Annotated in this window: 48 protein-coding genes and 1 pseudogene (1 of these 49 cut by a window edge); 30 read left to right on the top strand and 19 right to left on the bottom strand. The window is 71.8% G+C overall.

The genetic code is table 11. The annotated features are described in order from the left end of the window. From NQU55_RS17520 to NQU55_RS17485, 8 genes are all read right to left on the bottom strand, one after another. Positions 1-365 carry the 5' portion of an ABC transporter ATP-binding protein gene (locus tag NQU55_RS17520; protein WP_168093253.1) on the bottom strand. The gene continues 352 nt to the left of window position 1, outside the view, so 365 of the gene's 717 nt are visible here — the first part of the coding sequence; it begins with the start codon at positions 363-365; its stop codon lies off the left edge, out of view. After that, the gene (locus NQU55_RS17515; RefSeq protein WP_168093254.1) at positions 362-1,240 is read right to left on the bottom strand and encodes an ABC transporter ATP-binding protein; all 879 of its coding nucleotides are present in this window, start codon (positions 1,238-1,240) and stop codon (positions 362-364) included. The genes NQU55_RS17520 and NQU55_RS17515 overlap by 4 nt, the downstream gene beginning before the upstream one ends. After that, the gene (locus NQU55_RS17510) at positions 1,237-3,138 is read right to left on the bottom strand and encodes a branched-chain amino acid ABC transporter permease (RefSeq protein WP_168093255.1); all 1,902 of its coding nucleotides are present in this window, start codon (positions 3,136-3,138) and stop codon (positions 1,237-1,239) included. Before NQU55_RS17510 ends, NQU55_RS17515 begins: the two co-directional genes overlap by 4 nt. A 5-nt stretch (positions 3,139-3,143) precedes the next feature. Next, positions 3,144-4,076, bottom strand: coding sequence for a branched-chain amino acid ABC transporter permease (locus tag NQU55_RS17505; protein ID WP_168093256.1), 933 nt, complete (start codon positions 4,074-4,076; stop codon positions 3,144-3,146). 161 nt (positions 4,077-4,237) lie between these two features. Then, positions 4,238-5,476, bottom strand: coding sequence for a branched-chain amino acid ABC transporter substrate-binding protein (locus NQU55_RS17500; protein ID WP_168093257.1), 1,239 nt, complete (start codon positions 5,474-5,476; stop codon positions 4,238-4,240). Positions 5,477-5,778: 302 nt separating this feature from the next. After that, positions 5,779-6,165: a hypothetical protein gene (locus NQU55_RS17495; protein ID WP_168093258.1), complete on the bottom strand. Its 387-nt coding sequence runs from the start codon at positions 6,163-6,165 to the stop codon at positions 5,779-5,781. Between the two features lie 175 nt (positions 6,166-6,340). Further along, complete coding sequence (locus NQU55_RS17490; RefSeq protein WP_168093259.1) at positions 6,341-6,802, bottom strand: PaaI family thioesterase; 462 nt, start codon at positions 6,800-6,802, stop codon at positions 6,341-6,343. A 66-nt stretch (positions 6,803-6,868) separates the two neighbouring features. Continuing rightward, positions 6,869-9,184 carry an FdhF/YdeP family oxidoreductase gene (locus tag NQU55_RS17485; RefSeq protein WP_168093260.1) on the bottom strand — a complete coding sequence of 772 codons (2,316 nt, stop codon included), beginning with the start codon at positions 9,182-9,184 and terminating at the stop codon, positions 6,869-6,871. A gap of 304 nt (positions 9,185-9,488) precedes the next feature. On the opposite strand from NQU55_RS17485, the gene polA reads away from it, so the two are divergent. From polA to NQU55_RS17465, 4 genes are all read left to right on the top strand, one after another. Then, a complete protein-coding gene (polA, locus tag NQU55_RS17480; protein ID WP_256790820.1) occupies positions 9,489-12,146 on the top strand; it encodes a DNA polymerase I in 2,658 nt (885 codons plus the stop codon). A gap of 163 nt (positions 12,147-12,309) precedes the next feature. After that, a complete protein-coding gene (locus NQU55_RS17475) occupies positions 12,310-12,444 on the top strand; it encodes an SPW_0924 family protein (protein WP_256790816.1) in 135 nt (44 codons plus the stop codon). Positions 12,445-12,459: 15 nt separating this feature from the next. After that, positions 12,460-13,491 carry a cell envelope lipid trafficking protein PgfA gene (gene pgfA / locus NQU55_RS17470; RefSeq protein WP_168097019.1) on the top strand — a complete coding sequence of 344 codons (1,032 nt, stop codon included), beginning with the start codon at positions 12,460-12,462 and terminating at the stop codon, positions 13,489-13,491. Continuing rightward, positions 13,488-13,694: a hypothetical protein gene (locus NQU55_RS17465; RefSeq protein ID WP_168097018.1), complete on the top strand. Its 207-nt coding sequence runs from the start codon at positions 13,488-13,490 to the stop codon at positions 13,692-13,694. Before pgfA ends, NQU55_RS17465 begins: the two co-directional genes overlap by 4 nt. Positions 13,695-13,867: 173 nt before the next feature. On the opposite strand, the gene hrpB is transcribed toward NQU55_RS17465, so the two are convergent. Together hrpB and NQU55_RS17455 are read right to left on the bottom strand one after the other, a co-directional pair. Beyond that, positions 13,868-16,399: an ATP-dependent helicase HrpB gene (hrpB, locus tag NQU55_RS17460; protein WP_168095646.1), complete on the bottom strand. Its 2,532-nt coding sequence runs from the start codon at positions 16,397-16,399 to the stop codon at positions 13,868-13,870. A 70-nt stretch (positions 16,400-16,469) separates the two neighbouring features. Then, on the bottom strand, positions 16,470-17,273 hold the full coding sequence (locus NQU55_RS17455) for a class I SAM-dependent methyltransferase (RefSeq protein ID WP_168095647.1): 804 nt from the start codon (positions 17,271-17,273) through the stop codon (positions 16,470-16,472). A gap of 341 nt (positions 17,274-17,614) precedes the next feature. Between NQU55_RS17455 and rpsA the strand changes: the two genes are divergently transcribed. The 7 genes from rpsA (at position 17,615) to NQU55_RS17420 (ending at position 23,076) form a co-directional block, all read left to right on the top strand. Next, positions 17,615-19,117: a 30S ribosomal protein S1 gene (gene rpsA / locus NQU55_RS17450; RefSeq protein WP_058044905.1), complete on the top strand. Its 1,503-nt coding sequence runs from the start codon at positions 17,615-17,617 to the stop codon at positions 19,115-19,117. A 206-nt stretch (positions 19,118-19,323) separates the two neighbouring features. Then, positions 19,324-20,268, top strand: a complete 945-nt coding sequence (locus NQU55_RS17445; RefSeq protein WP_256790815.1) for a PAC2 family protein — start codon at positions 19,324-19,326, stop codon at positions 20,266-20,268. 25 nt (positions 20,269-20,293) lie between these two features. Then, on the top strand, positions 20,294-20,896 hold the full coding sequence (gene coaE / locus NQU55_RS17440) for a dephospho-CoA kinase (RefSeq protein WP_256790814.1): 603 nt from the start codon (positions 20,294-20,296) through the stop codon (positions 20,894-20,896). A 177-nt stretch (positions 20,897-21,073) separates the two neighbouring features. Further along, on the top strand, positions 21,074-21,661 hold the full coding sequence (locus NQU55_RS17435; protein WP_256790813.1) for a hypothetical protein: 588 nt from the start codon (positions 21,074-21,076) through the stop codon (positions 21,659-21,661). Positions 21,662-21,673: 12 nt separating this feature from the next. Then, positions 21,674-21,994, top strand: coding sequence for a WXG100 family type VII secretion target (locus NQU55_RS17430; protein ID WP_256790812.1), 321 nt, complete (start codon positions 21,674-21,676; stop codon positions 21,992-21,994). After that, the gene (locus NQU55_RS17425) at positions 21,991-22,722 is read left to right on the top strand and encodes a hypothetical protein (protein ID WP_256790811.1); all 732 of its coding nucleotides are present in this window, start codon (positions 21,991-21,993) and stop codon (positions 22,720-22,722) included. The genes NQU55_RS17430 and NQU55_RS17425 overlap by 4 nt, the downstream gene beginning before the upstream one ends. Positions 22,723-22,740: 18 nt before the next feature. Then, positions 22,741-23,076 carry an HMG-box domain-containing protein gene (locus NQU55_RS17420; protein WP_256790810.1) on the top strand — a complete coding sequence of 112 codons (336 nt, stop codon included), beginning with the start codon at positions 22,741-22,743 and terminating at the stop codon, positions 23,074-23,076. A gap of 38 nt (positions 23,077-23,114) precedes the next feature. Here the strand turns inward: NQU55_RS17420 and NQU55_RS17415 are convergent, their stop codons facing one another. The 4 genes from NQU55_RS17415 to NQU55_RS17400 all read right to left on the bottom strand — a co-directional run bounded on the left by NQU55_RS17415 (position 23,115) and on the right by NQU55_RS17400 (position 26,795). Beyond that, a complete protein-coding gene (locus NQU55_RS17415) occupies positions 23,115-23,405 on the bottom strand; it encodes a DUF6343 family protein (protein ID WP_256790809.1) in 291 nt (96 codons plus the stop codon). A gap of 155 nt (positions 23,406-23,560) precedes the next feature. Next, the gene (locus NQU55_RS17410; RefSeq protein WP_256790808.1) at positions 23,561-24,991 is read right to left on the bottom strand and encodes a WGR domain-containing protein; all 1,431 of its coding nucleotides are present in this window, start codon (positions 24,989-24,991) and stop codon (positions 23,561-23,563) included. Between the two features lie 131 nt (positions 24,992-25,122). Continuing rightward, positions 25,123-25,716 carry a methylated-DNA--[protein]-cysteine S-methyltransferase gene (locus NQU55_RS17405; protein WP_168093529.1) on the bottom strand — a complete coding sequence of 198 codons (594 nt, stop codon included), beginning with the start codon at positions 25,714-25,716 and terminating at the stop codon, positions 25,123-25,125. Positions 25,717-25,829: 113 nt separating this feature from the next. Then, entirely contained in the window at positions 25,830-26,795 is a 966-nt protein-coding gene (locus NQU55_RS17400) for a glycerophosphodiester phosphodiesterase (protein WP_168093528.1), read from the bottom strand. 230 nt (positions 26,796-27,025) lie between these two features. On the opposite strand from NQU55_RS17400, the gene uvrB reads away from it, so the two are divergent. The 4 genes from uvrB (at position 27,026) to NQU55_RS17380 (ending at position 32,986) form a co-directional block, all read left to right on the top strand. Further along, positions 27,026-29,167, top strand: coding sequence for an excinuclease ABC subunit UvrB (gene uvrB, locus NQU55_RS17395; RefSeq protein WP_168093527.1), 2,142 nt, complete (start codon positions 27,026-27,028; stop codon positions 29,165-29,167). Between the two features lie 136 nt (positions 29,168-29,303). Continuing rightward, positions 29,304-29,882, top strand: coding sequence for a TerD family protein (locus NQU55_RS17390; RefSeq protein ID WP_168093526.1), 579 nt, complete (start codon positions 29,304-29,306; stop codon positions 29,880-29,882). 105 nt (positions 29,883-29,987) lie between these two features. Continuing rightward, complete coding sequence (locus NQU55_RS17385) at positions 29,988-31,853, top strand: TerD family protein (protein ID WP_168093525.1); 1,866 nt, start codon at positions 29,988-29,990, stop codon at positions 31,851-31,853. A 110-nt stretch (positions 31,854-31,963) separates the two neighbouring features. Next, on the top strand, positions 31,964-32,986 hold the full coding sequence (locus NQU55_RS17380; RefSeq protein ID WP_168093524.1) for a TerC family protein: 1,023 nt from the start codon (positions 31,964-31,966) through the stop codon (positions 32,984-32,986). 48 nt (positions 32,987-33,034) lie between these two features. Here NQU55_RS17380 and NQU55_RS17375 read toward each other — a convergent pair whose 3' ends face one another. From NQU55_RS17375 to NQU55_RS17365, 3 genes are all read right to left on the bottom strand, one after another. Further along, positions 33,035-34,318, bottom strand: a complete 1,284-nt coding sequence (locus NQU55_RS17375; protein ID WP_168093523.1) for an MFS transporter — start codon at positions 34,316-34,318, stop codon at positions 33,035-33,037. 261 nt (positions 34,319-34,579) lie between these two features. Beyond that, positions 34,580-35,236: an MBL fold metallo-hydrolase gene (locus tag NQU55_RS17370; protein ID WP_168093522.1), complete on the bottom strand. Its 657-nt coding sequence runs from the start codon at positions 35,234-35,236 to the stop codon at positions 34,580-34,582. A gap of 26 nt (positions 35,237-35,262) precedes the next feature. Next, positions 35,263-35,955, bottom strand: a complete 693-nt coding sequence (locus NQU55_RS17365; RefSeq protein ID WP_168093521.1) for a maleylpyruvate isomerase family mycothiol-dependent enzyme — start codon at positions 35,953-35,955, stop codon at positions 35,263-35,265. A gap of 225 nt (positions 35,956-36,180) precedes the next feature. Here NQU55_RS17365 and uvrA point away from each other — a divergent pair, with 225 nt between their 5' ends. Beyond that, positions 36,181-39,147, top strand: coding sequence for an excinuclease ABC subunit UvrA (gene uvrA / locus NQU55_RS17360; protein ID WP_168093520.1), 2,967 nt, complete (start codon positions 36,181-36,183; stop codon positions 39,145-39,147). Positions 39,148-39,168: 21 nt separating this feature from the next. On the opposite strand, the gene NQU55_RS17355 is transcribed toward uvrA, so the two are convergent. Then, positions 39,169-40,095 carry a carbohydrate kinase family protein gene (locus NQU55_RS17355; RefSeq protein ID WP_256790807.1) on the bottom strand — a complete coding sequence of 309 codons (927 nt, stop codon included), beginning with the start codon at positions 40,093-40,095 and terminating at the stop codon, positions 39,169-39,171. Positions 40,096-40,216: 121 nt separating this feature from the next. On the opposite strand from NQU55_RS17355, the gene NQU55_RS17350 reads away from it, so the two are divergent. After that, positions 40,217-40,669 (top strand): Rieske (2Fe-2S) protein, encoded by a 453-nt coding sequence (locus NQU55_RS17350; RefSeq protein WP_256790806.1) that lies wholly within the window; start codon positions 40,217-40,219, stop codon positions 40,667-40,669. Positions 40,670-40,691: 22 nt separating this feature from the next. On the opposite strand, the gene NQU55_RS17345 is transcribed toward NQU55_RS17350, so the two are convergent. Next, the gene (locus NQU55_RS17345) at positions 40,692-41,639 is read right to left on the bottom strand and encodes a hypothetical protein (protein WP_256790805.1); all 948 of its coding nucleotides are present in this window, start codon (positions 41,637-41,639) and stop codon (positions 40,692-40,694) included. Positions 41,640-41,874: 235 nt separating this feature from the next. Between NQU55_RS17345 and NQU55_RS17340 the strand changes: the two genes are divergently transcribed. The 13 genes and pseudogenes from NQU55_RS17340 to pgi all read left to right on the top strand — a co-directional run bounded on the left by NQU55_RS17340 (position 41,875) and on the right by pgi (position 57,086). Next, on the top strand, positions 41,875-42,504 hold the full coding sequence (locus tag NQU55_RS17340; protein WP_256790804.1) for a papain-like cysteine protease family protein: 630 nt from the start codon (positions 41,875-41,877) through the stop codon (positions 42,502-42,504). 4 nt (positions 42,505-42,508) lie between these two features. Continuing rightward, the gene (locus tag NQU55_RS17335; RefSeq protein WP_256790803.1) at positions 42,509-43,354 is read left to right on the top strand and encodes a hypothetical protein; all 846 of its coding nucleotides are present in this window, start codon (positions 42,509-42,511) and stop codon (positions 43,352-43,354) included. A 131-nt stretch (positions 43,355-43,485) separates the two neighbouring features. After that, positions 43,486-45,522: an excinuclease ABC subunit UvrC gene (gene uvrC, locus NQU55_RS17330; protein ID WP_256790802.1), complete on the top strand. Its 2,037-nt coding sequence runs from the start codon at positions 43,486-43,488 to the stop codon at positions 45,520-45,522. 66 nt (positions 45,523-45,588) lie between these two features. Continuing rightward, a complete protein-coding gene (gene rapZ / locus NQU55_RS17325; protein ID WP_179080431.1) occupies positions 45,589-46,521 on the top strand; it encodes an RNase adapter RapZ in 933 nt (310 codons plus the stop codon). Continuing rightward, positions 46,518-47,570, top strand: coding sequence for a gluconeogenesis factor YvcK family protein (locus NQU55_RS17320; protein ID WP_168094521.1), 1,053 nt, complete (start codon positions 46,518-46,520; stop codon positions 47,568-47,570). The genes rapZ and NQU55_RS17320 overlap by 4 nt, the downstream gene beginning before the upstream one ends. Further along, entirely contained in the window at positions 47,561-48,568 is a 1,008-nt protein-coding gene (gene whiA / locus NQU55_RS17315; protein ID WP_030366605.1) for a DNA-binding protein WhiA, read from the top strand. The genes NQU55_RS17320 and whiA overlap by 10 nt, the downstream gene beginning before the upstream one ends. Positions 48,569-48,709: 141 nt before the next feature. Next, positions 48,710-50,929 (top strand): annotated as a pseudogene (locus NQU55_RS17310) (M14 family metallopeptidase); the annotation flags it as partial. Positions 50,930-51,285: 356 nt separating this feature from the next. Beyond that, positions 51,286-52,290, top strand: coding sequence for a type I glyceraldehyde-3-phosphate dehydrogenase (gene gap, locus NQU55_RS17305; RefSeq protein WP_168094519.1), 1,005 nt, complete (start codon positions 51,286-51,288; stop codon positions 52,288-52,290). A 177-nt stretch (positions 52,291-52,467) separates the two neighbouring features. Then, on the top strand, positions 52,468-53,679 hold the full coding sequence (locus tag NQU55_RS17300; protein WP_256790801.1) for a phosphoglycerate kinase: 1,212 nt from the start codon (positions 52,468-52,470) through the stop codon (positions 53,677-53,679). Positions 53,680-53,685: 6 nt separating this feature from the next. Next, positions 53,686-54,462 carry a triose-phosphate isomerase gene (gene tpiA, locus NQU55_RS17295; RefSeq protein ID WP_168095179.1) on the top strand — a complete coding sequence of 259 codons (777 nt, stop codon included), beginning with the start codon at positions 53,686-53,688 and terminating at the stop codon, positions 54,460-54,462. A 114-nt stretch (positions 54,463-54,576) separates the two neighbouring features. Continuing rightward, the gene (gene secG / locus NQU55_RS17290; protein ID WP_168095178.1) at positions 54,577-54,807 is read left to right on the top strand and encodes a preprotein translocase subunit SecG; all 231 of its coding nucleotides are present in this window, start codon (positions 54,577-54,579) and stop codon (positions 54,805-54,807) included. Positions 54,808-54,967: 160 nt separating this feature from the next. Next, complete coding sequence (locus tag NQU55_RS17285; RefSeq protein WP_003957010.1) at positions 54,968-55,303, top strand: RNA polymerase-binding protein RbpA; 336 nt, start codon at positions 54,968-54,970, stop codon at positions 55,301-55,303. Between the two features lie 130 nt (positions 55,304-55,433). Further along, positions 55,434-57,086 (top strand): glucose-6-phosphate isomerase, encoded by a 1,653-nt coding sequence (gene pgi / locus NQU55_RS17280; protein WP_168095181.1) that lies wholly within the window; start codon positions 55,434-55,436, stop codon positions 57,084-57,086. The last annotated feature ends 80 nt before the right edge of the window (positions 57,087-57,166 follow it).

Genomic DNA, 57,166 nt, shown 5'->3' with positions numbered 1-57,166 from the left:
TCGTAGACGCGCTGGACGTCCTGTGCGATGCCGCGCGTGTCGTTGCGGAGGAACGCTCCGAGCTGGAGGTTCTCGGCGATGGTGAGGCGCGGGAAGATGTGCCGGCCTTCGGGGGAGTGGGCGAGGCCGAGGGCGACGACGCGGTGGGCGGGGACTCCGGTCAGGGGCCGGCCTTCGAAGCGGATGGTGCCGTCGAGGGGCTTGAGGAGGCCGGAGAGGGTGCGCAGGGTGGTGGTCTTGCCGGCGCCGTTGGTGCCGATGAGGGTGACGACCTGGCCGGCCTCGACGGTGAAGGAGATGCCTTTGACGGCTTCGATCTTGCCGTAGGCGACGCGGAGGTTTTCGACTTCGAGGAGGGCGGTCACCGGTTGTCCTCCGCTTCTTCTGCCGTGCGGGCTTCGGCGGCGGCCACCTCCGCGGCTTCTTCTTCTCCCGGGGCGCCTTCGAAGGGGGTGCCGAGGTAGGCGGCGATGACGCGTTCGTCGGCCTGGACGGTCTCGGAGGTGCCTTCGGTGAGTTTTTCGCCCTGGACGAGGACGGCGACGCGGTCGCAGAGGTTGAAGATGAATCGCATGTCGTGCTCGATGACGAGGACGGCGGTTCCCTGGGAGCGGATCGCGCGGACGAGTGTTTCGGTGGCGCGGGTCTCCTGGGGGTTCATTCCGGCGGTGGGTTCGTCGAGGAGCAGGAGGCCGGGGTCGCTGGCGAGGGCGCGGGCGATTTCGAGCTTGCGTTGTTCGCCGTAGGGGAGGTTGCGGGCGAGGTGGTCGCGTTTGGCGGCGAGTCCGGTGAAGGCGAGGAGTTCCATGGCGCGTTGTTCGGAGGCTTGTTCGGCGCGGCGGAATCCGGGGCCGCGGAGGAGGGCGGAGAAGAGGCCTTCTTTGGTGCGGGTGTGGCGGCCGACGAGGACGTTTTCCAGGACGGTCATGTTGGCGAAGAGGCGGATGTTCTGGAAGGTGCGGGCGATGCCGGCTTTGGTGACGAGGTGGGGTTTGGGGGGCAGGGTGGTGCCTTGGAAGGCGACGGTGCCTTCGGTGGGGACGTAGAGGCCGGTGAGGCAGTTGAAGAAGGTGGTTTTTCCTGCGCCGTTGGGTCCGATGAGGCCGACGATTTCGTTGTGGTGGACGGTGAGGTCGACGTTGCGGACGGCGGTGAGGCCGCCGAAGCGCATGGTGACGCCGGTGGCGGTGAGGGTGGGTGTGTCGGTGGGGGTTGGGGCGGGGGCGGCGGTGGTGGTCATGGGGTGGTCGCCTCCGCGTGCGTGAGGGTGCTGCTGCCGGTGGTTCCTTCGTGGAATTCGAGTTGCCGGCGGCGGTCGGGGATGAGTCCTTCTGGGCGGAAGCGCATGAGGAGGATGAGGGCGGCGCCGAAGGCGAGCAGTTGGTAGTCGTGGAGGAACTGGAGTTTGGCGGGGATGAGGTAGAGGAGGGCGGCGCCGAGGAGGGGGCCGCTGATGGTGCCCATGCCGCCGAGGATGACGGCGGCGAGGAGGAAGGCCGAGTTGGGTGGTACGGGGCCGGCGAATACGTATTGCTCGGGGACGACGGTGTAGGCGACGTGGGCCTGGACGGTGCCGGCGAGTCCGGCGAGGGTCGCGCCGAGGGCGAAGGCGAGGAGTTTGAGGCGGAAGCCGTTGATGCCCATGGCGGTGGCGGCGGTTTCGTCCTCGCGGATGGCGATCCAGGCGCGTCCGATGCGGGAGTCGCCGGCGCGGCTGAAGATGAGGACGACGATGACGGTGAAGAGGAGCATCAGGAGGTAGTAGTTGGCGAAGGGGTTGAGGGTGATGCCGCCGAGGGTGTGGGTCTCGCCGAAGTCGTAGCCGAAGAGGGCGAGGTCGGGGATGTTGGGGATGCCGTTGGGGCCGTTGGTGAGGGAGGGGCCGGATTCGCCGTTGAGGTTGCCGACGGTGATGCGGAAGATCTCTCCGAAGCCGAGGGTGACGATGGCGAGGTAGTCGCCGCGCAGGCGGAGGGTGGGGGCGCCGATGACGACGCCGAAGATGAGTGAGGCGGCGGCTCCGGTGAGGACGGCGGCCCAGAAGGGGAAGCGGATGTCCAGGGTGGAGGCGGTGGTGCCGGAGACGAGGGCGGCGGTGTAGGCGCCGACGCCGAGGAAGGCCACGTAGCCGAGGTCGAGGAGGCCGGCGAGGCCGACGACGACGTTGAGGCCGAGGGCGACGGTCGAGAAGATCAGGATGTTGACGGCGATGAGGGTGTACTGGTCGGTGTCCTGGGTGAGGGGGAAGAGGGCTGCGGCGGCGAAGGCGGCGGTGATGGTGGGGGTGCGGTGTTTGGTGGTGAGGGCGGTGAGGCGTGCGATGAGTCCGGCCCGGGCGAGGGCTGCGGCGCCGAAGCCGGCCAGGAGCAGGAAGCCGGTGAAGAGTTCTCCGTATGCGGTGCCGATGCCGTAGGTGACCAGGCCCAGGGCGAGGCCGAAGGATGCGGCGATGATGAGGATTTCGGTCCAGGCGGGCAGGGGTCGGGCGGGTGGTGGTCGTCGGTCGGTGGGGCCGGGTCGGATGGTGCGGAGTACGGAGCGGAGGGCTGTTCCGGTGCGGGTGGTGCTCAGGCGGCTGGTGGGTGGGAAGGAGGTGGTGGTGCGTCGGTCGAGGGGGAGGGCGAGGGTGCCGAGGAGGGTGGTGAGGGTGGTGAGGGCGGCGGCGTATCCGCCGGGTTCGAGGTTGACGAGTCCGCCGAGTTGTAGGGCGATGGCGATGAGGGTGTACCAGGTGGTGGCGAGGGTGGCTGTGGCGAGGAGTGCGGTGGCGTTGTGGCTGCGGGTGGGGTTGAGCCAGCGGGTGCCTGGGAGGTTCCAGGTGGTGAGGGCGTAGAGGAGGGTGAGGAGTGCGCCGGTGAGGGTGAGGAGTTGGAGGCCGCCGGGGTAGCCGGTGACGGTGAGGTTGCCGGGGAAGTCGGTGGTCCAGGTCCAGGGGAGGAAGGTGGAGGCGGCGCTGAGGAGGGCTCCGCCGGCGGTGAGGGTGCGGGCTGTGCCGAGGGGGAGGGGGATGACGGGGGTGGTTTCGGTGGTGGCTGCCGTCCCGTTCCCGGCTCCGTTCCCGGCTCCGGTCCCGGCCCTTTGCCCGGTCCCTTTCTCGTTGCTGTTGGCGTCGTCGCCTGCGGTCTTGTGTGGATTCATCGTGCTCACGCCCGATCCGCGACGCGTTCGCCGAGCAGGCCTTGGGGCCTGATGAGGAGGACGAGGATGAGGAGGGCGAAGGCCCATACGTCCTTCCAGCCGCCTCCGCCGAGTTGTTGCATTCCGGGGATGTGCTGGATGTAGGTGGAGGCGGCGGCTTCGGCGATGCCGAGGACGACTCCGCCGAGCATGGCTCCGTAGATGTTGCCGATGCCGCCGAGGACGGCGGCGGTGAAGGCTTTGAGGCCGAGGATGAAGCCCATTTCGAAGTTGATCTGGCCGGCGCGGAGTCCTGCGGCGACGGCGGCGACGGCGGCGAAGGCGCCGCCGATGGCGAAGGCCAGGACGATGATGCGGTCGGTGTTGATGCCCATGAGTTTGGCGGTGTCGGGGTCCTGGGCGGTGGCTTGCATGGCGCGGCCGGTGCGGCTGCGGGCGACGAAGAAGCCGAGGGCGAGCATGCACAGGGGTGCGGCGAGGAGGACGAAGACGTCGTCGCGCTGGATGTGGATGTTGCCGGCGAGTTCGAAGGCGTCGCCTTGGAATTGGGGGAAGCCGCGGGATTTCTTGGCGTCGGGGTAGAAGGCCCAGACGAGTTGCTGGAGGGCGATGGACAGGCCGATGGCGGTGATGAGGGGGGCGAGTCTGGGGGCGTCGCGCAGGGGGCGGTAGGCGAAGCGTTCCGCCGCGGTGGCGACGGCGACGGAGGCGAGGGCGCCGCCGATGAGCATGAGGGGGAGGGCGGCGGAGAGGGGGGTGTCGCCGGGAAGCCACAGGTGGACGCTGAGGGCGCCGAAGCCCCCGATCATGACGATCTCGCCGTGGGCGAAGTTGATGAGCTGGACGATGCCGTAGACCATGGTGTACCCGATGGCGATGAGGCCGTAGAGGGCACCGAGGGCGAGACCGTTGACCAGCGTTTGCGGCAGTTGGTGCACCGCTGGGCCTCCGATGCGGGTGTCGGATGTGGGTCCGCGCGAGGGCGTGGGACGCGTCCTCGCGCGGTGGGTGCGGTTTCCGCTGGGCCTGGTGGGGCCGTTGTCCGGTCCGTTGCGGTCCTGTTCGGGCCGCTGTTTCGGACGGTTGTCCGGGTGGTTGTTCAGTCCTTGAAGGTGGCGCTCTTGAGGGACTGCCAGGCGTCGCCCTTGACCTGGTAGACGGTCAGCTGTTTGTTGGTGGTGTCTCCGTATTCGTCGAAGGAGACCTTTCCGGTGACGCCTTCGAAGGAGACTTTGCCCATGGCTTCGGTGACTTTGGCGCGGGCGTCGGCGGGGAGCTTGCCGTTGTTGTCGGCGACGACTTTCTTGACGGCTTGGACGATGGCCCAGGCCGCGTCGTAGGAGTAGCCGCCGTAGGCCGCGTAGGGGTCTTTGTAGCCGGCGTCCTTGTAGTTCTGGACGAATGTCTTGGCGGAGTCGAGGCCTTCGACGGGGTAGCCGACGGAGGTGCCGAGGTCGCCGTCGTTGTTCTCGCTGGAGGCTTTGATGAAGGCGGGGTCGTAGACGCCGTCGCCGCCCATGAGGGGGATGCGGGCCCCGGTCTTCTTCACCTGGTCGGAGAGGAGGCCGCCTTCGGGGTACTGGCCGCCGTAGTAGACGATGTCGGCGCCGCTGTTCTTGACCTTGTTGGCGACGCTGGAGAAGTCGGTCTCTTTGACGGTGATGTGGTCGGTGCCGACGACTTCGCCGCCGAGGCGTTTGAATTCCTGGGCGAAGATGGAGGCGAGTCCGACGCCGTAGGTCTGTTTGTCGTCGACGACGAAGACCTTTTTCTTCTTGGCGTCCTTGTAGGCGTATTGCGCGGCGAAGCGGCCTTGGATGATGTCGGTGGTGGCGGTGCGGAAGTAGGTTTTGAAGGGGCGTTTCTTCTCGCCCTTGAGCCAGTTGTCGCCCTGGCTGAGTTCGGGGCTGGTGTTGGCGGGGGAGACCTGGGTGAGGTCGGCCCGGGCGAAGACGCCCTGCATGGACTGGGACACGCCGGAGTTGAGGGGGCCGACGACGCCGAGGACGGTCTTGTCGGCGACGAGTTTGGTGGCGTTCTGCTGGCCGGAGGCGGGGACTGCTTGGTCGTCCAGGGCTTCGGTCTTGAAGGTGACGCCCTGGACTTCCTTGTTCTTGTTGGCGGTGCGGGCGGCGAGGTCGACGGAGTTCTTGATGCCCTGGCCGAGGGCGGACAGGGAGCCGGTCAGCGGGGCGTCGATGCCGATCACGACGGTGGTCTGCTTGCCGCTGCCCTGGTTGTCGTCGCTCTTGCCGCCGTCGCGTGAGCCGCAGGCGCTCAGGGCGAGCGTGCCGGCGGCGAGGGTGCTGGTGAGGATGAGCAGGGGACGGTGGCGCACGGTGTGTCCTTTCCCCGGCGGGGCGGTGACTGGCCGTGACTCTAGGGGGGTGCGGCTGCGGGGGGCAGAGGTGCTGGCCATGATGTGACTGTCTTGTTATGACGCAGATCACTTCTGGGGATTTTTGTGTAGCAGCCGTGAGCGAATGATCTTCGCGGATGGTGATTTGTCCCCCGAGTGCGGAGCCAGAAAGTGCAGTTCCGCTAAGCAGTCGAGAGTGTGAGGAAGGGTGATCGGGCCGCGCGGGCCGTGGTCCTGCCGACGATGCTACGTTTCCCGCACCGCGTGACGATTACACACGGTCACGTGGGGGGCCGCCAGTTCTCCGAGCTGCGGGTGGCCCCGCCGGCGGCCTCGCAGCGCTGCCGCGCCTGGCGGCGGGCGAGTTCGAGGGCCGCGGCCGTCCCGTTCCTGCGCTGTTCGCCGCGGGCCGCCTGCACGATGTCGTCGTAGAGGGCGAACTGCTCGTTGGACAGGCCCTTCTGCTCCCAGTCGAGCCCGGCCCACTTGCTGCCGATGAGGTCCTGCTCGGCCCAGTACGAGATGAGCTTGGTGCACAGCTGCACGGGGGAGTCGGGCGTGGGGGAGCGCGGGGCCGGGCCGGCCGCGGAGTCCCCGCAGCCGGTCAGGAGCGCGGCCGTCAGAAGCAGCGATGCGCCGGCCGGCCAGCGGCGCGAAGGTGCCCGCATGCGGGCACGGTAGAGCGCCCGGGCGGGCACGGGAAGGTGCTGCGGGACGCGGAGGCGGGTGTCAGGCCGCCGGCGCCGCGGCGCCCGGGGCTCCGGTCGGGCCGCTCCGGTCCGGTCATGCCGCCTCGGCGCCGGTCGGGATGCTCCGGCGTCGGCCGGGACGCTTCGAATCCGGTCAGGACGCTTCGGCGTCGCGGAGGACGCAGGTCAGGCGCGCGGAGCACACGCGCTTGTCGTTCTCGTCGGTCACGACGATCTCGTAGGTGGCGGTGGTGCGCCCGCGGTGGACGGGGGTGGCGACGCCGGTCACCAGGCCGGAGCGGACGCCCCGGTGGTGGGTGCAGTTGAGGTCGACGCCGACGGCGATCCGGGAGGGACCGCCGTGCAGCATGGCGCCGACGGAGCCGAGGGTCTCGGCGAGCACGGCGGAGGCGCCGCCGTGCAGCAGGCCGTACGGCTGGGTGTTGCCCTCGACGGGCATGGTGCCGACCACGCGCTCCGGGGAGGCCTCGACGACCCGCACGCTCATGCGTTCGCCGAGGTGCCCGGCGGAGAAGAGGGCGGGCAGGTCGAGCCCGCTGCCGGACCACTGGTCCAGGACCTCCTGCGGAAACGTGGTCTTGCCGTGCTCGCCCATGCGTCGTGCTCCGATCACCCTCGGCCGTTGTGGTGTGAACGTTTTTTCAGTTCAACGGCCCCGCCGTCAACCGTTGCGGTCCTCCGTCCGCCCGGTGCCTGCCGCCTGCTCCGCCTTTTCGATCCTGATGACCAGGGACTTGCTGGCGGGGGTGTTGCTGGTGTCGGCGGTGTGGTCGAGCGGGACCAGGACGTTGGTCTCCGGGTAGTAGGCGGCGGCGCAGCCGCGGGCGGTCGGGTAGTGGACGACGCGGAAGCCGGCGGCGCGGCGTTCGGTGCCGTCGGTCCATTCGCTGACGAGGTCGGCGTAGGAGCCGTCGGCGAGGTCGAGGTCGCGGGCGTCCTCGGGGCTGACGAGGACGACGCGGCGGCCGTTCTTGATGCCGCGGTAGCGGTCGTCGAGGCCGTAGATGGTGGTGTTGTACTGGTCGTGCGAGCGGAGCGTCTGCAGGAGCAGGCGGCCTTCGGGGAGGCGGGGGTATTCGACCGGTGCGGCGGTGAAGTTGGCCTTGCCGGTGGCGGTCGGGAAGCGGCGCTCGTCGCGGGGGGCGTGGGGGAGGGTGAAGCCGCCGGGGCGGGCGACGCGGGCGTTGAAGTCCTCGAAGCCGGGGATGACGCGTGCGATGCGGTCGCGGATGGTGGCGTAGTCCCGTTCGAAGGCCTCCCAGGGGGTGGTGGAGGCGGTGCCGAGGACGCGGCGGGCCAGGCGGCAGACGATGGCGGGCTCGGAGAGGAGGTCGGGGCTCGCGGGCTTCAGGCCGCCGCGGGAGGCGTGGACCATGCCCATGGAGTCCTCGACGGTGACGAACTGCTCGCCGCCGGCCTGCCGGTCGCGCTCGGTGCGGCCGAGGGTGGGCAGGATGAGGGCGCGGGCGCCCGTGACGACGTGGGAGCGGTTGAGTTTGGTCGACACGTGCACGGTGAGGCGGGCGCGGCGTACGGCGGCTTCGGTGACGTCGGTGTCGGGGGTGGCGGAGACGAAGTTGCCGCCCATGGCGAAGAAGACCTTGGCCTGTCCGTCGCGGAGCGCGCGGATGGCGCGGACGACGTCAAGGCCGTGTTCGCGCGGCGGGGTGAAGCCGAATTCCTTTTCCAGGGCGTCGAGGAAGGCCGGTGCGGGGCGTTCGAAGATGCCCATGGTGCGGTCGCCCTGGACGTTGCTGTGGCCGCGGACGGGGCAGACGCCGGCGCCGGGGCGGCCGATGTCCCCGCGCAGCAGCAGGAGGTTGACGACCTCCTTGATGGTGGGCACAGCGTGCTTGTGCTGGGTCAGGCCCATGGCCCAGCAGACGATGGTGCGCTTCGAGGCCAGGATCATGGCGAGGGCCTGCTCGATCTCCGCCCGGTTCAGGCCGGTGGCGCGCAGGGTCTCGTCCCAGTCGGCGGTGAGTGCGGCGTCGCGGAAGGCCTCGAATCCGTGGGTGTGTTCGCGGACGAAGTCCGTGTCGACGGCGCCTTCGGTCTGCAGGACGAGCTTGTTGAGGATGCGGAAGAGGGCCTGGTCGCCGCCGAGGCGGATCTGCAGGAACAGGTCGGTCAGGGCGGTGCCGCCGCCTGCGAGGCCGCGGGCGTTCTGGGGGTTCTTGAAGCGTTCCAGGCCCGCTTCGGGGAGCGGGTTGACCGTGATGATCTTCGTCCCGCCGTGCTTGGCCTTCTCCAGGGCGCTGAGCATGCGCGGGTGGTTGGTGCCGGGGTTCTGTCCGGCGACGATGATCAGGTCGGCCTTGTAGAGGTCCTCCAGGAGGACGCTGCCCTTGCCGATGCCGATGGTCTCCGACAGGGCCGAGCCGGAGGATTCGTGGCACATGTTGGAGCAGTCGGGCAGGTTGTTGGTGCCGAACTCGCGGGCGAAGAGCTGGTAGAGGAAGGCGGCTTCGTTGCTGGTGCGGCCGGAGGTGTAGAAGACGGCCTCGTCGGGGGAGGTGAGGGCCGCCAGTTCCTCGCCGATGATGTCGAAGGCGCGTTCCCAGCTGACCGGCTCGTAGGCGTCGGACCCCTCGGCCAGGTACATGGGGGTGGTCAGGCGGCCCTGCTGGCCGAGCCAGTAGCCGCTGCGCCCGGCGAGGTCGGAGACGGGGTGCCGGGCGAAGAAGTCGGGGGTGACGCGGCGCAGCGTGGCTTCTTCGGCGACGGCCTTGGCGCCGTTCTCGCAGAATTCGGCGGCGTGGCGCTTGTCCGGTTCGGGCCAGGCGCAGCCGGGGCAGTCGAAGCCGTTCTTCTGGTTGACCTTGAGCAGGGTGAGGGCGGTGCGGCGGGCGCCCATCTGCTGGTGGGCGATGCGCAGGGAGTGGGCGACGGCGGGCAGTCCGGCCGCGGCGTGCTGCGGGGCGGTGACGTCCGGTGCGTCCTGGACGGGGTCGCCGGTGGGTGGCTTGCCTGCCATGTCGCTCTCCCTTGAGCGGTCGGTGGTGCGCTGTCGCGTACGGATCTTCCGTACGGAGCTGTGTGTGCGGATCTCTGTATACGGATCTGTGCGTACGGATCTGTGTGTACGGATCTTCGCGCGCGTTTGTGCGTAACGGCTCCGATCCTGTCACGGGGCGGCGGCGGGTGCGGGGGCGAGGTCGCCGTGGCCGGGATTGTCAGTGGGCCGTGGCAGGATCGGGGGCGTGGCAGCAAAGGCAGTGAAGACGAACGAACCGACCGGCACCGAGGCAGCGGAGGGAGGTCGCCCCCGCCTGCTCCTGATGGACGGGCACTCGATGGCGTACCGGGCGTTCTTCGCGCTGCCGGCGGAGAATTTCACGACGGCCGCCGGGCAGACGACGAATGCGGTGTACGGCTTCGCGTCCATGCTGGCGAACACCCTGCGTGACGAGCAGCCCACGCACTTCGCCGTGGCGTTCGACGTGTCGCGCAAGACGTGGCGCTCGGAGGAGTTCCCGGAGTACAAGGCGACGCGTTCCAAGACGCCGGACGACTTCAAGGGCCAGGTGGAGCTGATCGGCGACATGCTGGATGCGATGAGCGTGCCGCGGTTCGCGGTCGACGGCTTCGAGGCCGACGATGTGATCGCCACGCTGGCCACGCAGGCGGAGGCGGAGGGTTTCCACGTCTCGATCGTCACGGGCGACCGTGACTCCTTCCAGCTGGTCTCCGACGACGTCACGGTGCTGTATCCGACGAAGGGCGTCTCGGAGCTGACGCGTTTCACGCCGGAGAAGGTGCAGGAGAAGTACGGCCTGACCCCCTCGCAGTACCCGGACTTCGCGGCCCTGCGGGGTGACCCGTCGGACAATCTGCCGGGCATCCCGGGCGTGGGCGAGAAGACCGCCGCGAAGTGGATCAATCAGTTCGGTTCCTTCGCGGATCTCGTCGAGCGGGTCGAGGAGGTCAAGGGCAAGGCCGGGCAGAACCTCCGTGATCACCTGGAGGCGGTCAAGCTCAACCGCCGTCTGACGGAGATGGTGCGTGACGTCGAGCTGCCCGTGGGCCCGGAGGGGCTGCGCCGCGCGGCGTACGACCGCAAGGCGCTGATCGCGTTCCTGGAGGGCCTGGAGATCCGCAACCAGGGCCTGCGGGACCGGCTGCTGGCCGCCGACCCCGGTGGGGAGGCCGCGGAGGAGATCGTTCCCGAGGCCGGTGCCGAGGTGGACGGCGTGGTGCTGGGCGCCGGCGAGCTGGCGCCGTGGCTGGCCGGGCACGGCTCGGCTGCGCTCGGGGTGGCCGTGGTCGACTCGTGGTCGCTGGGCAGCGGCCGGGTCGCGGAGATCGCGCTGGCGACGGGCGAGGGCCCGGCCGCCTGGTTCGACCCCGCCGAGCTGGACGAGGCCGACGAGCGGGCGTTCGCCGCGTGGAGCGCGGACGCGGGCGCGCCGAAGGTCATGCACGACGCCAAGTCCGCGATGCGGGTCTTCGCCGAGCACGGCTGGAGCGTCGAGGGCGTCAGCATGGACACGGCGCTGGCCGCGTACCTCGTCAAGCCCGGGCGTCGTTCCTTCGCGCTGGACGCCCTGTCCGTGGAGTACCTGGGCCGCGAGCTGGCCACGGCCGCCGCGGGCGACGGTCAGCTGGCCTTCGGCGCGGATGAGCAGGCCGAGGCCGATGCGCTGATGGGCCGGGCCCGTACGGTCCTCGATCTGGGTGCGGCGTTCGCCACGCGCCTGGAGGAGGTCGGCGCGGCGGAGCTGATGCGCAATGTGGAGCTGCCGACGAGCGCGCTGCTGGCCCGGATGGAGCGGGCGGGCATCGCCGCCGACCGCGGCTGGCTGGAGCGCATGGAGCAGCAGTTCGCGGCCGCGGTGCAGCAGGCGGTGCAGGAGGCGCACGCGGCGGCGGGCCGCGAGTTCAACCTGGGCTCTCCGAAGCAGCTGCAGGAGGTGCTCTTCGGTGAGCTGGGCCTGCCGAAGACCAAGAAGACCAAGACCGGGTACACCACGGACGCCGATGCCCTGGCCTGGCTCGCGGGGCAGACGGAGAACGAGCTCCCGGTGATCATGCTGCGTCACCGTGAGCAGTCGAAGCTGCGCTCCACGGTGGAGGGGCTGATCAAGGCGATCGCTCCCGGTGGCCGCATCCACACCACCTTCAACCAGACGGTGGCCGCCACGGGCCGGCTCTCCTCCACCGACCCCAACCTGCAGAACATCCCGGTGCGGACGGACGAGGGCCGGGCCATCCGCCGCGGCTTCGTCGTCGGCGAGGGCTTCGAGTCGCTGATGACCGCCGACTACAGCCAGATCGAGCTGCGTGTGATGGCGCACCTGTCGGAGGACGAGGGCCTGATCGAGGCGTTCAACTCCGGCGAGGACCTGCACACCACCGTGGCCTCCCAGGTCTTCGGCGTGGCCAAGGCCGAGGTCGACCCGGAGATGCGCCGGAAGATCAAGGCGATGTCGTACGGGCTGGCGTACGGCCTGTCGGCCTTCGGCCTGTCCCAGCAGCTGAACATCGCCCCGGGCGAGGCCGGCAAGCTGATGGACACCTTCTTCGAGCGCTTCGGCGGCGTGCGGGACTATCTGCAGCGGGTCGTCGTCGAGGCCCGTGCCACGGGCTACACCGAGACGATGCTCGGCCGCCGCCGCTATCTCCCGGACCTCAACAGCGACAACCGCCAGCGTCGCGAGATGGCCGAGCGGATGGCGCTGAACGCCCCGATCCAGGGCACGGCCGCCGACATCGTCAAGATCGCGATGCTGCGGGTGGGCGAGGCGCTGGAGGCGGAGGAGCTCTCCTCGCGGATGCTCCTGCAGGTCCACGACGAAATCGTGCTGGAGATCGCGCCGGGCGAGCGGGAGGCCGTCGAGGCGCTGGTGCGCCGTGAGATGGCCGGGGCGGTGTCGCTGAGCGCGCCGCTGGACGTGTCGGTCGGCGTCGGCCGGGACTGGGAGTCCGCCGCGCACTGAGTGTGCCCGCGTGTGTGGATACGGCCCCTCTCCTTCACGGGAGAGGGGCCGTATCCACGTGAGGGGGGCGTGCGCGTGGTTCTCATCTGCCGCGTGCGTTGCTACCGTGCCCACCTCTCCTGACGCCTCGTCAGGTCCGGGTGATCCCGCCGGGAGGCTTCGCATGCGCGCACTGGCCGCCGCGGCCGTCGGACTGGCCGCCGCCCTCGCCCTGGTCCTCACCGTCACCGCGATCGGCCCGCCCGAGGGGAAGACCTCCCCGAAGCCCCTGCTCACCTCCGCGCCCGCGCACCCCTGACGGGCCGGCCGCGCCGTGCGCCGCAGAGCGAGCCTCGTCCTTCTCGCGGTGGCCGTGTTCCTCGCGGCCCTCGCCCCGCTGCTGCGCTGGTACGCCTTCCCCCGCCTGGCCAAGGTCCCGGCGGGCGCCTACCAGACCGCCGTCCTGGAGGCGAAGGACGCGACCCTCGTCGACTACGCCCGCATGGAGCCCCGGACCGTCCCCAAAGTGACCCTCGTGCAGACGCTCAAAGGCAACGCCGAGGAAGCCCGCAAGGTCCGCCGCGCGACCGGCAGCGACGTCGTCGTCTGGGACACCCTCACCCACATGGCCGGGCCCGATGGCGCGATGATCTCCCGGATACCCGAGCGGTACGTCTTCGACGCCCACAGCCAGCAGCCCGTGCATGCCGGCGGCGAGCACGTGGACGACACGCCCGTACGGCGCGACGGCATCGAATACAAGTGGCCCTTCCTCGTGGAGAAGCGCGACTACCGCTACTTCGACATGCAGACCCGCACCTCCGCGCCCATCCACTACCGCGGCACCCGCTCCTTCCGCGGCTTGGACGTCTACTACTTCGAGCAGACCGTCCCCTGGACGCAGGTACCCCTGCCCAAGCGGATGCCCCTCGGCGTGACGCCCGAGACCGTCCGGCAGCTGGGGCTGGAGCGCTGGTACACCACCCGGCGCATGTTCTGGATCGACCCCGTCACCGGCGCCCCCGTCAACGGCGAGGAGATCCACCGCGAGGAGCTGCGCTGGACCGGGCACCCGGAGAAGAAGCCGATCACGGCCTTCGCCGGGCACGTGAAGATGCGCGCCGACTACGTCGACTCCACCGTCGCCCTCGTCACCTCCCAGCGGCGGCTCGTGCTCCTACTGACCTCGTGGCTGCCGTGGGGGAGCGCCGGCCTGGGCGGCGTCCTGCTGGCCCTCGCCCTGTTCCTGGAAGCCCGCGCCCGCCCTCGTCGTGCATTTACCGGACAAAAGGAACACGATGGAGGGAAAACCGAGCGGCAGGCCCCGGGGAAAAGGGCCGCACGGAGCAGAGGAGGCTCGCCGTGAAGGAGAAGACGACGAAGGAGAAGACCGAGGACGGATCCACCGCGTCCCGGCCCAGCCGGCTGTACACCGGGGGCGAACGGCCGATCGACCCCGAGGACCTGGTCATGGCGTCCGGCCGGGACGTGACACCGGAACGGGTGGAGCGGGCGAAGCGGCTCATCGAGGAGAAGGGCGCGGCGGCGGTCGAGCGCTACCTCCCCTGAGAACGTCGCGCCTCGCCCTCCGGGCCGGTCCCTGAGGGCGAGGCTGCCGACGGTGCCCGGCGCCGTTCGGCGGCGCCCAATTTCTTGCCGCATTTCTTGCCGCCGCGACGGTGAGCAACCGGACACGCGCTGTCCGGCGGTGCCGAGGAGCCGGAGCCCCCCGCCCGTGCCTCTCAGTGGCCCCCCGTCGCCCGCCGCGTAGGCGACGCCGTCGTCGGGTCCTCCGGCCAGGGGTGGCGGGGGTAGCGGCCGCGGAGTTCGGCGCGTACCGCGCGGTAGCCGTCGCGCCAGAACGACGCCAGGTCCGCCGTGACGGCCGCGGGCCGCCCCGCGGGGGACAGCAGGTGGACGAGCACCGGTACCCGGCCGCCCGCGAGCCGCGGCGTCTCCTGCCAGCCGAACAGTTCCTGCAGCTTCACGGCCAGCACCGGCTGCCCGCCGCCGTAGTCCACGCGGATCCGCGAACCGCTGGGCACCTGGATCCGCTCGGGGGCCAGCTCGTCCAGGCGCGCCGCGTCCCCGGACGCCCACGGCAGGAGCCGCTGCAGCGCCTTGCCGCCGTCCGCCCGTTCCAGGTCCGAGCGTCGGCGGGCGCGCCCCAGCTCCCAGCCGAGCCAGTCGTCCAGGCGCTCCAGCAGCGCGCCGTCGGACACGTCGGGCCACGGTTCGCCCAGCTCCCGGTGCAGGAATGCCAGCCGCTGCCGCAGCCCGGCGGCCTCGGCCGTCCAGCGCAGCAGCCCGAGGCCCTCCCGCCGCAGCCCCTCCTCCAGCGCGGCCCGCAGGAGCTCCGGGTCCGGGTCCGGCAGCGGGCGGGACGCCAGCTCGACGGCGCCGAGCTGCTCGGCGCGCCGCGCCACCACGTCCCGCCGCTCCTCCGACCAGCGGACCTCCTCGCCCTCCGCGTGCAGGGCCCCGGCGGCGGCCCGCGCCGTGTCCTCGTCGATCACGGCGCCGAGCAGCACCCGCGCCGAGGCCGCCGTGACGGGCCGGTCGGCGACGGCGATCGCGAGCCAGGGTGCGCTGCGCAGCCGGGACCCGTCGCCGAGCTGCGCCCCCGTCCCGGACACCATGAGGTACGAGCCTTCGCCGCGCAGCGCGGCGACCCGTTCCGGGTAGGCGAGCGCGGTGACGAGGCCGGCCACGGCGTCGTCCGACAGCGCTGCGGCCGGGCCGCCTGCGCTTTCCTCGGCCACGCCCTTCAGCGCTCCTTCGAGCCTGCGGGCCTCCGCACGCCACCGCGCGCCGTACGCGTCGCCGCCGCGCCGCGCCGTACGCCAGGCGGCCGCCAGGTCGTCGCCGTACTCCCGGGGCGGTTCCTCGCTCAGGAGGGCCACGACCTCCGCGGCGCGGCGCGCACCGGCCTCCCGGGCCCCGTCGAGGAGGGCGCGCGCGAGGCGGGGGTGGACGCCGAGGCGGGCCATGCGCCGGCCCCGGTCCGTGGGCCGGCCGTCGGCCGAGACGGCGCCCGTGGCGGTCAGGACGTCGCGGGCGGCGGCCATCGCGCCGGTGGGCGGCGGGTCGAGCAGGGCGAGCCCGGAGGCGTCGGGATCGCCCCAGCAGGCCGCCTGCAGGGCGAAGGCCGTCAGGTCGGCCACCGTGATCTCCGCCGCCGGAAACGCCGGCAGGCGTACGTCGTCGGCCTCCGACCAGCAGCGGTACACCGTCCCCGGCGCCTCGCGCCCCGCACGTCCTGCGCGCTGCCGTGCGGAGGCCCGCGAGGCCCGTACGGTCGTGAGGGCGCTCAGCCCGCGCGCGTGGTCGGTGCGGGGCTCCCGGGCCAGGCCCGCGTCCACCACGATCCGCACCCCGGGGACCGTCAGGCTGGACTCCGCCACGGACGTCGCGAGGACCACACGCCGGCCGCCGTCCGCCCCGGCCAGCACCGCGTCCTGCACCGCGGCCGGGGCCCGCCCGTGCACCTGCAGCACCTCGGCCCCCAGCGCAGCCCGGTCGCCCAGCCGGCCCGCCACGCGCGCGATCTCCCCGACGCCGGGCAGGAAGCACAGGACGTCCCCCTCCCGCTCCCGCAGCGCCCGCCGCACGACCCCGGCGACGTGCTCCAGCAAGGCCGGGTCCACCCGCATCCCGTGCGGCGGCCGCACCGGCCGCTCCGGCGGCGCCCACACCGTCTCCACCGGGTGCGAGACGCCCTCGGCCGTGATCACGGGCGCGTCGCCCAGCAGCCGGGCCCAGCCCTCGGCGTCCGTCGTCGCGGACGCCGCCACCAGCCGCAGCTCGGGGCGGAGCGCGGCCCGTACGTCCAGGAGGAAGGCGGCGGCGGTGTCCGCGTCGAGGTGGCGTTCGTGGCACTCGTCGAGCACGACCGTGCTCACGCCCGCGAGCTCGGGGTCGCGCTGCAGCCGCTGCAGCAGCACTCCGGTGGTGACGACCTCGACCACCGTGCGGGGCCCGGCCCGCCGCTCCCCGCGCACGGTGAAGCCGACCTGCTCGCCGACGCTCTCGCCCAGCAGCCACGCCATGCGGCGGGCGGCGGCCCGCGCGGCGATCCGGCGCGGCTCGGCGACCACGACGCGCCGGCGCGGGCCGTCGCCGGTGAGCCCGGCGAGGACCAGCGGCACGAGGGTGGTCTTGCCGGTGCCGGGGGGTGCGCACAGCACGGCCGCGCCGTGCGCGTCGAGCGCGCGCGTCAGGGCGGGGAGGGCGGAGCGGACGGGCAGCCGGTCGAGGGCGTCGCTGTGGATCACACGCCCAGTCTCGCCCAGGCGCCCGCGGGCCCCGAACGGCCCAGCGCCTCCGGCCGGGCCGGCCGGAGCGTCAGTCCCGCTCGCAGACGAAGATCGCCGTGCCGGGGATGAGGTTCCCGCGCAGCGGGGACCAGCCGCCCCACTCCTGCTGGTTCCAGGCGGGCCACTCGGGCTCGACGAGGTCGGTCAGCCGGAAGCCGGCGGCGACGACGTCGCGCACGCGGTCACCGAGCGTGCGGTGGTGCTCCACGTAGACGGCGCGGCCCTGCTCGTCCTGCTCCACGTAAGGGGTGCGGTCGAAGTAGGAGGCCGCGACGGACAGGCCCTCGGGGCCCGGCTCGTCGGGGAACGCCCAGCGCACGGGGTGGGTGACGGAGAAGACCCAGCGGCCGCCGGGCCGCAGCACGCGCCGCACCTCGCGCATCACCTGCACCGGGTCCGCGACGAAGGGGACGGCCCCGTAGGCCGAGCACGCCAGGTCGAAGGAGCCGTCGGCGAAGGGCAGGGCGCTCGCGTCGGCCTCGACCAGCGGAACGTCACCGCCGATGCGCAGCGCGTGCTGGAGCTGGCGGTGGGAGAGGTCCAGGGCCACCGGGCGGGCGCCCTGCGCGGCGAGCCAGCGCGAGCACTGGGCCGCGCCGGCGCCGATCTCCAGCACGTCCAGGCCCTTGAGGCCGCTCGCCGGGCCCAGCAGGGCGGCCTCGGCCTCGTCCAGCCCCTCCGGGCCCCAGACGAAGCGGTCGTCGCCGAGGAAGGCGCCGTGCTCCGTCTGGTACTCGTCGGCGTTGCGGTCCCACCAGCCGCGGCTCGCCCGGCTGCTCTCGGCGCCGCCCGTGGTCCGCCGGACCGCTTCCGGCTCGTGCTCTTCGATCATCGGCGGCGTGCCCCCGCGGTAGTGTGCGGCGAGGCCCTCGTGGCCTCGCAAAACATAAGTTGTGACCGGTATGGGGAGATTCGTCCCGGGTGTGCGCCTTCGCGCATTGACCGTGCCCGGCTGCCCCCGTATGCTACAAGTTGCGCTGCGGGCCTGCGCGCCTCAGACGGAGCAGGCCGCGCTCGCACTTGTTGTATGTCCCCTCGGTTGCCGAGGCGCATGCGGTGATCTTCGGATCCCAGAGCCTGTGCCTCCAAGGCTGTCCGGCTTCGGCAGTGCGATACGGGCTCTCGGCGTAGCAGTACCTACGACTCAATGTCCGTACCGGAGCCCTTTCCCACATGACGAGCAGCACCGAGACCACCGCCACCACCCCGCAGGTTGCGGTCAACGACATCGGTAACGAGGAAGCCTTCCTCGCCGCGATCGACGAGACGATCAAGTACTTCAACGACGGCGACATCGTCGACGGCGTCATCGTGAAGGTCGACCGGGACGAGGTCCTGCTCGACATCGGTTACAAGACCGAGGGTGTGATCCCCTCCCGCGAGCTCTCGATCAAGCACGACGTCGACCCGAACGAGGTCGTCAAGGTCGGCGACGAGATCGAGGCCCTGGTTCTCCAGAAGGAGGACAAGGAAGGCCGCCTGATCCTCTCGAAGAAGCGCGCCCAGTACGAGCGCGCCTGGGGCACCATCGAGAAGATCAAGGAAGAGGACGGGATCGTCACCGGTACCGTCATCGAGGTCGTCAAGGGTGGTCTCATCCTCGACATCGGCCTCCGTGGCTTCCTCCCGGCCTCCCTGGTCGAGATGCGCCGTGTCCGCGACCTCCAGCCCTACGTGGGCAAGGAGCTCGAGGCCAAGATCATCGAGCTGGACAAGAACCGCAACAACGTGGTCCTGTCCCGCCGTGCCTGGCTGGAGCAGACCCAGAGCGAGGTCCGCCAGACCTTCCTCACCACCCTCCAGAAGGGTCAGGTGCGCTCCGGCGTCGTCTCCTCCATCGTCAACTTCGGTGCCTTCGTGGACCTGGGCGGCGTCGACGGTCTCGTCCACGTCTCCGAGCTGTCCTGGAAGCACATCGACCACCCGTCCGAGGTTGTCGAGGTCGGCCAGGAAGTCACCGTCGAGGTCCTCGACGTCGACATGGACCGCGAGCGCGTCTCCCTGTCGCTCAAGGCCACCCAGGAAGACCCGTGGCAGCAGTTCGCCCGGACCCACCAGATCGGTCAGGTCGTCCCGGGTAAGGTCACCAAGCTCGTTCCCTTCGGTGCGTTCGTGCGCGTCGACGAGGGCATCGAGGGCCTGGTCCACATCTCCGAGCTGGCCGAGCGCCACGTGGAGATCCCGGAGCAGGTCGTCCAGGTCAACGACGAGATCTTCGTCAAGGTCATCGACATCGACCTCGAGCGTCGTCGCATCAGCCTCTCGCTGAAGCAGGCCAACGAGTCCTTCGGTGCCGACCCGTCCGTGGTCGAGTTCGACCCGACCCTGTACGGCATGGCCGCGTCCTACGACGACCAGGGCAACTACATCTACCCCGAGGGCTTCGACCCCGAGGCCAACGACTGGCTGCCGGGCTACGAGAAGCAGCGCGAGGAGTGGGAGCGCCAGTACGCCGAGGCGCAGCAGCGCTTCGAGCAGCACCAGGCGCAGGTCATCAAGTCCCGCGAGGCGGACGCCGAGGCTGCGGCCGAGGGTGCTCAGGCTGCCCCGCAGGCCGGTGGCGCCCAGGTCTCCGGCGGCTCGTACTCCTCGGAGTCGGCCGACAACTCCGGCGCCCTGGCGTCGGACGAGGCGCTGGCCGCCCTCCGCGAGAAGCTCGCCGGCGGCCAGAGCTGAGGCTCTGCACCACGGCAGCTGACAGCTGACTGAGTAAGGCCCGTTCCCCTTGGGGAGCGGGCCTTACTCGTGTTCTGCTGACAGCCGTTCGTTTCCGTCAGGCGCTCGTTCCCCCGGTGAGATGCGCCGGCGTGATCCGCAAGGCGGGAATGGCGGGGCCCTCCAGGCGCGTTCCCCCGTACGGAACATGAGGAGGAACGGTCACTGTGTTGGATCCGCAGGGTTTGTACGAATGGGAGCCCAAGGGGCTCGCCGTGGCCGACCTGGCCTTGGCCCAGGACACGGCCGGCCTGGTCATGCTCTATCACTTCGACGGCTACATCGACGCGGGGGAGACCGGTGAGCAGATCGTCTCGCGACTCCTGGACACCCTGCCCCATCAGGTCGTGGCCCGCTTCGACCACGACCGGCTCATCGACTACCGCGCCCGGCGCCCGCTGCTGACGTTCCAGCGGGACCGCTGGAGCGCCTACGAGACCCCGGCGATCGAGCTGCGCATCGTGCAGGACGCGACGGGCGCCCCCTTCCTGCTGCTGTCCGGCCCCGAGCCGGACGTCGAGTGGGAGCGGTTCGCCGCCGCCGTGCGGCAGCTGGTCGAGCGCCTCGGCGTGCGGCTGTCCGTCAACTTCCACGGCATCCCCATGGGCGTGCCGCACACCCGCCCCGTGGGCATGACCCCGCACGGCAACCGCACCGACCTGATGCCCGGTCACCGCAGCTTCTTCGACGAGGCGCAGGTGCCGGGGAGCGCAGAGGCCCTCGTCGAGTACCGCCTCGCGGAGGCCGGTCACGACGTGCTCGGCGTCGCCGCCCACGTCCCGCACTACATCGCCCGCTCCGCCTACCCCGACGCGGCCCTCACCGCCCTGGAGGCGGTCACGGCCGCCACGGGCCTGGTGCTGCCCAACGCCGCCCACGCCCTGCGCTCCGAGGCGCTGCGCACCCAGGAGGAGATCGAGCGTCAGATCGCCGAGGGCGACGAGGAGCTCGTCTCCCTGGTGCGCGGGCTTGAGCACCAGTACGACGCCGTGTCCGGGGCCGAGACCCGTGGCAACCTCGTCGCCGAGCCGGTCGAGCTGCCCTCCGCCGACGAACTGGGCGCCGAATTCGAGCGCTTCCTCGCCGACAGGGAGGGCGACAGCGGTCACTGACCGCCCGCCCGCTACCGTGGGGCCCATGCTGAGAGTGGGCCTCACGGGCGGAATCGGTGCCGGCAAGAGCGAGGTGTCGCGGCTGCTGGCTTCGTACGGAGCGGTGATCGTCGATTCCGACAAGATCGCCCGCGAAGTGGTCGAGCCGGGGACGCCCGGACTGGCCGCGATCGTCGCGGAGTTCGGCGAGGCGGTCCTCACGCCCGAGGGCGCGCTCGACCGGCCCCGGCTGGGCGCCGTCGTCTTCGCCGACCCCGACCGGCTGGCCGCCCTCAACGCCATCGTGCACCCCCTCGTCCGGGCCCGCTCCGCCGAACTGGAGGCGGCCGCCGCCCCCGACGCGGTCGTCGTCCACGACGTCCCCCTCCTCGCCGAGAACGGCCTGGCCCCCCTCTACGACCTGGTCCTCGTCGTCGACGCCGGCACCGAAACCCGCCTGGACCGCCTGGTCCGTCTCCGCGGCATGACCCCGGACGAGGCCCGCGCCCGCATGGCGGCCCAGGCCACCCGCGAGGAGCGGCTCGCGGTGGCCGACGTGGTCATCGACAACGACGGCCCGGTCGAGGCGCTCCGGGGCCGTGTCGAGAAGGTCTGGGACGAGCTGCGCGAGCGCAGCGCCCGGCGTTAGTCATATCGGGTGAGGATCCGCCGCCCCGGTGCGCGGGCGGCGCACAGGCGCCGCAAGGGCGTGGCCCCTGCGGCCGGTTTCCTGCACCAACTCCGCCCGCCGCCGGTGCCGTTGCCGCACGCATAGGGTTTCCGCGATTCCGCTCGCCGAGCCGTTTCGAGGAGACCTTGCGTGGCCGTGCCCGAGTTAGCCGCGACGAGCCCGTTCTGCCCGCTGCCCGCACCACGGCCCCTGCCGCGGCTGTTCGGTGTCGGCGTCGTCGTGTTGTCGTTGACCTGCATGGGGGTGATGGTCCGGCAGGCGGAGAAGGCCGCCGGGCTCGTGGCTGGCAAGGGCACGCTGACCGTGGAGAGGTGCGAGCAGCGCCGCGACGGCGGCCACGGGAGCAGCGCCTCGCGTGCGCGCACCCTGTGCTTCGGCTCCTTCCGCGCCGACAGCGGCCGGGTCGTCCGGGACCGCTCGGCCCTGCGGGGCTGGTACGCGACGGGCGAGAAGGTGCGCGTCTACCGCGAGGGCCACGGCTACCACCCGGTCGGCCTGCGGTACTTCTGGAGCGGGCTGGCCTTCTTCTTCGCCGGACTGGCGGGCGTCGCCGTCGGAGTGATGACCACGGTGGTCGGCTACCGCGTGAGGACCGTCGGGGAAACCAGGGCCGCCTGGGCGGTGCTGCGCCGGACCTCCGTCGCGCCCTACGTCACGTGGCTGTTCCGGACCGCCGGAGCCGGGACGGCCGTGTGCGTCCTGCTGCTCCTCGTCTCGCCGTAGGAGGGGAAGGACATGGTCCTGAGGGTCGACCCCGGACAGGTCGAGGCGTTCGCGCGGCAGGTCGGCAGGGGTGCGGAGGACATGCGGGCGGTCCTGGAGTACGTCCGTCGGCACACCGCCCTGTCCCCGGGGGCGGGCGGGCTGTTCGAAGAGGCGTACCACGCGCACGACTCCCTGCGCAGCGACGTCCTGAGCGCCGTGCGGCGCGTGGCCGGACTCCTGCAGAGCTCCTCGGAGGAACTCGCCACGGCGGCCGCCTACTACCGCCGTACCGACCGCGGTGCCGCCGCCGCATTCGATGCGGCGGTCCGGGGACGGGGCGGGGAGCGATGACGCACTTCGCCGACGTGACGGAGGCGGCGGCGTGCCTCGCCCCGCCCGGGGAACCGGACGAGTTCCTCGACCCGCTGAAGCCGGTCAACGAGGCGGCGGAGCTCCTCAGCCCGTCCGGCTGGCTGTTCAAACTGGCGGAGCTGTACCTGCCGAGGGATCCCGTGAAGTGGGCCAAGGAGAGCTTCGCCGGTGACTGGAAGGCTTATGCCAGGTGTGTCTCGGCCTGGCAGGAGACCGGGCGGGCCTGCGACGGCGTCGCGCGCAACCTCCGGTCCGGGAACGCCCGCATCGACGCGACCTGGGACGGCAACGCCGCCGGGGCGGCCGCGCACTACTTCTCCGCTCTCGCCGGACATCTCGCGGACTTCCGCACCACCCTCGACGTGATGGGCGTGGAGTACCTCGCCATCGCCCAGTCGGTCTCCTGCGCCGGGGAAGCCGTCGGCGACTGCCTCGGGGCGATCGTGGACGCGCTGATCGCCCTGGCCCTCACGGCCGCGGTCGAGGCGGCCAGCGGCGGAACCGCCGCCCTCGCGGCCGCGGCGCTGGGCACCGAGGAGCTGCTGACCGTCCTGAGGGAGTGGGAGCTCATGGTCCGGTGCGTCGCCGCGGCCCAGGCGGCGATGCATGCCGGCCACGGCACGCTGGTCCGCCTCGGCACCGAGGCCCTGGCCGGGCTCAACGCCTTCCCGCTGCCCGGCGCGGGCTACGACCACCCTGCGGTGTGAGAGAGGAGAGCCGCCGAAATGGCCGAACCGTACGTGGGCTTCGAGGAGTTCGTGACCCCGGGGCGCAGCGCCGACCGGGCGCGGGCCCTCCACGGGGTGCTGCAGCGGCTGGCTGCCGGAGGCGCGGGCGACGCGCTCCAGGAGATGGCCCGCGAGGTCCTCACGGGCCGCATCGGCCTGCGGGACGCCGTACGGGTGGGGACGTACGCCGAGGCCCTGGGGGAGGGGGTGCGGGCTTTGTCCGAGGCCTGGCGGGCCCTGCCGGAAGAGGAACGCGCGCGGTATGCGGACGAGGCCCGGCGCACGCTCGACGCGGCCCGGGGCGACGGGGCCGTGCCCCCGTACCCGTGCTGACGGCGGCCTCCGTACGGGCCGGGCGGCCGGGCTGAGGGTTACGGGCCGCGCCGGCCCTCTCCGGGGTCGCGGCGTTCGCTGACGGGCCGGTACGGCGGGACGTCCCGGCCCGGCTGGTAGTGCGGGCCCTGCCGGATGTGCCGGATCACCAGGGACAGGTCGACGGCGGTGACGGCGATCAGGACGCCGCAGGCGGCGGCCCAGCCGGGGTGGCCGGTGATCGCGAAGAGCACGGTGCCCGCGACGGCCCAGGCCAGGCCCCAGGCGGCCAGCCCGCAGCGCAGCCGCAGGGGGCTGCGGGCCGTGACGGGTTCGTTGCCGGTGCGCATGGCGGTGCCTCCATCTCCAGCATCCACCCGGAAGGCGCTTCAGGCGTCCGCGAAGTCCGCGAGGAGTGTCCGCGAAGTCCGCGAGGAGGGGTGGAAGGTGCCGCACGGAGCCTGTCACCGCACGGATCCGGTCCTCGCCCGGTCTCGGCCCGGGGTCAGACCAGGCGCCGGATCTCGCCCCGGACGCGGTAGAAGCCTCCGGCGGCGGGGGAGAGGGCGTCGATGACGTAGCGGGCGCCGGCCTCGCGTATGTGCCGGGGGAACTGGACGTTCCAGCGGGGGTCGTAGCCCTCGGAGACGACGTGCACGCGCAGCCGGCCGGCTTCCTGCACGCACTCGACCACGATGCCCGAGGCGGGCGCCGCGCTCACCGTGGCGAGGGTGCGGGCCGGGGTGTATGTGGGCACGGCGGCGGCCGACTTGACGTCCACCGGCACGGGGACGCTGCCCGCCTGCGCGGCGGAGACCGCGCTCTCGCCGGCATCGACGCAGACCAGCGAGCCGTCCGTGGTGACCATGTACAGCTTGTCGTTCAGGTACTGCATGGACAGCGCCGAACCGCTGCCCGTGCCGAGCTTCCACAGGCGGGTGCCGTCCGCCGCGAAGCAGTAGATCGACGAGGCGGAGTCGCCCGCGAAGACGTAGCGGCCGCCGGGCGCGGTGGCGCAGGAGTAGACCACGGTGTCGCACTGGTAGGTGGCCTCGACGGCGCCCGTGGCCTTCGACAGGCGCTGGACGACGCGGCGGTTGGTGCCGGCGTAGACGGCGTGGTCCTCCTGCCAGCCGAACAGCACCGAGCCGGAGGTGGGGGTGTGCCACAGCTCGCCGGTGCCGTCGGGGGCGTAGGCGGTCACTCCGCGCGCGTGCCCGTGGTAGACGGCGTGCTCGTCGCGGCGGACCATCCAGGCGTGGTCGCCGCTGCTGCGGCGCGACCACTGGTGCTCGTCCTCGTGGTCGATGACGGTCAGTCCGCCGTTGCGGTCGGCGACGTCGAGGACGCCCTCGCGGATGTCGAGCCAGAAGATGTCGACGTCGGAGGCGATCTGGTAGGCGGCGAAGGGGAGCTTGGAGGACAGGTCGTAGACCGTGCCGTCGTCGCAGCCGGCGTAGATCCAGAAGTCGTCCGCGACCAGGCACTTGACGCCGGCGGGCAGCTGATAGCGGGCCAGCACCTCGCCGTCGTGGCCGAGGGTGTACACGTGGCCGGCCTGGTTGCCCACCCAGCAGCGGTCCTCGTCCACATGGATGCCGAACGCGGAGGAGCCGGTGGCGAACCGCCACAGCACCGGGGCCACGGCCCGCGCGGTCGACGGCGCGGACGTCACCTCGCGGCGCGTCACGGGCCGGGCCGCCCGCTGCCCGGCCACCGCCGGGGCGTAGCCCTTGCGGACCTTCTCGCCGACCTTCTTCGCCGCCGCGGCCCGGGCCTTCTCCACGCTGGGGAACGACGAGGTCTGGACCTGGCCCGCGGCGCCGATCCGGCCGTAGCGCACCGTGACCGCCGTGCCGGCGACCGTGACCTCGTAGAACTTGTGCGCCCCGCCGCCGTCCTGCGACAGCTCCAGGTACGTCGTCTCTCCCGCCATGGCAAAGCCCCTCTCCCCGTCGGCCGTGCCGGCCGATCTCCGTTGCGCAGCACGCTAGGGGCAGCCACTGACAATCGGTCCGCGGCCTCCTCCTGCGCGAGCGCCGCCGGGGCGGGCGGCGGGGGCGGCCGTCAGAAGAGAGGCTCGGGAAGCACCCCTTCGAGGGACAGGAGCGAGCGCTTGATCTCCAGGCCGCTGCCGAAGCCGCCCAGGCCGCCGTTGCTCTCGATGACGCGGTGACAGGGGACCACGACCGGCAGGGGGTTGCTGCCCATGGCCACGCCCACGGCGCGGGCGGCGCCGCGCTCGCCGACGCGGTCGGCCAGGTCCTGGTAGCTGACCACCGTGCCGTAGGGGACGCCGCCGGCCAGCTCGCGCAGCACCTGGCGGTTGAAGCCCGAGATCAGCGACCAGTCCAGCGGGACGGAGAAGGTCTCCCGGCGGCCCGCGAAGTAGTCCTCGAGCTCGGCCGCGGTCTCGGTGAGGATCTCGCGCGAGGCGCAGGGCCCGGACAGCGGTCCGGTGCCCATGCGGCGGGTGAGGGCGGCCACGGCCTCGGCGGAGACCGCCTCGTCCGCGCGGAAGGAGACCTGCAGCAGCCCCTTGGGCGTCGCCGCGAGCCCCAGCGGTCCGATGGAGGTGCCGACCGTCGTCCAGGCCCACTCCTGCGGGCGGGGCGAGGGGGCCGGGGCAGCCGCCGGGGCGGTCGGTTCCAGGTCCGTCATGGGGCCCAGCGTAGGCCGTTCGGGGCATCGCCGGGCCCCGGACCGGACAAGTGATCCACGATCAAGTGATCCCCTGTCCCCGCGGGCGGCCGCCCTTCCGTGCGGGCGCCTGTCTACAGGCCCAGGATGCTCAGGAACGACAGGCCGTCGTCGTCCTCCTCCTCGTCCTGCTCGGACTGCTCGTCCAGGTCCTCCTCCAGAGCGTCCTCGATCTCGTGCGGGGCGTTGCTGATGATGCCGTCGACGCCCATGCGCGCCAGGTCGACGGCCCGGTCGCCGTTGTCCACGGTCCACGCCGAGACCTCGAGCATCCGCCCGTGCGGCCCCCGCAGGGCGTGCACCGCCCGCACCCAGGCGGCGGTGACGCTCCGGTGGTGCGGGTTGATCTGGTCGGCGAAGGCGGCGTACGAGCGCAGCTCCGAGGCCTTCGGGGCTCCGAGGAAGCCCGTCTTCACGTCCGGCCGCACCCGGTGGAAGGCCTTGAGGGAGGCGGCGCTGAAGGACTGCACGACCAGGGAGCCGCGCACGTGGCGGGCGTTGAGCCACCCGGCGCGCTGCAGCTCGCCCGCCAGCTGCCGCTCGATGCCGGGGTAGAGCTCGGGGGCCTTGACCTCCAGCAGCAGCTTCTGGCGGTTGCGGTCGACGCGCTGCAGGTAGCCGCGCAGCGTGGGCACCCGCTCCCCGGCGAACCGGCGGTCGTACCAGCTGCCCGCGTCGAGCTTGCGGATCTCGGCGAGGGTGAAGTCGGCGATCTTCCAGGGGGCGCGGCCGGGGAAGCGCCGCTTGACGTCGGTCGTCCGCTCCAGGGTGGTGTCGTGCATGACGATCAGGGCACCGTCCTTGGTGCGCTGCACGTCGTTCTCCACCCAGGTGATCCCCAGGTCGGCGGCTCTGTCGACCGAGGCCAGCGTGTTCTCGGGGGCCTGCACGGGCACGCCGCGGTGGCCGATGGCGAGCGGCACGCGCGTGTGCGCGGCGGCCCGCACGGGCTCGGCCGCGCGGGCGTGGGGAGCGGCGAGGACGAGCGTGGACAGGAGGAGCAGCGTGCTGGTCACGGCGGAGACGGGGCGGGTGCGCATACGGGCTCCTCGCGGCGACTGGACACGGACGGGCACGTACAGCGGGGGCCGGGCGTCCCCGGTCCTTGGTGTACGGGATGGGCCTACCTCGGACAAGTACACGACGGGGGCGGGGGCGGGGAGCGGGAACGGCTGTTCTTCGCCGGATCGACGCCGCCCGTTCGCCCCGGGAACGGGGGCCGGACGCCGGGTGTCCGGCCGTTGTCAGTGGGGGGCCGTACCGTGGTCTCATGCGGCCCGTATCGAAGATCGAACGCAAGGTGGCGCCTTTCGAGGTCGTCAGCCCCTTCCAGCCCAGCGGTGACCAGCCGACGGCCATCGCCGAGCTGGAGCGACGTATCCGCGCAGGTGAGAAGGATGTCGTGCTCCTCGGTGCGACCGGTACCGGCAAGTCCGCGACCACCGCGTGGATGATCGAGAAGCTCCAGCGGCCGACGCTCGTCATGGCGCCGAACAAGACCCTGGCGGCCCAGCTCGCCAATGAGTTCCGCGAGCTCCTGCCCAACAACGCCGTCGAATATTTCGTCTCGTACTACGACTACTACCAGCCCGAGGCCTACGTACCGCAGTCGGACACGTACATCGAGAAGGATTCCTCCATCAATGAGGAGGTGGAGCGGCTGCGCCACTCCGCCACCAACTCCCTGCTCACGCGGCGTGACGTCGTGGTGGTGGCCTCGGTGTCCTGCATCTACGGCCTGGGCACCCCCCAGGAGTACGTCGACCGCATGGTGCCGCTGAAGGTCGGCGAGGAGATCGACCGCGACGAGCTGCTGCGCCGCTTCGTGGAGATCCAGTACACCCGCAACGACCTCGCGTTCACCCGGGGCACCTTCCGCGTCCGCGGCGACACCATCGAGATCTTCCCGGTCTACGAGGAGCTCGCGGTCCGCATCGAGATGTTCGGCGACGAGATCGAGGCGCTCTCCACGCTCCACCCGCTCACCGGCGAGGTCCTCTCCGACGACCGGGAGCTGTACGTCTTCCCCGCCAGCCACTACATCGCCGGTGCGGAGCGCATGGAGAAGGCCGTCGCGGGCATCGAGGCGGAGCTGGAGGAGACGCTCGCCCGCATGGAGAAGCAGGGCAAGCTCCTGGAGGCGCAGCGCCTGCGGATGCGCACCACGTACGACATCGAGATGATGCGCCAGATCGGCTCCTGCTCGGGCATCGAGAACTACTCCCTGCACATGGACGACCGCGAGCCCGGCTCCCCGCCCAACACCCTCCTCGACTACTTCCCGGAGGACTTCCTCCTCGTCATCGACGAGTCGCACGTCACCGTGCCCCAGATCGGTGCCATGTACGAGGGCGACGCCTCGCGCAAGCGCACGCTGGTGGAGCACGGCTTCCGGCTGCCCTCGGCCATGGACAACCGCCCGCTGAAGTGGGAGGAGTTCACCGAGCGCATCGGGCAGACGGTCTACCTCTCGGCGACCCCCGGGAAGTACGAGCTCTCGCGCTCGGACGGCTTCGTCGAGCAGATCATCCGCCCCACCGGCCTGGTCGACCCCGAGGTCGTCGTCAAGCCGACCGAGGGTCAGATCGACGACCTGGTGCACGAGATCCGCACGCGCACCGAGAAGGACGAGCGCGTCCTCGTCACCACCCTCACCAAGAAGATGGCCGAGGACCTCACGGAGTACTTCCTGGAGCTCGGCATCCAGGTCCGCTACCTGCACAGCGACGTCGACACGCTGCGCCGCGTGGAGCTGCTGCGCGAGCTGCGGGCCGGCGAGTACGACGTCCTGGTCGGCATCAACCTGCTGCGCGAGGGCCTCGACCTGCCCGAGGTGTCCCTGGTCGCCATCCTGGACGCGGACAAGGAGGGGTTCCTGCGCTCGGGTACCTCCCTGATCCAGACCATCGGGCGTGCCGCGCGCAACGTCTCCGGCCAGGTCCACATGTATGCCGACAAGGTCACCCCGGCGATGGAGAAGGCCATCGACGAGACCAACCGCCGCCGGGCGAAGCAGATCGCGTACAACAAGGAGCGGGGCATCGACCCGCAGCCCCTGCGCAAGAAGATCGGCGACATCGTCGCCACCCTGGCCCGCGAGGAGATCGACACCCAGGAGCTCCTGGGCTCCGGCTACCGGGAGAAGGGCGCCAAGGGCAGGGCCCCGGTGCCCGCCGCGCCGGCCGGGAAGGCGGCGGGCAAGGGTGCCAAGGCCGCCAAGGGCAAGGCGAAGGCCGCCGTCGCGGTGACGGACCGTCCCGCCGCCGAACTGGCTCAGCAGATCGAGGACATGACCGACCGTATGCGGGCCGCGGCCGCGGAGCTGCAGTTCGAGGTCGCCGCCCGGCTGCGCGACGAGGTGAGCGAGCTGAAGAAGGAGCTGCGGCAGATGAAGGAGGCCGGGCTCGCCTGAGGTACGGGCGGGGATGTTGCAAGACCGCCACAAATCCCGTTCGGATTCGTCCGGGGTCGGGGTCCGTGCGTAGGGTCGGGGCGGAGGCCGTGCGGACGCCCGGCCCACGGGGATGAGAAACGAGAAGGGACTGCGCGTGACGGTCAACTTGTCCAAGGGTCAGGGCATCAGCCTGCAGAAGGCAGACGGAGGCACCCTGACCGCCGTGCGGATGGGGCTTGGCTGGCAGGCCGCCCCCCGCCGCGGACTGTTCGGGTCGCGCACGAGGGAGATCGACCTCGATGCCTCGGCGGTGCTCTTCGCCGGGGGTCAGCCGGTGGACGTGGTCTTCTTCCGCCACCTGGTCAGCGACGACGGCTCGGTGCGGCACACCGGTGACAACCTGGTCGGCGGCGCCGGCACGGGCGGCGACGACGAGGCCATCCTCGTCGACCTGCAGCGCGTCCCGGTGCACATCGACCAGATCGTCTTCACGGTGAACTCCTTCACCGGCCAGACGTTCTCCGAGGTGCAGAACGCCTTCTGCCGCCTGGTCGACGAGACCAACGGCCAGGAGCTCGCCCGCTACACCCTCGACGGCGGCGGCGCGTACACCGCGCAGATCATGGCGAAGGTCCACCGCTCCGGCACCGGCTGGGCGATGACCGCCATCGGCAACCCGGCCAATGGCAAGACCTTCCAGGACCTCATGCCGGCGATCCTGCCGAGCCTGTAGGCATACGCATCCTGAGAAGCATCCCGGGCCCGGCGGAGAGCGTTTCCGCCGGGCCCGCGGGCACGACGAGCGCAGCACGAGCATGAACAACGAGGGGGCGCAGCAATGACGGCCGAGCTGGTGCGGGGGCAGAACCACCCGCTGTCCGGTACCCGCCTGGAGATCCGGGTCTCGGCGGGAGGACCCGTCGTCGCGGGCGCCACGCTCGCCGGCGCGGACGGCAAGGTGGCCGGCGCCGACCGCGTCGCGCACCCCGCCTCCCACCGTCTCCCCGGCCTGGAGGTCTCCCGGCAGGCCGCGGCCGACCACCGGCTCGCCGTCGACCTGGAGGCCCTCCCCGAGGACGTGCACCGGGTCCACGTGATGCTCGCGCTGCCCACCGGGGCGGGCGGGCCCACGTCCTTCGGCGCGCTGGCCGCCCCGTTCTTCGCCGTCACCGAGCTCGACGGGGCCGAGATCGCCACCTTCACGATCACGGACCTCGGCGTGGAGTCCGCCGTCGTCGCCCTGGAGCTGTACCGCAGGCAGGGCGCCTGGAAGGTGCGCGCCGTCGGCCAGGGGTACGCGGGCGGGCTCGCCGCGATGCTGCACGACCAGGGGCTGGAGAAGGCCTTCGAGACCGCCGCGGCCATCAACGAGGCCGTCATCCGGGGCATGGCCCGCACGGTCGCACCGCCGCCCCCGCGCCCGGCAGCGGACCCCGCGCCGCAGGCCCCGGCGCCGCAGGCCCCCGCGCCCGGCGGCGGCCCCGTCGACTACCGCCACCCCCGCCGCGCCACCGCGACGCCCCCGGACCCTGCTCCGGCCGCCGCCCCGCCCGCCGGGCCGGGGCAGCCGCCCCGCCCCGTCGCGGGCGACGCCAACGGCTGGACCATGAACGAGCGGCTCTACAACCAGGTGTGGGGCATGTTCGAGGACCTGGCGCGCTCGGCCGCCGCCTACCGCAGCGCCGTCGACTTCGCGGAGTCGCGCCTGGAGCAGGAGCTGGACAAGGTCCTCTCCGACCCGGCCACCCGCGTGGGCCCCGCGGCCGACGCGGCCCGCGCCGCGGCCCGGGCCCGGCAGGCGAGCCTGGTGGAGCAGGCCCGGGCCGTCCTCGACCGCGACCTCGCCCAGCTCGCCGCCGAGGCCGAGGTCGTCGAGCACGCGCTGCCGCCGGCCTTCGCCCGCTGGGACAGCCCGGTCTGGCAGGGCTTCCAGGTGCCGCTGGAGACCCCGATGGCGCTGCGCCTGGGCGAGCTGCACCTGCCGGAGCGCACCGACCTGCGGATCCCCATGCTGGTGCGGCTGCCCCTGGAGCGCGGGCTGTGGATCGACAGCGGCCGCACCTCCGGCCTCAAGGCGTCGATCGTGGACTCCTCGGAGCTGCGCCGGCTGGCCATGGAGACGGCGGTCGCCCACGCCGCGCGGCTGCTGGCCGTGCATCCCGTCGGCGACTACACGGTGCACGTGATCGACCCGGCGGGCGCGGCCGGCGGGGCGCTCGCGCCGCTGCTGCAGTCCGGCGCGCTGAAGGAGGCTCCCGCGGCCGGTGCGCAGGGCGTCTCCGCGCTGCTGGAGCGGCTGACGCGCCGCGTCGACCTGGTGCAGATGGCCGCGCGCAGCGGCGCCGCAGACTCCCTCCCGCCGGACGTGGACACCGCGGAGCAGCTGCTGATCGTCAACGACTTCCCGCACGGCTTCGACGACCGCTCGGTCAACCAGCTGCGGTACATCGCGGACGAGGGGCCGTCCGTGGGGGTGCACCTGATGATGGTCGCCGACCGGGAGGACGCCCGGGGGCACGGGCCGGTGCTCGACCCGCTCTGGCGCGCCCTGCTGCGCATCACGCCGGTCCCCGACGACCACCTCGCCGACCCGTGGGTCGGGCACACCTGGACGTACGAGCCCTCGCTCGTGCCGGTCGGCAGCGATGTCCTGGGGCAGGTGCTGCGGAGCGTGGGCCAGGCGCGGCAGGCGTATGGCATCTAGCAGGTAAAGCGCTACTGAGCTGGGGTTTTTGGCTTTTCTTTACTCTTTCATGGGTCTTCCTGTACCGTTCTGAGGACTGCCGTACGCCCGTACGACGTACCGGAGGAACAGTGGACGTCTCCCTGACCCTGTGGGTGCTGACCATTCTCGGTCTGTGCGCCCTCGTCGCCGCCGACTTCTTCATCGGAGGCCGCAAGCCGCACGAGGTCTCCCTCAAGGAAGCCGGAGTGTGGACGGCGGTCTGGGTCGCCCTCGCCGGCCTCTTCGGCCTCGGCCTGCTGCTCTTCGGTGGCGGCCAGCCGGCCGGCGAGTTCTTCGCGGGCTTCATCACCGAGAAGTCGCTCAGCGTCGACAACCTCTTCGTCTTCGTCCTGATCATGGCGAAGTTCGCGGTCCCGCCGATATACCAGCAGCGCGTCCTGATGGTCGGCGTGCTCATCGCGCTGGTCCTGCGGGCCGGGTTCATCGGTGCGGGCGCGGCGATCATCGCCAACTTCTCCTGGGTCTTCTACATCTTCGGCGCCTTCCTCATCTGGACGGCCTGGAAGCTCATCCAGGAGGCGCGCGCCGACGAGGAGGACGAGGAGTTCGAGGAGAATCGTTTCCTCAAGCTGGTGGAGAAGCGCTTCCCCTCCACGGACCGCTACCACGGCACCAAGCTCTTCATCGTGGAGAACGGCAAGCGCCTGATGACGCCGATGCTGATCGTCATGCTGGCGATCGGCACCACCGACGTCCTCTTCGCCCTGGACTCGATCCCCGCGATCTTCGGCCTCACCCAGGACCCGTACATCGTCTTCACGGCCAACGCCTTCGCCCTCATGGGCCTGCGCCAGCTGTACTTCCTGATCGGCGGACTGCTGAAGAAGCTCGTCCACCTCTCGTACGGCCTGTCGGTCATCCTGGGCTTCATCGGCGTCAAGCTCGTCCTGCACGCCCTCCACGAGAACGGCGTGGGCGTCCCCGAGATCAGCATCCCGGTGTCCCTCGGCGTGATCTGCGCGGTGCTGGTCGTCACCACGATCACCAGCCTCCGCGCCTCCCGCAAGCAGGAGCGGGAGGCCGCTGCGGAGGCCGCGGTCGCCCCGCAGGCCGAGGGTGCCCCGGAGGGCAAGGACGAGGTCCGCGTCTGATGCAGGCCCCGCCCCTGCCGCCCGCGCTTCACCGGAGGCCGTCCCCGCTCAGGCGGGGGCGGCCTCCGCGGCTGCTCCGGGCGCCGCGGCCGGCCGGGTCTCGGGCAGCAGGGCGAAGCAGCCCAGGCTGACGAGGGCGACGGCCACGAGGTAGCCGGCGACCGCCCAGGGCGGGCCGGAGCCCTGCGCCAGCGCCGTCGCCGCGACCGGGGTGAGCCCGCCGCCCACCACTCCGGCCAGGTTGTAGCCGAACGCCGCCCCCGTGCAGCGCACCCGGGTCTCGAACAGCTCCGGGAGGTAGGCGGCCACGACGCCGACCACCGCCGCGAAGGGCACCGCCGTCACCATGAAGCCCAGCAGCATCCAGGCGGGCCGCCCGGTGTGCAGCAGGCCCATCAGCGGGGTCATCCACAGGCCCAGGCCGGCGCTCCCGGCCAGGCACAGGGAACGCCGCCCGTAACGGTCGCCCAGCACGGCGAAGAACGGGATGAGCAGGCTGGAGACGACGACGCCCGCCATGATGCAGCCGAGCATGGCCGTGCGGCCGACCTCCAGCTGCTCGGTGCCGTAGGCCAGGGCCCACGTGCTGATCGCGTAGTGGACGGCGTAGACGAGGGAGAGCCCGCCCGCGGTCAGCAGGACCGGCCGCCAGTGGCCGCGCAGGAGCTCGGCGAAGGGCAGGGCCGCCCGGGTGTCCGTGGCCTCCATCGCGCGGAACTGCGGCGTCTCCGGGAGCCGCGAGCGCAGCAGCAGGCCGGCCGCCGCCATGAGGCCCGCGCCCCAGAACGGCACCCGCCAGCCCCAGGCCAGGTAGTCCGCCTCGGAGAGCCCCGCCGACAGCACCAGGGCGAGGCCGTTGGCCAGCAGGAACCCCACCGGAGCGCCGAGCTGAGGGAAGCTGGTCCACAGGGCGCGGCGGTGCGCCGGGGCGTGCTCCCCGGTCAGCAGCACCGCCCCGCCCCACTCCCCGCCGAGCCCCAGCCCCTGCGCGAACCGCAGGGCGAGCAGGAGCAGCGGTGCGGCGATGCCGATGCTGTCGTAGGTGGGGACGAGCCCCACGGCGACCGTGGCCAGGCCCGTCAGCAGCAGGGAGGCCATGAGGACGGGCCGCCGCCCGTGCCGGTCGCCGATGTGGCCGAAGAGCACCGCGCCCAGCGGGCGGGCGAGGAAGCCGACCCCGAAGGTGCCGAAGGCGGCGAGGGTGCCGAGCAGCGGGGAGACGGTGGGGAAGTACAGCGGACCGAGGACGAGGGCCGCTGCGGTGCCGTAGACGTAGAAGTCGTAGAACTCGATGGCGGTGCCGGTCATGGCGGCGAGCGCCAGGCGTGGCATGGACGGCCGGCGCGGGGGCGGGGTGCTGTGCGGTTGCATGTACTGCCCAACAGCCAGTCGGCAGGGAGGCAACGGGCGTGCGGGGGCGCGGCGGGGGGCGCGTGGGGCCGGGAGGGCCGCAGAATATTTTTCGTCCGGATTTGCGTAGGTATGGCGATCCGGCTCGGGGAGGAGTACCTTAAGAAATGAGGCCGCCGCATCCGGAGTGATTTGGATGGACGGCCTCACTGCATGCCCGGAGGAATCCGGTGCGGGGGAGGGTCACCAGCCGCGTTCGCGCCATTCGGCGAGGTGGGGGCGCTCGGCGCCCAGCGTGGTGTCCGCGCCGTGGCCCGGGTAGACCCACGTCTCGTCCGGGAGCTGCCCGAAGAGCTTCGTCTCCACGTCGTGGAGGAGGCTTGCGAAGGCCTTCGGGTCGTCGTGGGTGTTGCCGACGCCGCCCGGGAACAGGCAGTCGCCGGTGAACACATGCGGGTGACCGTGCGGGTCGTCGTAGACCAGCGCGATGCTGCCCGGGGTGTGCCCCACCAGGTGCCGTGCGGTCAGCTCCACGCGGCCGACGCGGATGACGTCGCCGTCGGCCACGGGCACGGCGGTCGGCACGGGGATGCCCTCGGCGTCCTCCCGGCCCGCGTAGGTGGTGGCGCCGGTGGCGTCGACCACCTCCTGCAGGGCCTGCCAGTGGTCGCCGTGCCGGTGCGTGGTGACCACGGAGGCGATGCCGCTGTCCCCGATCAGGGAGAGCAGGGTGTGCGGCTCGGCGGCGGCGTCGATCAGCAACTGCTCGTCCGTCGCGCGGCAGCGCAGCAGATACGCGTTGTTGTCCATCGGCCCGACCGCGACCTTCGAGATCATCACGTCGGTCAGCTCGTGCACGTCCGCCGGTCCGCCGACCTTCACCGCTCCGCTGTACGTCATGAACCCAGCCTATTCCTTCGGGCCGTTCACAGCGGGGGGAGGGCGGGGAGCGGGGCGCCCGCGGTGTCCAGCGCCGCGCCCTTGTCGCCCCGGCCCGCGAGCCAGCCCAGGAGGTCGGCGGGCCGGCCGCTGACCGTGACCGGGGCGCCCTCGGCGGTGCCGCCCGTGTGCCAGCGCCTGCCGTCGTCGGCGACGACCGTGACGGCGGGGATCCCGGGCCGGGCCGACCAGCGGTCGGCGAGGAACGCGATCTCCCGTCCGGTGAACTCCTCCGGCAGGTCCTGCAGCTCGTAGCCGACGCCCAGGTCGACGAGGTGCAGCTCCAGCTCGATCCAGCGGCGGAAGGGGACGCGGGCGGCCTTGTCGGTCACGCCGTTGCGCATGGTGATCGTGCGGTCCCAGTCGGCGGGGACGGCGGCCTGGGCCCGCAGGCGCTCGGCGCTGTCGCGCAGGTCGGCGAGGTGCTCCGCCGGGGAGCGGCCCGCGCCCTTCTCGATGTCCTCGTCGCGGGCCTCGGCGGTCACGTACATGGGACGGCCGGCCAGGACGTTGACGAGGGCGTCCGCGTTGCGCGCGACGTGCGCCATCACGTGCCCGCGGCTCCAGCCCGGGAGCCGGGACGGGGCGGTCACGGCGGCGGCGTCGAGGGCGCCGGCAGCGCTCAGGAACCGCTCGGTCGCTTCGTGTACAGAGGCCAGGTCGCGCACGTGGTCGATCATGCGGCCGACGATAGCGCGGCCACTCGTCCGGGTGAAGGTGTCCGGCTCCGGCCGTAAATCGAATGTGCGTGCTATAGGCTCGATGAGGCATCGGATCCGACATCCGCGCGGCGACCCCCATACCCTGGGTCGGGGGTGCGCGCCCCATCGCTCCCAAGAACCACTCCCAAGAACCACTCTCAGGAACCACCCCCTTCTTCGTTCTCAAGAAAGGTGCCGACCGGCGTGGCTGACCGTCTCATCGTCCGTGGCGCTCGCGAGCACAACCTCAAGAACGTCTCGCTCGACCTCCCCCGCGACTCCCTCATCGTCTTCACGGGGCTCTCCGGCTCGGGCAAGTCGTCCCTCGCGTTCGACACGATCTTCGCCGAGGGGCAGCGCCGCTACGTCGAGTCGCTCTCCTCCTACGCCCGGCAGTTCCTCGGGCAGATGGACAAGCCCGATGTGGACTTCATCGAGGGCCTGTCCCCGGCCGTCTCCATCGACCAGAAGTCGACCTCGCGCAACCCGCGCTCGACGGTCGGCACGATCACCGAGGTCTACGACTACCTCCGGCTGCTCTTCGCCCGCATCGGCAAGCCGCACTGCCCCGAGTGCAGCCGCCCCATCACCCGCCAGTCGCCGCAGGCGATCGTGGACAAGGTGCTGGAGCTCCCCGAGGGCAGCCGCTTCCAGGTGCTCTCGCCGCTGGTGCGCGAGCGCAAGGGCGAGTTCGTCGACCTCTTCTCCGACCTGCAGACCAAGGGCTACAGCCGGGCCCGGGTGGACGGCGAGACCATCCAGCTCTCCGACCCGCCCAAGCTCAAGAAGCAGGAGAAGCACACCATCGAGGTGGTCGTCGACCGCCTCACCGTCAAGGACGGCGCCAAGCGCCGGCTGACCGACTCGGTCGAGACCGCCCTGGGCCTCGCCGGCGGCATGGTCATCCTCGACTTCGTCGACCTCCCCGAGGACGACCCCGAGCGCGAGCGGATGTACTCCGAGCACCTCTACTGCCCCTACGACGACCTGTCGTTCGAGGAGCTGGAGCCCCGCTCGTTCTCCTTCAACTCGCCCTTCGGCGCCTGCCCGGAGTGCACCGGCATCGGCACCCGCATGGAGGTCGACCCCGAGCTGATCGTCCCGGACCCGGAGAAGTCCCTGGACGAGGGCGCGATCAGCCCCTGGTCGCACGGCCACACCAAGGACTACTTCAGCCGCCTGGTCGGCGCCCTCGCCGACGCCCTCGGCTTCCGCACGGACATCCCCTGGGCCGGCCTGCCCGCGCGCGCCAAGAAGGCCCTGCTCAACGGCCACAAGACGCAGATCGAGGTGCGCTACCGCAACCGCTACGGGCGCGAGCGCGCGTACACCACCGCCTTCGAGGGCGCGGTGCCCTTCGTCAAGCGGCGCCACTCCGAGGCCGAGAGCGACGCCAGCCGCGAGCGCTTCGAGGGCTACATGCGCGAGGTGAACTGCCCCACCTGCGAGGGCACGCGCCTGAAGCCGATCGTGCTCGCCGTCACCGTCCAGGGCCGGTCCATCGCGGAGGTCTCCGCGATGTCGATCAGCGAATGCGCCGACTTCCTGCGGGACATGACGCTCACCGGCCGCGAGAAGAAGATCGCCGAGCGGGTCCTCAAGGAGGTCAACGAGCGCCTGAAGTTCCTCGTCGACGTCGGCCTGGACTACCTCTCGCTCAACCGCGCCGCGGGCACCCTCTCCGGCGGCGAGGCCCAGCGCATCCGCCTCGCCACGCAGATCGGCTCCGGCCTCGTCGGCGTGCTCTACGTGCTGGACGAGCCCTCCATCGGCCTCCACCAGCGCGACAACCACCGCCTCATCGAGACCCTCGTCCGCCTGCGCGACATGGGCAACACGCTCATCGTCGTCGAGCACGACGAGGACACCATCAAGGTCGCCGACTGGGTCGTGGACATCGGCCCCGGCGCCGGCGAGCACGGCGGCAAGGTCGTGCACAGCGGGCCCCTGAAGGAGCTCCTGCGCAACAAGGAGTCGATGACCGGGCACTACCTCTCCGGCAAGAAGGCCATCGCCATACCGGACGCCCGCCGGCCCGTCGACCCCGAGCGCCGGATCACCGTCCGCGGCGCCCGCGAGAACAACCTGCAGGACATCGACGTCTCCTTCCCGCTCGGCGTGCTCACGGCCGTCACCGGCGTCTCCGGCTCCGGCAAGTCGACCCTGGTCAACGACATCCTGTACACGCACCTCGCCCGCGAGCTCAACGGCGCCCGGGCCGTGCCCGGCCGCCACACGCGCGTCGACGGCGACGACCTGGTCGACAAGGTCGTCCACGTCGACCAGTCGCCCATCGGCCGCACCCCGCGCTCCAACCCGGCCACGTACACCGGTGTCTTCGACCACGTCCGCAAGCTCTTCGCGGAGACGATGGAGGCCAAGGTCCGCGGCTATCTGCCCGGCCGCTTCTCCTTCAACGTCAAGGGCGGCCGCTGCGAGAACTGCTCCGGCGACGGCACCATCAAGATCGAGATGAACTTCCTGCCGGACGTGTACGTGCCGTGCGAGGTCTGCCACGGCGCGCGCTACAACCGGGAGACCCTGGAGGTGCACTACAAGGGCAAGTCCATCGCCGAGGTGCTGGACATGCCCATCGAGGAGGCGCTCTCCTTCTTCGAGGCCGTGCCCACCATCGCCCGCCACCTGCGCACGCTCCACGAGGTCGGCCTCGGCTACGTCCGCCTCGGGCAGTCCGCGCCGACGCTCTCCGGCGGCGAGGCCCAGCGCGTGAAGCTCGCCAGCGAGCTGCAGAAGCGCTCCACGGGCCGCACGGTCTACGTCCTGGACGAGCCCACCACCGGCCTGCACTTCGAGGACATCAACAAGCTCATCTCGGTGCTGGCCGGCCTGGTCGACAAGGGCAACAGCGTCATCGTCATCGAGCACAACCTCGACGTGATCAAGACCGCCGACTGGGTCGTGGACATGGGCCCCGAGGGCGGCAGCGGCGGCGGCCTGGTCATCGCCGAGGGCACGCCCGAGGAGGTCGCGTCCGTGCCGTCCAGCCACACCGGCAAGTTCCTGCGGGAGCTGCTGGGGGACCGGGTGAGCGATGCGCCCGCGGTCTCCGCACCGAAGGCGCGGAAGAAGGCCGTCGCCAAGACGGCCGCGGCCAAGACGACAGCCGCCAAGAAGGCGCCGGCGAAGAAGGCCGCCGCCCGGAAGGCGTGACCGCGCCCTCCCCGGCGGAGGTCATGACGACAGCTCGGCGCCGTACGGCGGCTCCGCACCGGCCCTCGTGCAGGTGAGGGCCGCCGCGCGGGCCGCGAAGGACAGCGCCTCGCGCCAGGCGGGCCCGCCGATCCGGGCGGGCCCGTCCAGCGCGCCCGGCAGCGCCGCGAGGCGGTGCAGCAGCGCGGCGTTCACCGTGTCCCCGGCCCCGATCGTGTCGGCGACCGTCACACGGGGCGCGGGCACGGCGATCCGCTCACCGGAGCGCGTGTGGACGGCCAGCCCCTCGCCGCCGTGCGTGACCACCACCGCGGCCGGGCCGGCCGCCAGCCACTCCTCCGGGGAGCCGCCCAGCCAGCGGGCGTCCTCGGCGGAGAGCTTCAGCACCGACACGTACGGCAGCCAGGAGCGGAAGCGCGCCCGGTAGGCGTCCGCGTCGGGGATCAGCCCCGGGCGCACGTTGGGGTCGAGCAGGGTGAAGACCCCGCGCTCCGCCTCGCGCCGCAGCAGGGCCTCGTACGCGCTCGCCCCCGGCTCCAGCACCAGCGAGCAGGTGCCCAGGCACAGCGCCCGCGCGGTGCCCGGCAGCGGCCCGGGCAGCTCGAAGAGCCGGTCGGCGGTGCCCTGGGCGTGGAAGCCGTAGCCCGCGGAGCCGTCCGCGCCGATGTCGGCGACCGCCAGCGTCGTCGGCTCGGGCCCCCGCTGCACCAGCGAGGTGTCCACCCCCGCGGCCCGCAGGCCGGCCAGCAGCGCCTCCCCGAAGCCGTCCGTGGAGACCCGCGAGCAGAACGCGGCCGGCGCCCCCAGCCGCCCCAGCGCGACGGCGGTGTTGTACGGCCCGCCGCCGCGCCGCGGCAGCAGGGCCGGCAGCTCCCCGGCGGGGTCCCCGTCCGGCGCCTTGCCGTCCGGTACGAGGTCGATCAGGGCTTCTCCGGCTACGACGATCACGACGCGGGTCCTCTCTGGCCGTGGCTCCTGCGGCTCAGCCTGCCAGGCGGAGGGGCGGTCCCGGGCGCCGGGTAAGGTCGACGATCGGCAGTTCACCGTGAGTCCAGCGCTGGAGCCCCCCATGACCACCCCCTCGTGCCCGCCGAGCCCCGCCGAGCCCCCTTGCGCGTCGCGGCGCACCGTGCTGCGGGGTGCCGCGCTCGCGGGCGTCGCCGGGCTGGGTGCCGTCGCCTGCGACGGCAAGACGGGTCCCAAGGCGTCCGCCACGCCCACCGCTCCGGTGGACCTCGGCGCGGCGGACGGCGTGCCCGTCGGCCAGGCGCGGCTCTTCCGCGAGGAGCGGCTGGTCGTCGCGCAGACCGCTCCGGGCGAGTACAAGGCCTTCAGCGCGGTGTGCACGCACGCGGGCTGCGTGGCCGACAAGGTCGAGAACGGCAAGGTCCGCTGCCCCTGTCACGGCAGCGAGTTCGACGCGAACACCGGCAAGGTCCTCCAGGGCCCGGCCGGCGCCCCGCTGCCGGCCGTGCCGGTCAAGGCGGTCGGCGGCAAGCTGATCGCGGGCCCCGAAGCCTGAGCCACCGCCGGGACGCCCCGCCTCAGGACCAGTCCCAGGCGATCCCCACGATCCCCGGCCGCACGGTCTGCTCCACCAGGTGCACCATCCGGTGGCGCCCCGCGAGCGTCAGCTCCTGCTGCCCGCCGCGGGGCGCGCCCGCCGAGGTGCGGGTGAAGCGCAGGCAGTGCGCGGGCAGCTCGGAGGCGTCGAAGCGGACCTGCAGGACGTACTGCCCGCCCGCGAAGCTGAAGCCGCGCACGTACTCGCTGCTGGGCCCCGCGGTGCCGTCCTCGAAGCCGTAGCCGAAGACGTACGTGTCCCCGGCCCGCAGCCGGGTGTCGAAGAGCAGCTCCGCGACGAGCACGCCGGCCGTCGTGTGCCACCGCACCCGGCCGACGCGGCAGTTCTCGTTCGCCCGCACGGCCACCCGGCCGGGGTCGCAGCCCCGGTCCCCGTGGTGGATGGCGAGGTAGCGGTCCACGCCGTCGCGGTGGGCGCGCACGACGTGGTGGGAGTCGCGCCCCTGCAGCTCCCGGCCGGCGCCTATGCGGACCCGCTCCAGATGGCACACGGTGTGCAGGCCGCCGTCGGAGGGGGAACCCAGGTCGGCCAGGAGCCCATGCAGGGCGCGGGACTCCTCGACCAGGGAGCGGTACGAGCGCGCGGCGGGCCGCTCGGCGCCGGTGGGCGGGGAGGCCGGCTCCAGCAGCCGGGTCAGGGAGTGGGCGGGCAGCTCCAGGAGCTCCTCCAGCGCCCGCACCGCCCGGAGCGACTCCGCCCGCTGCGGCCGGCGCGCGCCCTGCTGCCAGTAGCTGAGGCTCGTCACGCCGACGTGCACGCCGCGCTGCGCGAGCCGGTGCTGCACCCGGTGCAGCGCGAGCCCCCGGGCGCTCAGCGCGGTCCGCAGCGCCACGTGGAAGGGCCCGGTGCGCAGCGCGAGGGCCAGTTCGGCCTCGGTCGCGTCGCCGTCCGCGCGTCTGCGTGCCATCCGTCCCACCCCTGCGCCTCTGTGAATATTCACCAGCGGTGAATGCGGCGGGGGCCGCCGGACCGCTGTGATCCTCATGGCCGGGCAGCGGACGTTCACATCCGGTACGCCTCGTTCACACCGTCGGCTCACCGAGCATTGAAGCCGGTTGACCATTCACTGACAACTCCCTGATGCTCCTGACCAGCGTCCGGACGCGCCTCCATCACCACCCCCCGCCTCGGGAGGAACGTCCATGTCCCGTGCATCGGCACAACTGAACAAGCCCGGAAGGGTCCGTATATGCGGCAGACGGCTGTCCACCGCAGCCGCCGTGGCCGCCGCCCTGCTCCTCGCCGTCCCCACCACGGCGTCCGCGGCAGGCGGCGACCAGCCCTCCCTGCGCGCCTCGAAGAAGCTCGGCATCACCATGCAGGCCCAGCAGAAGAGCAATTGGTGCTGGGCCGCCTCCGGCAACACCATCGCCACCTGGCTGGGGCGCAACTACACCCAGAACCAGTTCTGCAACGCCGCCTTCCGCCGCCAGATGGGCTCGGAGTGCCCCAACAACCAGGCCACGCTGGGCAATGTGCAGACCGCCCTGCAGTGGGCCGGCATCAACCCCGGTTCGTACGTGAGCGGATGGCTGCGCTACCCGACCGTGCAGAACGAGGTCAGCGCCGACAGGCCGATAGAGACGCGCATCCAGTGGTCCTCCGGCGGCGGCCACATGCACGTCATCTACGGCTACGACGACGCGAACCAGTTCGTCTACTGGGGCGACCCGTGGCCCTCCAGCAACCGCTACAACTGGGCGTCCCACAGCTGGTACGTCAACAACAACAACTTCTCCTGGACCCACTCGCTCTACCGGATCGGGGCGTGAGGTCATGACCGACCGGATGCACCAGCAGCAGTACGCCCGCAGGAACGCGGCCCGTGCGGCGGCCGCCGGCGCGCTCACCGCCGCCCTCCTCGGCCTCGCCCCCCTCGCGCACGCCGCCACGCCGGCGCCTCCCGCGGCCCCCACCGCCGCCGGAGTCTCCGCCGCGCACGAAGCGGCCGCCTCCTCCTCGACCCTCGGGACGCTGTCCCGCTTCTTCGCCCGCGACGGTGCGGTCGCCGCGGCGAAGGCGCAGCCGAGGATCGAAGGCGCCACCGTGCCCGTCTACACGCTCTCCCCGGAGTTCGTGGCGGGCAAGGACGGCGCCCCCGTCGCCACGCTCGACTACCTCGCCAGCAAGGCCGTCTCGTCCGACGGGCAGAAGGCGTCGGTGTGGACGGCGCGCACCGGCGGCGACTGGAAGGTCGTCAACATCGCCACCGGGGACGACGAGACGCGCTACGCCGCCGAGGGGGAGCGGAAGCTCGGCGGCGGCACCGTCTTCCGTGAGCCGCAGATCGACGCCTGGTACGTCCAGCGCGGCGACAAGGTCCTGCCGCTGGACGCCGACGCCGTCCGTGCCGTCGGCGCGCAGGGCACTACGCTCGACGGCTACCGCGCCCGCGTCCACAAGGCGTACGGCGACAAGCTGCCCGGCTCCGCGTACGCGAAGGACGGCCGGGCGGGCGGCTACGGCCCGCAGCAGGCCGCGCCCGCCGGGGAGCAGGCGGCCCCGGCGCCGCAGGACGGTTCCGGCCCGCTGAGCACCACCTCCGCCGCGGCCGCCGGCGGTGCGGCCCTGCTCCTCGGCGCGGGTGCGGTGGCGGCGCGGCGCAGGCTCCGGCGCCGCTGACCGCGCCCCGGGCCGGCCTCCGGGCCGGCCCCCTCCGGCTCCGTCCCCGGCAGCCACCCCCCGCCGGGGCCGGAGCCGGTCCCTCCGCAGGCGGACGCGGATTGTCACTGCCCGCAAGTAGGGTGTGTGACATGGCCGACCCCAGCAGCTACCGACCCAAGCCGGGACAGATCCCCGACTCGCCGGGGGTCTACAGGTTCCGTGACGAACACGGCCGGGTGATCTACGTCGGGAAGGCGAAGAGCCTGCGCCAGCGGCTCTCCTCGTACTTCCAGGACCTTGCCGGCCTGCACACGCGCACCCGCACGATGGTGACCACGGCCGCCTCCGTCGAGTGGACCGTGGTCTCCACCGAGGTCGAGGCGCTCCAGCTGGAGTACACCTGGATCAAGGAGTACGACCCCCGCTTCAACGTCAAGTACCGCGACGACAAGAGCTATCCCTCCCTCGCCGTGACCATGGGCGAGGAGTTCCCGCGCGTCCAGGTCATGCGCGGTCCCAAGAAGAAGGGCGTGCGCTACTTCGGCCCGTACGCCCACGCCTGGGCCATCCGCGAGACCGTCGACCTGATGCTGCGCGTCTTCCCCGTGCGCACCTGCTCCGCCGGGGTGTTCAAGCGCTCGGCCCAGATCGGCCGCCCCTGCCTGCTGGGGTACATCGGCAAGTGCTCCGCCCCCTGCGTCGGCCGCGTCAGCGCGGAGGAGCACCGCGAACTGGCCGAGGAGTTCTGCGACTTCATGGCCGGCCGCACCGGTGCCTACCTGCGCCGCCTGGAGCAGCAGATGCACGAGGCCGCCGAGGAGATGGAGTACGAGAAGGCCGCCCGCCTGCGGGACGACATAGAAGCCCTCCGGCGCGCCCTGGAGAAGAACGCCGTCGTCCTCGCCGACGCCACCGACGCCGACCTGATCGCCGTCGCCGAGGACGAGCTGGAGGCCGCGGTGCAGATCTTCCACGTGCGTGGCGGCCGGGTGCGCGGCCAGCGCGGCTGGGTGACCGACAAGGTGGAGGCCGTCGACACGGCCGGCCTCGTCGAGCACGCCCTGCAGCAGCTCTACGGGGAGGAGCGCGGCGACGCCGTGCCCAAGGAGGTCCTGGTCCCGGCCCTGCCGGAGCCGGTCGAGCCCGTCGCCCAGTGGCTGGGCGAGCGCCGCGGCTCCCGGGTCGACCTGCGCATCCCCCAGCGCGGCGACAAGAAGGACCTGATGGCCACGGTCCAGCGCAACGCCCAGCAGGCCCTCGTCCTGCACAAGACCAAGCGCGCCTCCGACCTGACCACCCGCTCCCGGGCGCTGGAGGAGATCGCCGAGGCCCTGGAGCTGGATTCGGCGCCGCTGCGCATCGAGTGCTTCGACATCTCCCACCTCCAGGGCCAGGACGTGGTGGCGTCGATGGTCGTCTTCGAGGACGGCCTGGCGCGCAAGAGCGAGTACCGCCGCTTCCAGATCAAGTCGTTCGAGGGCCAGGACGACGTCCGGTCGATGCACGAGGTGATCGGCCGCAGGTTCCGCCGCTATCTGCAGGAGAAGCAGAAGGCGGGGGAGTGGTCCGAGGAGAACGCGGTCGAGGAGGAGAACGGCCGCACCGAGGAGGGGCGCGCCGTGGACGTCCTCGCCGGGGACGTCCGCGCGGGGGAGGCCCGCACCGAGGACGGGCGCCCCAAGCGCTTCGCCTACCCGCCGCAGCTCGTCGTCGTCGACGGCGGGCAGCCGCAGGTGGCGGCCGCCCGGAGGGCGCTGGACGAGCTCGGCATCGAGGACGTGGCGGTCTGCGGCCTGGCCAAGCGCCTGGAGGAGGTCTGGCTGCCCGGCGAGGACGACCCCGTCGTGCTGCCCCGCACCAGCGAGGGCCTCTACCTCCTGCAGCGCGTGCGCGACGAGGCCCACCGCTTCGCCATCGCCTACCAGCGCAGCAAACGCACCAGGACGCTGCGGGCCGGGCCGCTCGACGAGGTCCCCGGCCTGGGCGAGACCCGCAAGAAGGCGCTGCTCAGGCACTTCGGCTCGGTCAAGCGGCTGCGCGCCGCCACGGTCGAGCAGATCTGCGAGACGCCGGGCATCGGCCGCAAGACCGCGGAGACGATCGCCGCCGCGCTCGCGGCGGCCGCCCCGCCCGCCCCCGCCGTGAACACGGCCACAGGCGAGATCATGGAAGAGGCGGGGGAATGATGGGGCACGCAGTATGGAAGACGGGGCCGCACCCGCGGCACCGTCGGTGAGACGGGGGTAGGCAGTATGACCGGGACCGAGCGAGACGGAGCACAGGTGAGTACGGGCACGACGGCGGATGCGACCGGCGAGGGCACGGCCATCCCCGAACTGGTGATCATCTCCGGCATGTCGGGGGCGGGCCGCAGCACCGCCGCCAAGTGTCTGGAGGACCTCGGCTGGTTCGTCGTGGACAACCTGCCGCCCGCCCTGATCCCCACCATGGTGGACCTCGGCGCCCGCTCCCAGGGCAACGTGGCCAGGATCGCCGTGGTCGTGGACGTGCGCGGCCGGCGCTTCTTCGACAACCTCCGCGAGTCCCTGGCCGACCTGGCCGCCAAGAAGGTCAAGCGGCGCGTGATCTTCCTGGAGGCCTCCGACGACGCCCTGGTGCGCCGCTTCGAGTCCGTGCGCCGCCCGCACCCCCTCCAGGGCTCCGGGCGCATCGTCGACGGCATCGCCGCCGAGCGGGACCTGCTGCGCGAGCTGCGCGGCGACGCCGACCTGGTGATCGACACCTCCAGCCTCAACGTCCACGAGCTGCGCGCCAAGATGGACGCCCAGTTCGCCGGCGAGGAGGAGCCGGAGCTGCGGGCCACCGTCATGTCCTTCGGCTACAAGTACGGCCTGCCCGTCGACGCCGACCTCGTGGTGGACTGCCGCTTCCTGCCCAACCCGCACTGGGTGCCGGAGCTGCGCCCCTTCACGGGCCTCAACGAGGAGGTCTCGGGCTACGTCTTCAACCAGCCCGGCGCCAAGGAGTTCCTCGACCGCTACACCGAGCTCCTCCAGCTCATCGCCGCGGGCTACCGCCGCGAGGGCAAGCGCTACGTGACCATCGCGGTCGGCTGCACCGGCGGCAAGCACCGCTCCGTCGCCATGTCCGAGAAGCTCGCCCACCGCCTGGTCTCCGAGGGTGTGGAGACCGTCGTCGTGCACCGGGACATGGGGCGCGAGTGACCGGCCGCACGTCCCGGCTCCGCCGGGTGCGCCGCCTCGTCCCCGGACGGGCCACCCGGGGGCCCGAGGGTCGTGCGAAGCGCGGCGCCCAGCCCAAGGTCGTCGCCCTCGGCGGCGGCCACGGCCTGTCCGCCTCGCTCACCGCCCTGCGCCGGATCACCGGCGACCTCACCGCCGTCGTCACCGTCGCCGACGACGGCGGCTCCAGCGGCCGGCTCCGCGACGAGCTGGGCGTCCTGCCCCCCGGTGACCTGCGCAAGGCCCTCGCGGCCCTGTGCGGCGACGACGACTGGGGCCAGACCTGGGCCCGGGTGATCAAGCACCGCTTCACCAGCGAGGGCGATCTGCACGACCACGCCGTCGGCAATCTGCTGATCGTCGCCCTGTGGGAGCAGCTCGGCGACCCCGTGCAGGCCCTCGACCTGGTCGGCAAGCTGCTGGGCGCGCACGGCCGGGTGCTGCCCATGTCCGCCGTGCCGCTGGAGCTGCAGGCCCTCGTGCGGGGGCACGACCCCGCCGAGCCCGGCGCCCTCAGCACCGTCCGCGGCCAGGCCACGGTGGCGCTGACCCCGGGCGAGGTGCAGTCCGTGCACGTCGTGCCGGAGGATCCGCCCGCCGTGCCGGAGGCGGTCGCCGCCGTCCTCGACGCGGACTGGGTGGTGCTCGGCCCCGGCTCCTGGTTCTCCTCCGTCATCCCGCACCTGCTCGTCCCCGAGCTGCTGGAAGCCCTGCAGGAGACCAAGGCCCGCCGGGTGCTGTCGTTGAATCTCGCACCACAACCGGGTGAAACCGATGGCTTCTCCCCGCAGCGTCATTTGGAGGTTTTGGCCCGACACGCCCCTAAACTCGCCCTGGACGTGGTGCTGGCCGACGAGGCCGCCGTGCCCGACCGCGAGAGCCTCACCGATGCCGCGAAGCGGCTCGGGGCCGCGGTCGAGCTGGCGCCGGTCGCCGCGCCCGACGGCTCCCCGACCCATGACCCGGAGCTGTTGGCCGCCGCGTACGACCGTATTTTTCGGATGCATGGAAGGATCGGCCCATGGCGATGACGGCAGCGGTGAAGGATGAAATCTCCCGGCTCCCCGTCACCCGCACCTGCTGCCGGAAAGCGGAGGTCTCGGCGATCCTGCGGTTCGCGGGCGGTCTGCACCTGGTCAGCGGGCGCATCGTGATCGAGGCGGAGCTGGACACCGGGATCGCCGCCCGGCGGCTGCGCAAGGACATCCTGGAGATCTTCGGACACGCCTCCGACCTGGTGGTGATGGCCCCCGGCGGGCTGCGCCGCGGCAGCCGGTACGTGGTGCGGGTGGTCGCGGGTGGTGACCAGCTGGCGCGCCAGACCGGCCTGGTCGACGGCCGCGGCCGGCCGATCCGCGGGCTGCCCCCGCAGGTCGTCTCCGGGGCCACCTGCGACGCGGAGGCCGCCTGGCGGGGCGCCTTCCTCGCCCACGGCTCGCTCACCGAGCCCGGCCGCTCCTCCTCCCTGGAGGTGACCTGCCCCGGGCCCGAGGCGGCGCTGGCGCTGGTCGGCGCGGCTCGCCGGCTGCAGATCGCGGCCAAGGCGCGCGAGGTGCGCGGCGTCGACCGCGTGGTCGTCCGCGACGGCGATGCGATCGGCGCCCTGCTGACCCGCCTGGGCGCGCACGAGTCCGTGCTGGCCTGGGAGGAGCGCCGGATGCGCCGCGAGGTGCGGGCCACGGCCAACCGCCTCGCCAACTTCGACGACGCCAACCTGCGCCGCTCGGCCCGGGCCGCCGTCGCGGCGGGCGCCCGGGTGCAGCGGGCCCTGGAGATCCTCGGCGAGGAGGTGCCCGAGCACCTCGCGGCCGCCGGCCGGCTGCGCATGGAGCACAAGCAGGCCTCCCTGGAGGAGCTGGGCGCCCTGGCCGACCCGCCGCTGACCAAGGACGCCGTCGCCGGCCGCATCCGGCGCCTGCTCGCCATGGCCGACAAGCGCGCCCAGGACCTCGGCATCCCCGGCACCGAATCCAACCTCTCGGACCTTTCGGACCTCTCGGAGGAGATGGCGGAGGGCATGGCGGGCTGACGCCCCGCACACCGGTACATCGAGCCACCCCGCGCCGTGCAGGGCGCCGGAGTGGCTCTTTCTGCATCATTGACATGATCATGCAGTCTCTCCACTCTGGCGTCCGTGCACTGACGTGGCAGACAACAGCAAGGGGGGCTCATGAGACGCAGGGCGAGATCAGTCCTCGCGGCGGTTTCGCTGCTCTTGGGCGGGGTGGCCGCGGCACCCTTCGCCCACGCACAACCCGGCGCCGCGGCGGCGGCGCGGGACGGCGACGGCGCACCGGCCGTCTGGACCGCCCGCATCACCGCCGGCCAGGTGCCGCTGCTCCTCGCGGCCGGCGTCGACGGCCACGAGCTGGCCGAGCGCCCGACCGGGACCAAGGCCGCCGCGGTCGAGCTCCACCTGACCGGCGAACAGGCCCGCGAGCTGCGCGACCGGGGAGTCGACCTCACCGAGAAGCGGATACCGCAGCGGACCAAGGAACGCCTCAGGGCCGCGGGCGACGGCGTCTTCCGCCCGTACAGCGGCAAGAACGGCCTCCGGCAGGAGCTCCTGGACACCGCGAAGGCCCACCCCGGCCTCACCAAGGTCGTGAGCATCGGCAAGACCGTCCGCGGCCAGGACATCCTCGCCCTGAAGCTGAGCAAGGACGCCCGCACCGCGCCCGACGGCCGCAAGCCCGCCGTGCTGTACATGTCCAACCAGCACGCCCGGGAGTGGATCACCCCGGAGATGACCCGGCGGCTGCTCCACCACTACCTCGACGCCTACGGCAAGGACGCCCGCGTCACCGACGTCGTGGACCGCGCCGAACTGTGGTTCGTCCCGTCCGCCAACCCCGACGGCTACGACTACACCTTCCAGAGCCCGGACACCCGCCTGTGGCGCAAGAACCTGCGCGACAACAACGGCGACGGGAAGATCACCCCGGGCGACGGCGTCGACCTCAACCGCAACTTCCCCTTCAAGTGGGGCTACGACAACGAGGGTTCCTCGCCGCGCCCGGGCTCCGAGACCTATCGCGGCACGGCCCCCGCCTCCGAGCCGGAGACGCAGGCGATCGACGCCTTCGAGAAGGCGCACCGCTTCAGCTACGCCGTCAACTACCACTCGGCCGCCGAGCTGCTGCTCTACGGCGTCGGCTGGCAGGTCGCCACGCCCACCCCGGACGACGTCCTCTACAAGGCGCTGGCCGGCACGCCGGAGAAGCCCGCGGTCCCGGGCTACCACCCGCAGCTCTCCTCCGAGCTCTACACGACCAACGGCGAGGCCGACGGGCATGCGGCGAACGTCAACGGGACGATGATGTTCACCCCCGAGATGTCGACCTGCCGCACCGCGTCGAAGGCCGACCCGGACGACCGCTGGAACCCGGACGACTGCCCCTCGTCCTTCAGCTTCCCCGACGACGAGAAGCTGATCCAGCAGGAGTTCGTCAAGAACGTCCCCTTCGCGCTGTCCGTCGCCGAGACCGCCGTCAACCGCGAAGGCGCCGACCGGCCCCGCTCCGTCGTGGGCCTGTCCGCCCCCGACTTCACCCCCGACGCCTTCACCACCTCCTACGCGCTCGGCGACGAGCAGGAGGTCTCCGTCACCGCCCGCAGGAGCCTGCGCGACCTGCGCCTCAACTACCGCATCGACGGCGGGCGTACGCACACCGCCCCGCTGGAGGAGTGGAAGGGCGGCGACCGCTACGGCGGGCAGGACAGCATCCGCTTCGCCGAGTACCGCGCCTACGTCGAGGGCGCCGAGCCCGGCTCCGGCGTCCGGGTCTGGTACACCGGCCGGACGCGCGACGGCAGGGCCGCCGCCAGCGAACCCTTCACCTACACCGTGGCGGACCGCCCCGAGGCCGACACCCTGGTGATCGCCGACGAGGGCGGGCCCGGAGCCGCCCGGCACACCGCCGCCTACACCGCGGCGCTGGCCTCGGCCGGCCGTGACGCCGCCGTGTGGGACGTGGCCACGCAGGGCGCTCCGCACGCGCTCGGCGTGCTGGGCCACTTCAAGAGCGTCGTGTGGTACTCCGCCGGCAACCGGCCCGGCGGGGCCACGCTGACGGCCGTGCGGGACTTCGTCAACGAGGGCGGCAAGCTCGTCGCCGCGGGCAGGCAGGCGGGCGGCTACGGCGTCGTCGGCCCCGCCGAGACGAACGACTTCAGCCAGTACTACCTGGGCGCGGGCAGCCGCCTGCAGCACCCCGCCCCGGCACGTTTCACCGGCTCCGGCGCGCTCGCCGGCGTCAGCGTGCGCCTCGGCGACGCCCCCGGGGACAAGCTGGACGCCGCGGGCTCGTTCGCCCCCGTCTCCGACGAGCTGCCGCCGGCCGGCTTCCCGCAGTTCCGCAGCGCGGCCGCGGGCGACTACACGGCGGCGGGCGGGGCGGCCGCGGGGCACCCGGACGGCGCAACGGGCGCCCGCTGCACCGAACCGGACGTCACGCTCCGTGACAGCACTTGCGCCGCGGCGGCGGACGCGCGCCGGGCGGCGGCCGTCTCGACGGCCGGCACGGTGCTCCTGGGCTTCGGTCTGCAGCACGTCCCGGACCCCGCCGAAAGGTCCGCGCTCATTAGTGCAGCCCTGCGCTCTGTCAAGGGGTGAAGCCGCTTCAGAGGCCCAGTGACGCCAATGTCACGTCCCCCCCTTCTTAGAGGTAGGGTCGGGGTTGGTCGGGGACATCCCAAAACAGCCCGCCGGCGGACAGTCCGGCACACCAACGAGGAGATCGGTTCGTGACGATCCGCGTAGGCATCAACGGCTTTGGCCGTATCGGTCGTAACTACTTCCGCGCGCTCCTGGAGCAGGGTGCGGACATTCAGGTAGTCGGTGTCAACGACCTGACCGACAACGCCACCCTGGTGCACCTGCTGAAGTACGACAGCATCCTCGGTCGCCTCAAGCAGGACGTCAGCCACACCGACGACACGATCACTGTCGGCGACATGACGTTCAAGACGATGGCCGAGCGCGACCCGGCGAACCTCCCCTGGGGCGAGCTCGGCGCCGACATCGTCATCGAGTCCACGGGCATCTTCACCAAGCGCGAGGACGCCGCCAAGCACCTCGCCGCCGGCGCGAAGAAGGTCCTCATCTCGGCTCCGGCCAAGAACGAGGACATCACCATCGTGATGGGCGTCAACCAGGACAAGTACGACGCGGCCAACCACGACGTCATCTCCAACGCCTCCTGCACCACCAACTGCGTGGCGCCGATGGCCAAGGTCCTCGACGAGACCTTCGGCATCGTCAAGGGCATGATGACGACGGTCCACGCGTACACCAACGACCAGCGCATCCTGGACTTCCCGCACTCCGACCTGCGTCGCGCCCGCGCCGCCGCGGAGAACATCATCCCGACCTCGACGGGTGCCGCCAAGGCCACCGCCCTGGTCCTCCCGCAGCTGAAGGGCAAGCTGGACGGCATCGCCATGCGCGTCCCGGTCCCGACCGGCTCGGTCACCGACCTCGTCCTGGAGCTCGACCGCGAGACCACCAAGGAAGAGATCAACGCCGCCTTCCAGAAGGCCGCCGAGGGCCAGCTCAAGGGCATCCTCGAGTACACCGAGGACCCGATCGTCTCCTCGGACATCGTCAACTGGCCGGCCTCCTGCACCTTCGACTCGCAGCTGACGATGGTCCAGGGCAAGCAGGTCAAGGTCGTCGGCTGGTACGACAACGAGTGGGGCTACTCCAACCGCCTGGTGGACCTGACCGTCTTCGTCGGCGGCCAGCTCTGATCTCTCTGCCCGCTGGTCGTACGATCACAGGCATCGGGATGTAGGGGACGGGGCTCGTACGACGCGATGACGCGTCGTACGAGCCCCGTCTCATGACTGTCCCCCAGCTACCGCTGGGAGGGGCCCCCACCCGACTGGACGGGGAGCTCCCACCTACGGACGTACCGGAGTCACCGCATGAAGACGATCGACGAACTCATCCAGGACGGCGTCGAGGGCAAGCGGATCTTCGTCCGCGCCGACCTCAACGTGCCGCTCGCCGGCACCACCATCACGGACGACGGCCGCATCCGCGCCGTCGCCCCGACGATTGCCAAGCTCGCCGCCGCGGGCGCCAAGGTGATCGTCGCCTCCCACCTGGGCCGTCCCAAGGGCGCCCCGGACCCCCAGTTCTCCCTCGCCCCCGCCGCCGCGCGGCTCGGCGAGATCCTGGGCAAGCAGGTCTCGTTCGCCACCGACACGGTCGGCGACAGCGCGAAGGCCACCGTCGCCGCACTGGCGAACGGCGAGGTCACGCTGCTGGAGAACCTCCGCTTCAACGCGGGCGAGACCAGCAAGGACGACGCGGAGCGCGGCGCGTTCGCCGACGCCCTCGCGTCCCTGGCCGACCTGTACGTGGGCGACGGCTTCGGTGCCGTGCACCGCAAGCACGCCTCGGTCTTCGACCTCCCGGCGCGCCTGCCGCACGCCGCCGGCGACCTGATCGCCACCGAGGTCGGCGTCCTGAAGAAGCTCACCGAGGACGTCGCGCGCCCCTACGTGGTGGTGCTCGGCGGCGCCAAGGTCTCCGACAAGCTGGGCGTCATCGACAACCTGCTGGAGAAGGCCGACCGCATCCTCATCGGCGGCGGCATGTCGTACACCTTCCTCAAGGCCAAGGGCCACGAGGTCGGCATCTCGCTGCTGCAGGAGGACCAGATCCCGGTCTGCCTGGAGTACCTGGCCCGTGCCGAGAAGCGCGGCGTGGAGTTCGTCCTCCCCGTCGACGTCCTGGTCTCGGCCGACTTCCCGGACCTGAAGACCAAGGCCCCGGCCAACCCGGAGCTCGTCGCCTCGGACGCCATCCCGGCGGACAAGGAGGGCCTGGACATCGGCCCGAAGACGCGCGAGCTCTACGCCTCGAAGCTCGCCGACGCCGGCACCGTCTTCTGGAACGGCCCGATGGGCGTCTTCGAGCACCCCGACTACGCCAACGGCACCAAGGCCGTTGCCCAGGGCCTGCTGGACTGCGACGGCTTCACCGTCGTGGGCGGCGGCGACTCGGCCGCGGCCGTGCGCACCCTGGGCTTCGACGAGAATGCTTTCGGCCACATTTCGACCGGCGGCGGCGCCAGCCTCGAGTACCTCGAGGGCAAGACGCTCCCCGGCCTCGCCGCACTGGAGGACTGAACCACTGTGAGTGCACGTACCCCGCTGATGGCGGGCAACTGGAAGATGAACCTCAACCACCTCGAGGCCATCGCGCACGTCCAGAAGCTCGCCTTCGCGCTCGCCGACAAGGACTACGAGGGCACCGAGGTCGCCGTCCTGGTGCCCTTCACCGACCTCCGCTCGGTGCAGACGCTGGTCGACGGCGACAAGCTGAAGATCAAGTACGGCGCCCAGGACGTCTCGGCGTTCGACTCCGGCGCGTACACCGGTGAGATCTCCGGCGCCATGCTCGCCAAGCTCAAGTGCACCTACGTGGCGATCGGGCACTCCGAGCGCCGCCAGTACCACGGCGAGACCGACGAGATCTGCAACGCCAAGGTCAAGGCCGCCTACCGGCACGGGCTCACCCCGATCCTGTGCGTCGGCGAGGGCCTGGACGTCCGCAAGGCCGGCGGCCAGGTCGCGCACAGCCTCGCGCAGCTCGACGGCGCCCTGAAGGACGTCCCGGCCGAGCAGGCGGAGAGCATCGTCGTCGCCTACGAGCCCGTGTGGGCCATCGGCACCGGCGAGGTCGCCACGCCCGAGGACGCCCAGGAGGTCTGCGGTGCCCTCCGCGGCCGCCTCGCCGAGCTCTACGGCCGTGAGGTCGCCGACAAGATCCGCATCCAGTACGGCGGCTCCGTCAAGTCCGGCAACATCGCCGCGATCATGGCGCAGCCCGACGTCGACGGCGCGCTGATCGGCGGCGCCGCGCTGGACGTGGACGACTTCGTCAAGATCGTTCGCTTCCGCGACCAGTAGCAGCGCTATGACGAGGACTGCTCCTCGTCGTACCCTGTCGGGGCCGGGACCGGCGTTTTCGCGCCGCCCCGGCCCTCACCATCGACGTCCGAGAGAGTTGGTCCAGCCGTGGTCATGGGGTTCTCGATCGCCCTCATCATCTTCAGCGTGCTGATGATGATGCTGGTGCTCATGCACAAGGGGAAGGGCGGCGGCCTGTCCGATATGTTCGGCGGCGGCATGCAGTCCTCCGTCGGCGGGTCCTCCGTCGCCGAGCGGAACCTCGACCGCATCACCGTGGTCATCGGTCTGCTCTGGTTCGCGTGCATCGTCGCGCTCGGCCTGCTGATGAAGCTCGATAGCTGACGTACCGTCGTGAACGCGGCCTATCATTGGGTCGCGTCCTCACGGCCGGGCTGTAACTCCTGCCACTGGACGCGCGTTGGGCCTTACGTAGACTGGGGCGCCCGCAGCGGAACCATCGGTTCAGATGATCCGCAGCACCATTACGCAGGGAGTTACGACCGTGGCAAGTGGCAACGCGATCCGGGGAAGCCGGGTCGGAGCGGGGCCGATGGGTGAGGCCGAGCGGGGCGAGTCCGCGCCGCGCCTCCGCATCTCCTTCTGGTGCTCTAACGGGCACGAGACGCAGCCGAGCTTCGCCAGCGACGCACAGGTACCGGACACCTGGGACTGCCCGCGCTGCGGCTTCCCGGCCGGCCAGGACCGGGACAATCCGCCGGACCCGCCGCGCACCGAGCCGTACAAGACGCATCTCGCGTACGTCCGGGAACGGCGCAGCGACGCCGACGGCGAAGCCATCCTCGCGGAGGCGCTCGCCAAGCTCCGCGGAGAGATCTGACACGCGGCGACATCTCAAGGAAGCGGCACCCCTCGTGGGTGCCGTTTCGTCTTGCGCTCGAACCGACCGCAGATCAATTAGGTTGGAGGGCGGCGGGGCAGTTACGAGAATGAATGGGCTGATGTCCGAGATGAACGCAGAGGACCGCACCAGGCTGGACCGGACCCCGGAGTGGAACGCTCTGGCCAAGCACCGGGACGAACTGGGGGAGGTGCAGCTGCGCGAGCTCTTCGCGGACGATCCGCGACGCGCCGAGAAGTACGCGCTCACCGTCGGCGACCTCCATCTGGACTACTCCAAGCACCTCGTCACGGACGAGACCCTGCGCCTGCTGCGCGAGCTGGCGGCCGCCGCGGACGTGGCCGGGCTGCGCGACGCCATGTTCCGCGGCGAGAAGATCAACACCACCGAGGGCCGCGCGGTGCTGCACACCGCGCTGCGCGCCCCGGAGTCCGCCGTCGTCAAGGTCGACGGCGAGAACGTGGTCCCGGCGGTCCACGCCGTGCTGCGCAAGATGCAGGTCTTCACCGACCGCGTGCGCAGCGGCGACTGGAAGGGCCACACCGGAAAGCCCGTCAAGAACGTCGTCAACATCGGCATCGGCGGCTCCGACCTCGGTCCGGCGATGGCCTACGAGGCACTGCGCGCCTACACCGCCCGCGACCTGACGTTCCGTTTCGTCTCCAACGTGGACGGCGCGGACCTGCACGAGGCCGTGCGCGACCTGGACGCCGCCGAGACGCTCTTCATCGTCGCCTCCAAGACCTTCACGACGGTCGAGACCATCACCAACGCCACCTCCGCGCGCAACTGGCTCCTGGACCGCCTGGGCGCCGGCGAGGAGGCCGTCGCCAAGCACTTCGTGGCCCTGTCGACGAACGAGGAGAAGGTCTCCGAGTTCGGCATCGACACGGCCAACATGTTCGAGTTCTGGGACTGGGTCGGCGGCCGCTACTCCTACGACTCGGCCATCGGGCTCTCCCTGATGCTCGCCGTCGGCCCGGACCACTTCCGCGAGATGCTCGCCGGCTTCCACCTCGTCGACGAGCACTTCCGCACCGCCCCGCCGGAGGAGAACGCACCGCTGCTCCTCGGCCTCCTCGGCATCTGGTACGGCAACTTCCACGACGCGCAGTCGCACGCCGTGCTGCCCTACAGCCACTACCTGTCGAAGTTCGCGGCCTACCTGCAGCAGCTGGACATGGAGTCCAACGGCAAGTCCGTCGACCGCGAGGGACGGCCCGTCAACTGGCAGACCGGGCCCGTCGTGTGGGGCACGCCCGGCACCAACGGCCAGCACGCGTATTACCAGTTGATCCACCAGGGCACGAAGCTGATCCCCGCGGACCTCATCGGCTTCGCCAAGCCCGTCGACGACCTGGAGCCGGGGCTGGTGGCCCAGCACGACCTGCTGATGGCGAACCTGTTCGCCCAGGGGCAGGCGCTGGCCTTCGGCAAGACGCCGGAGGAGGTCGCGGCGGAGGGCGTGCCGGCCGAGCTCGTCGCGCACAAGACCTTCCGGGGCAACCGCCCCACCACCACGATCCTCGCGGGCGAGCTGACGCCGTCCGTGCTCGGTCAGCTCATCGCGCTGTACGAGCACAAGGTCTTCGTCCAGGGCGCGATCTGGAACATCGACTCCTTCGACCAGTGGGGCGTCGAGCTCGGCAAGGTCCTCGCGAAGCGGGTGGAGCCGGCGCTCACGTCCGGTGCGGAGGTTCCGGGGCTGGACGCGTCGACGGCGGCGCTGGTTTCGCGTTACCGCGAGCTGCGGGGCCGCTAGGCGCGGGGCCGCTGGGCGCGTAGCCCGGCGGTGCCTGCCCCCAAGACAACGGCCCGGCCCCCCGAACAGGCAGGGAGCCG

The sequence above is a fragment of the Streptomyces telluris genome (assembly GCF_024519335.1).
Classification (GTDB): domain Bacteria; phylum Actinomycetota; class Actinomycetes; order Streptomycetales; family Streptomycetaceae; genus Streptomyces; species Streptomyces telluris.
The sequence above is the reverse complement of the archived record's forward strand: the minus strand, read 5'-3'. Positions and strand labels throughout refer to the sequence as shown.

Excerpts from the sequence above, each read along its gene's own strand:
- NQU55_RS17370 (WP_168093522.1), bottom strand. The coding sequence starts at position 35,236 with ATGACGTACAGCGGAGCGGTGAAGGTCGGCGGACCGGCGGACGTGCAC.
- NQU55_RS17350 (WP_256790806.1), top strand. The coding sequence starts at position 40,217 with ATGACCACCCCCTCGTGCCCGCCGAGCCCCGCCGAGCCCCCTTGCGCG.
- NQU55_RS17455 (WP_168095647.1), bottom strand. The coding sequence starts at position 17,273 with ATGATCGAAGAGCACGAGCCGGAAGCGGTCCGGCGGACCACGGGCGGC.
- NQU55_RS17510 (WP_168093255.1), bottom strand. The coding sequence starts at position 3,138 with ATGAATCCACACAAGACCGCAGGCGACGACGCCAACAGCAACGAGAAA.
- NQU55_RS17400 (WP_168093528.1), bottom strand. The coding sequence starts at position 26,795 with ATGCGCACCCGCCCCGTCTCCGCCGTGACCAGCACGCTGCTCCTCCTG.
- NQU55_RS17375 (WP_168093523.1), bottom strand. The coding sequence starts at position 34,318 with ATGCCACGCCTGGCGCTCGCCGCCATGACCGGCACCGCCATCGAGTTC.
- NQU55_RS17335 (WP_256790803.1), top strand. The coding sequence starts at position 42,509 with ATGACCGACCGGATGCACCAGCAGCAGTACGCCCGCAGGAACGCGGCC.
- rpsA (WP_058044905.1), top strand. The coding sequence starts at position 17,615 with ATGACGAGCAGCACCGAGACCACCGCCACCACCCCGCAGGTTGCGGTC.
- whiA (WP_030366605.1), top strand. The coding sequence starts at position 47,561 with ATGGCGATGACGGCAGCGGTGAAGGATGAAATCTCCCGGCTCCCCGTC.
- NQU55_RS17405 (WP_168093529.1), bottom strand. The coding sequence starts at position 25,716 with ATGACGGACCTGGAACCGACCGCCCCGGCGGCTGCCCCGGCCCCCTCG.
- NQU55_RS17345 (WP_256790805.1), bottom strand. The coding sequence starts at position 41,639 with ATGGCACGCAGACGCGCGGACGGCGACGCGACCGAGGCCGAACTGGCC.
- NQU55_RS17430 (WP_256790812.1), top strand. The coding sequence starts at position 21,674 with ATGGTCCTGAGGGTCGACCCCGGACAGGTCGAGGCGTTCGCGCGGCAG.
- NQU55_RS17515 (WP_168093254.1), bottom strand. The coding sequence starts at position 1,240 with ATGACCACCACCGCCGCCCCCGCCCCAACCCCCACCGACACACCCACC.
- NQU55_RS17485 (WP_168093260.1), bottom strand. The coding sequence starts at position 9,184 with ATGGCAGGCAAGCCACCCACCGGCGACCCCGTCCAGGACGCACCGGAC.
- rapZ (WP_179080431.1), top strand. The coding sequence starts at position 45,589 with ATGACCGGGACCGAGCGAGACGGAGCACAGGTGAGTACGGGCACGACG.
- coaE (WP_256790814.1), top strand. The coding sequence starts at position 20,294 with ATGCTGAGAGTGGGCCTCACGGGCGGAATCGGTGCCGGCAAGAGCGAG.
- NQU55_RS17425 (WP_256790811.1), top strand. The coding sequence starts at position 21,991 with ATGACGCACTTCGCCGACGTGACGGAGGCGGCGGCGTGCCTCGCCCCG.
- NQU55_RS17495 (WP_168093258.1), bottom strand. The coding sequence starts at position 6,165 with ATGCGGGCACCTTCGCGCCGCTGGCCGGCCGGCGCATCGCTGCTTCTG.
- secG (WP_168095178.1), top strand. The coding sequence starts at position 54,577 with ATGGGGTTCTCGATCGCCCTCATCATCTTCAGCGTGCTGATGATGATG.
- NQU55_RS17410 (WP_256790808.1), bottom strand. The coding sequence starts at position 24,991 with ATGGCGGGAGAGACGACGTACCTGGAGCTGTCGCAGGACGGCGGCGGG.
- NQU55_RS17365 (WP_168093521.1), bottom strand. The coding sequence starts at position 35,955 with ATGATCGACCACGTGCGCGACCTGGCCTCTGTACACGAAGCGACCGAG.
- uvrB (WP_168093527.1), top strand. The coding sequence starts at position 27,026 with ATGCGGCCCGTATCGAAGATCGAACGCAAGGTGGCGCCTTTCGAGGTC.
- NQU55_RS17415 (WP_256790809.1), bottom strand. The coding sequence starts at position 23,405 with ATGCGCACCGGCAACGAACCCGTCACGGCCCGCAGCCCCCTGCGGCTG.
- NQU55_RS17300 (WP_256790801.1), top strand. The coding sequence starts at position 52,468 with ATGAAGACGATCGACGAACTCATCCAGGACGGCGTCGAGGGCAAGCGG.
- NQU55_RS17385 (WP_168093525.1), top strand. The coding sequence starts at position 29,988 with ATGACGGCCGAGCTGGTGCGGGGGCAGAACCACCCGCTGTCCGGTACC.
- NQU55_RS17475 (WP_256790816.1), top strand. The coding sequence starts at position 12,310 with ATGCGCGCACTGGCCGCCGCGGCCGTCGGACTGGCCGCCGCCCTCGCC.
- NQU55_RS17340 (WP_256790804.1), top strand. The coding sequence starts at position 41,875 with ATGTCCCGTGCATCGGCACAACTGAACAAGCCCGGAAGGGTCCGTATA.
- uvrC (WP_256790802.1), top strand. The coding sequence starts at position 43,486 with ATGGCCGACCCCAGCAGCTACCGACCCAAGCCGGGACAGATCCCCGAC.
- NQU55_RS17490 (WP_168093259.1), bottom strand. The coding sequence starts at position 6,802 with ATGGGCGAGCACGGCAAGACCACGTTTCCGCAGGAGGTCCTGGACCAG.
- polA (WP_256790820.1), top strand. The coding sequence starts at position 9,489 with ATGGACGGGCACTCGATGGCGTACCGGGCGTTCTTCGCGCTGCCGGCG.
- pgi (WP_168095181.1), top strand. The coding sequence starts at position 55,434 with ATGAACGCAGAGGACCGCACCAGGCTGGACCGGACCCCGGAGTGGAAC.
- NQU55_RS17420 (WP_256790810.1), top strand. The coding sequence starts at position 22,741 with ATGGCCGAACCGTACGTGGGCTTCGAGGAGTTCGTGACCCCGGGGCGC.